Source organism: Pseudomonas sp. W5-36 (assembly GCF_046540455.1).
GTDB lineage: Bacteria > Pseudomonadota > Gammaproteobacteria > Pseudomonadales > Pseudomonadaceae > Aquipseudomonas > Aquipseudomonas graminis_B.
The window spans coordinates 1-57,523 of sequence record NZ_JAXCIQ010000027.1 but is presented as its reverse complement, the minus strand read 5'-3'; the positions used below and the strand labels follow the sequence as shown (position 1 = coordinate 57,523).

The 57,523-nt window shown below is 61.8% G+C and carries 49 protein-coding genes (1 of these 49 cut by a window edge); 14 read left to right on the top strand and 35 right to left on the bottom strand.

The genetic code is table 11. The features are described from left to right. Positions 1-218 carry the 3' end of an MFS transporter gene (locus SLW74_RS26170; protein ID WP_410930571.1) on the top strand. 979 nt of this gene lie to the left of the window's left edge, so only the last 218 of its 1,197 coding nucleotides appear in the window; its start codon lies off the left edge, out of view; it ends in the stop codon at positions 216-218. Between the two features lie 46 nt (positions 219-264). Here the strand turns inward: SLW74_RS26170 and acpA are convergent, their stop codons facing one another. Together acpA and SLW74_RS26160 are read right to left on the bottom strand one after the other, a co-directional pair. Continuing rightward, entirely contained in the window at positions 265-1,971 is a 1,707-nt protein-coding gene (gene acpA / locus SLW74_RS26165; RefSeq protein ID WP_410930570.1) for an acid phosphatase, read from the bottom strand. A gap of 236 nt (positions 1,972-2,207) precedes the next feature. Further along, the gene (locus tag SLW74_RS26160; protein ID WP_410930569.1) at positions 2,208-2,963 is read right to left on the bottom strand and encodes a substrate-binding periplasmic protein; all 756 of its coding nucleotides are present in this window, start codon (positions 2,961-2,963) and stop codon (positions 2,208-2,210) included. A gap of 231 nt (positions 2,964-3,194) precedes the next feature. On the opposite strand from SLW74_RS26160, the gene dnaX reads away from it, so the two are divergent. The 4 genes from dnaX to recR all read left to right on the top strand — a co-directional run bounded on the left by dnaX (position 3,195) and on the right by recR (position 7,645). Beyond that, positions 3,195-5,342, top strand: a complete 2,148-nt coding sequence (gene dnaX, locus SLW74_RS26155; protein WP_410930568.1) for a DNA polymerase III subunit gamma/tau — start codon at positions 3,195-3,197, stop codon at positions 5,340-5,342. Between the two features lie 95 nt (positions 5,343-5,437). Then, positions 5,438-5,764, top strand: coding sequence for a YbaB/EbfC family nucleoid-associated protein (locus SLW74_RS26150; protein WP_065988699.1), 327 nt, complete (start codon positions 5,438-5,440; stop codon positions 5,762-5,764). A 180-nt stretch (positions 5,765-5,944) separates the two neighbouring features. Then, positions 5,945-6,973, top strand: coding sequence for an NADP-dependent oxidoreductase (locus SLW74_RS26145; RefSeq protein WP_410930567.1), 1,029 nt, complete (start codon positions 5,945-5,947; stop codon positions 6,971-6,973). Between the two features lie 69 nt (positions 6,974-7,042). Then, positions 7,043-7,645, top strand: coding sequence for a recombination mediator RecR (gene recR / locus SLW74_RS26140; RefSeq protein WP_410930566.1), 603 nt, complete (start codon positions 7,043-7,045; stop codon positions 7,643-7,645). Positions 7,646-7,824: 179 nt separating this feature from the next. On the opposite strand, the gene SLW74_RS26135 is transcribed toward recR, so the two are convergent. From SLW74_RS26135 to ccoN, 12 genes are all read right to left on the bottom strand, one after another. Next, entirely contained in the window at positions 7,825-8,373 is a 549-nt protein-coding gene (locus SLW74_RS26135; RefSeq protein ID WP_122622664.1) for an adenine phosphoribosyltransferase, read from the bottom strand. 63 nt (positions 8,374-8,436) lie between these two features. Next, entirely contained in the window at positions 8,437-9,171 is a 735-nt protein-coding gene (gene fnr / locus SLW74_RS26130) for a fumarate/nitrate reduction transcriptional regulator Fnr (protein ID WP_065988695.1), read from the bottom strand. A 148-nt stretch (positions 9,172-9,319) separates the two neighbouring features. Beyond that, positions 9,320-10,702: an oxygen-independent coproporphyrinogen III oxidase gene (gene hemN, locus SLW74_RS26125; protein WP_410930565.1), complete on the bottom strand. Its 1,383-nt coding sequence runs from the start codon at positions 10,700-10,702 to the stop codon at positions 9,320-9,322. A gap of 89 nt (positions 10,703-10,791) precedes the next feature. Next, positions 10,792-11,538 carry a sulfite exporter TauE/SafE family protein gene (locus SLW74_RS26120; protein ID WP_410930564.1) on the bottom strand — a complete coding sequence of 249 codons (747 nt, stop codon included), beginning with the start codon at positions 11,536-11,538 and terminating at the stop codon, positions 10,792-10,794. Between the two features lie 234 nt (positions 11,539-11,772). Then, positions 11,773-11,988, bottom strand: a complete 216-nt coding sequence (ccoS, locus tag SLW74_RS26115; RefSeq protein ID WP_410930563.1) for a cbb3-type cytochrome oxidase assembly protein CcoS — start codon at positions 11,986-11,988, stop codon at positions 11,773-11,775. A gap of 25 nt (positions 11,989-12,013) precedes the next feature. Next, complete coding sequence (locus tag SLW74_RS26110; RefSeq protein ID WP_410930577.1) at positions 12,014-14,479, bottom strand: heavy metal translocating P-type ATPase; 2,466 nt, start codon at positions 14,477-14,479, stop codon at positions 12,014-12,016. A gap of 19 nt (positions 14,480-14,498) precedes the next feature. Next, positions 14,499-15,032, bottom strand: coding sequence for a FixH family protein (locus tag SLW74_RS26105; RefSeq protein ID WP_410930562.1), 534 nt, complete (start codon positions 15,030-15,032; stop codon positions 14,499-14,501). A gap of 12 nt (positions 15,033-15,044) precedes the next feature. Continuing rightward, positions 15,045-16,460: a cytochrome c oxidase accessory protein CcoG gene (gene ccoG, locus SLW74_RS26100; RefSeq protein ID WP_410930561.1), complete on the bottom strand. Its 1,416-nt coding sequence runs from the start codon at positions 16,458-16,460 to the stop codon at positions 15,045-15,047. 56 nt (positions 16,461-16,516) lie between these two features. Next, the gene (ccoP, locus tag SLW74_RS26095; protein WP_410930560.1) at positions 16,517-17,497 is read right to left on the bottom strand and encodes a cytochrome-c oxidase, cbb3-type subunit III; all 981 of its coding nucleotides are present in this window, start codon (positions 17,495-17,497) and stop codon (positions 16,517-16,519) included. Continuing rightward, on the bottom strand, positions 17,494-17,715 hold the full coding sequence (locus SLW74_RS26090) for a cbb3-type cytochrome oxidase subunit 3 (RefSeq protein ID WP_369319343.1): 222 nt from the start codon (positions 17,713-17,715) through the stop codon (positions 17,494-17,496). Before SLW74_RS26090 ends, ccoP begins: the two co-directional genes overlap by 4 nt. Positions 17,716-17,720: 5 nt before the next feature. After that, positions 17,721-18,332 carry a cytochrome-c oxidase, cbb3-type subunit II gene (gene ccoO / locus SLW74_RS26085; RefSeq protein WP_208600750.1) on the bottom strand — a complete coding sequence of 204 codons (612 nt, stop codon included), beginning with the start codon at positions 18,330-18,332 and terminating at the stop codon, positions 17,721-17,723. Beyond that, complete coding sequence (ccoN, locus tag SLW74_RS26080) at positions 18,332-19,774, bottom strand: cytochrome-c oxidase, cbb3-type subunit I (RefSeq protein WP_410930559.1); 1,443 nt, start codon at positions 19,772-19,774, stop codon at positions 18,332-18,334. Before ccoN ends, ccoO begins: the two co-directional genes overlap by 1 nt. 856 nt (positions 19,775-20,630) lie before the next feature. Here ccoN and SLW74_RS26075 point away from each other — a divergent pair. Further along, positions 20,631-21,320 carry an alpha/beta family hydrolase gene (locus SLW74_RS26075; RefSeq protein WP_296308309.1) on the top strand — a complete coding sequence of 230 codons (690 nt, stop codon included), beginning with the start codon at positions 20,631-20,633 and terminating at the stop codon, positions 21,318-21,320. On the opposite strand, the gene SLW74_RS26070 is transcribed toward SLW74_RS26075, so the two are convergent. The 3 genes from SLW74_RS26070 to SLW74_RS26060 form a co-directional block, all read right to left on the bottom strand. Then, entirely contained in the window at positions 21,295-21,792 is a 498-nt protein-coding gene (locus SLW74_RS26070) for a hypothetical protein (RefSeq protein WP_192130089.1), read from the bottom strand. The genes SLW74_RS26075 and SLW74_RS26070 overlap by 26 nt on opposite strands. A gap of 169 nt (positions 21,793-21,961) precedes the next feature. Then, a complete protein-coding gene (locus SLW74_RS26065) occupies positions 21,962-23,872 on the bottom strand; it encodes a hypothetical protein (protein ID WP_410930558.1) in 1,911 nt (636 codons plus the stop codon). A 70-nt stretch (positions 23,873-23,942) separates the two neighbouring features. Further along, the gene (locus SLW74_RS26060; RefSeq protein ID WP_410930557.1) at positions 23,943-25,523 is read right to left on the bottom strand and encodes a hypothetical protein; all 1,581 of its coding nucleotides are present in this window, start codon (positions 25,521-25,523) and stop codon (positions 23,943-23,945) included. Positions 25,524-26,560: 1,037 nt separating this feature from the next. Here SLW74_RS26060 and SLW74_RS26055 point away from each other — a divergent pair. Beyond that, complete coding sequence (locus tag SLW74_RS26055) at positions 26,561-28,474, top strand: autotransporter outer membrane beta-barrel domain-containing protein (protein ID WP_410930576.1); 1,914 nt, start codon at positions 26,561-26,563, stop codon at positions 28,472-28,474. Positions 28,475-28,550: 76 nt separating this feature from the next. On the opposite strand, the gene SLW74_RS26050 is transcribed toward SLW74_RS26055, so the two are convergent. From SLW74_RS26050 to acnA, 5 genes are all read right to left on the bottom strand, one after another. Continuing rightward, the gene (locus tag SLW74_RS26050) at positions 28,551-29,216 is read right to left on the bottom strand and encodes a hypothetical protein (protein ID WP_192130092.1); all 666 of its coding nucleotides are present in this window, start codon (positions 29,214-29,216) and stop codon (positions 28,551-28,553) included. Positions 29,217-29,638: 422 nt separating this feature from the next. Further along, the gene (locus SLW74_RS26045; protein WP_410930556.1) at positions 29,639-30,292 is read right to left on the bottom strand and encodes a hypothetical protein; all 654 of its coding nucleotides are present in this window, start codon (positions 30,290-30,292) and stop codon (positions 29,639-29,641) included. Positions 30,293-30,577: 285 nt separating this feature from the next. Further along, complete coding sequence (locus tag SLW74_RS26040) at positions 30,578-32,143, bottom strand: methyl-accepting chemotaxis protein (RefSeq protein WP_369319277.1); 1,566 nt, start codon at positions 32,141-32,143, stop codon at positions 30,578-30,580. Positions 32,144-32,244: 101 nt separating this feature from the next. Further along, positions 32,245-33,036 carry a CPBP family intramembrane glutamic endopeptidase gene (locus SLW74_RS26035; RefSeq protein ID WP_410930555.1) on the bottom strand — a complete coding sequence of 264 codons (792 nt, stop codon included), beginning with the start codon at positions 33,034-33,036 and terminating at the stop codon, positions 32,245-32,247. A gap of 276 nt (positions 33,037-33,312) precedes the next feature. Further along, positions 33,313-36,054: an aconitate hydratase AcnA gene (gene acnA, locus SLW74_RS26030; RefSeq protein WP_410930554.1), complete on the bottom strand. Its 2,742-nt coding sequence runs from the start codon at positions 36,052-36,054 to the stop codon at positions 33,313-33,315. 235 nt (positions 36,055-36,289) lie between these two features. Between acnA and rlmM the strand changes: the two genes are divergently transcribed. Then, positions 36,290-37,357, top strand: a complete 1,068-nt coding sequence (gene rlmM, locus SLW74_RS26025) for a 23S rRNA (cytidine(2498)-2'-O)-methyltransferase RlmM (RefSeq protein ID WP_369319274.1) — start codon at positions 36,290-36,292, stop codon at positions 37,355-37,357. Positions 37,358-37,433: 76 nt separating this feature from the next. Next, positions 37,434-38,861 (top strand): FAD/NAD(P)-binding protein, encoded by a 1,428-nt coding sequence (locus SLW74_RS26020; protein ID WP_410930553.1) that lies wholly within the window; start codon positions 37,434-37,436, stop codon positions 38,859-38,861. An 89-nt stretch (positions 38,862-38,950) separates the two neighbouring features. Here the strand turns inward: SLW74_RS26020 and soxR are convergent, their stop codons facing one another. Then, positions 38,951-39,412, bottom strand: coding sequence for a redox-sensitive transcriptional activator SoxR (gene soxR / locus SLW74_RS26015; RefSeq protein WP_410930552.1), 462 nt, complete (start codon positions 39,410-39,412; stop codon positions 38,951-38,953). A gap of 178 nt (positions 39,413-39,590) precedes the next feature. On the opposite strand from soxR, the gene SLW74_RS26010 reads away from it, so the two are divergent. Continuing rightward, positions 39,591-39,932: an antibiotic biosynthesis monooxygenase gene (locus SLW74_RS26010; RefSeq protein WP_410930551.1), complete on the top strand. Its 342-nt coding sequence runs from the start codon at positions 39,591-39,593 to the stop codon at positions 39,930-39,932. Between the two features lie 31 nt (positions 39,933-39,963). Here SLW74_RS26010 and SLW74_RS26005 read toward each other — a convergent pair whose 3' ends face one another. From SLW74_RS26005 to SLW74_RS25960, 10 genes are all read right to left on the bottom strand, one after another. Beyond that, positions 39,964-41,067 carry a sigma-54 interaction domain-containing protein gene (locus SLW74_RS26005; protein WP_410930575.1) on the bottom strand — a complete coding sequence of 368 codons (1,104 nt, stop codon included), beginning with the start codon at positions 41,065-41,067 and terminating at the stop codon, positions 39,964-39,966. A gap of 145 nt (positions 41,068-41,212) precedes the next feature. After that, on the bottom strand, positions 41,213-42,349 hold the full coding sequence (gene ssuD / locus SLW74_RS26000; RefSeq protein WP_410930550.1) for an FMNH2-dependent alkanesulfonate monooxygenase: 1,137 nt from the start codon (positions 42,347-42,349) through the stop codon (positions 41,213-41,215). 344 nt (positions 42,350-42,693) lie between these two features. Further along, a complete protein-coding gene (locus tag SLW74_RS25995) occupies positions 42,694-44,310 on the bottom strand; it encodes an inorganic phosphate transporter (RefSeq protein WP_410930549.1) in 1,617 nt (538 codons plus the stop codon). 130 nt (positions 44,311-44,440) lie between these two features. Further along, positions 44,441-45,457: a transporter gene (locus tag SLW74_RS25990; protein ID WP_410930548.1), complete on the bottom strand. Its 1,017-nt coding sequence runs from the start codon at positions 45,455-45,457 to the stop codon at positions 44,441-44,443. A 107-nt stretch (positions 45,458-45,564) separates the two neighbouring features. Further along, positions 45,565-46,398, bottom strand: a complete 834-nt coding sequence (locus tag SLW74_RS25985; protein ID WP_192130100.1) for an aldo/keto reductase — start codon at positions 46,396-46,398, stop codon at positions 45,565-45,567. A gap of 236 nt (positions 46,399-46,634) precedes the next feature. Next, positions 46,635-48,059: an efflux transporter outer membrane subunit gene (locus SLW74_RS25980; RefSeq protein WP_410930547.1), complete on the bottom strand. Its 1,425-nt coding sequence runs from the start codon at positions 48,057-48,059 to the stop codon at positions 46,635-46,637. Continuing rightward, positions 48,056-48,976, bottom strand: coding sequence for an HlyD family secretion protein (locus SLW74_RS25975; RefSeq protein ID WP_065988671.1), 921 nt, complete (start codon positions 48,974-48,976; stop codon positions 48,056-48,058). The genes SLW74_RS25980 and SLW74_RS25975 overlap by 4 nt, the downstream gene beginning before the upstream one ends. Next, positions 48,973-49,182: a DUF1656 domain-containing protein gene (locus SLW74_RS25970; protein WP_065988670.1), complete on the bottom strand. Its 210-nt coding sequence runs from the start codon at positions 49,180-49,182 to the stop codon at positions 48,973-48,975. The genes SLW74_RS25975 and SLW74_RS25970 overlap by 4 nt, the downstream gene beginning before the upstream one ends. Continuing rightward, positions 49,179-51,278, bottom strand: coding sequence for an FUSC family protein (locus SLW74_RS25965; protein ID WP_410930546.1), 2,100 nt, complete (start codon positions 51,276-51,278; stop codon positions 49,179-49,181). The genes SLW74_RS25970 and SLW74_RS25965 overlap by 4 nt, the downstream gene beginning before the upstream one ends. After that, the gene (locus tag SLW74_RS25960; protein ID WP_065988668.1) at positions 51,275-51,727 is read right to left on the bottom strand and encodes a MarR family winged helix-turn-helix transcriptional regulator; all 453 of its coding nucleotides are present in this window, start codon (positions 51,725-51,727) and stop codon (positions 51,275-51,277) included. The genes SLW74_RS25965 and SLW74_RS25960 overlap by 4 nt, the downstream gene beginning before the upstream one ends. A gap of 570 nt (positions 51,728-52,297) precedes the next feature. Between SLW74_RS25960 and SLW74_RS25955 the strand changes: the two genes are divergently transcribed. Next, entirely contained in the window at positions 52,298-52,966 is a 669-nt protein-coding gene (locus SLW74_RS25955; protein ID WP_065988667.1) for a polysaccharide lyase family 7 protein, read from the top strand. A 12-nt stretch (positions 52,967-52,978) separates the two neighbouring features. Here SLW74_RS25955 and SLW74_RS25950 read toward each other — a convergent pair whose 3' ends face one another. Together SLW74_RS25950 and SLW74_RS25945 are read right to left on the bottom strand one after the other, a co-directional pair. Then, positions 52,979-54,397: a heavy metal sensor histidine kinase gene (locus tag SLW74_RS25950; RefSeq protein WP_410930545.1), complete on the bottom strand. Its 1,419-nt coding sequence runs from the start codon at positions 54,395-54,397 to the stop codon at positions 52,979-52,981. Continuing rightward, on the bottom strand, positions 54,370-55,065 hold the full coding sequence (locus tag SLW74_RS25945) for a heavy metal response regulator transcription factor (RefSeq protein WP_065988665.1): 696 nt from the start codon (positions 55,063-55,065) through the stop codon (positions 54,370-54,372). The genes SLW74_RS25950 and SLW74_RS25945 overlap by 28 nt, the downstream gene beginning before the upstream one ends. A gap of 324 nt (positions 55,066-55,389) precedes the next feature. Here SLW74_RS25945 and SLW74_RS25940 point away from each other — a divergent pair, with 324 nt between their 5' ends. From SLW74_RS25940 to SLW74_RS25930, 3 genes are read left to right on the top strand one after another with little or no spacing between them, the layout of a single operon-like run. Next, positions 55,390-56,013, top strand: a complete 624-nt coding sequence (locus tag SLW74_RS25940; RefSeq protein ID WP_192130497.1) for a hypothetical protein — start codon at positions 55,390-55,392, stop codon at positions 56,011-56,013. Positions 56,014-56,070: 57 nt separating this feature from the next. Further along, positions 56,071-56,694 carry a cytochrome b/b6 domain-containing protein gene (locus SLW74_RS25935; RefSeq protein WP_192130106.1) on the top strand — a complete coding sequence of 208 codons (624 nt, stop codon included), beginning with the start codon at positions 56,071-56,073 and terminating at the stop codon, positions 56,692-56,694. After that, positions 56,687-57,457, top strand: a complete 771-nt coding sequence (locus SLW74_RS25930) for a molybdopterin-dependent oxidoreductase (RefSeq protein WP_410930544.1) — start codon at positions 56,687-56,689, stop codon at positions 57,455-57,457. Before SLW74_RS25935 ends, SLW74_RS25930 begins: the two co-directional genes overlap by 8 nt. The last annotated feature ends 66 nt before the right edge of the window (positions 57,458-57,523 follow it).

Here is a 57,523-nt window from a genome sequence, read left to right as displayed (position 1 = left end):
AGATGGCAAGGGGCGCGGCGCTGGCCGTGACCATCTTCGGCATCGCCAACATCATGCAGGGCGTCGGCGGCATGCTCGGCAATTACTGCGCCGGGCTGCTGGCGAGCCTGAGCGGCTCGTTCGTTGCCGTGTATGGGGTGATTGCAGGAGTTGCCGTTGTGCTGGCGGTGTTGACCGCCTGCTTGCCGAACGAGCGCGGCGGTCGGCAGGCGGCTTGATTACACATAAGATCAGCTCACCTGCCCGCGATGGTTGCGCGCCTGTCTACGCCGGAAACTGCAGCGCGTTGCTCAGGTCACCCATCGGTGCCTGACCCCGTGCGGCCATGGCGTTGTCGCGCTCGGTCAGTCCGTCCAGTTTTTCCAGACCATGCACCCGCGTAATCAGACGCAGGATCGAGGCGGTGTCGTACACCGTGTGGTCGACCGTGCCTTTGCGCGCGAAGGGTGAAATCACGATCGCCGGCACCCGCGTGCCCGGTCCCCAGCGATCGCCTTTCGGCGGCGCAACGTGGTCCCACCAGCCGCCGTTTTCGTCGACCGTGATGATAATCACCATGTTCTTCCACTGCGGGCTGTTGCGCAGCACTTTGATCGCGCGATCAATGTGTCGGTCGCCGGCCGCCACGTCGGCGTAACCGGCGTGCATGTTGAGGTTGCCCTGGGGTTTGTAGAAGGTCACTGCGGGCAGCTTGCCCGCCTCGGCGTCGGCCAGGAATTTATTACTGGAGGACTCGTCGCCCAGGCCGCCGTCGCGCAGGCGCTTCTTGCGCTCTGCCGGATTGTCGGGGCCCTGCTGCTTGAAGTAGTTGAACGGCTGGTGGTGGTACTGGAAGTTCGGGATTTTCGGGATGCCCGTCGAGTCCTTGTACTCGTCCAGCGTCACCTGCCAAGCGCCGGCGTACCAGGCCCAGTCGACGTTCTTTTTCGAGAGCTTGTCGCCGATGTGTTCATGGGTTTGCGGCACCAGGACGTTGGCCAGCCCCGGCTGCGAATAGTCCGGTTTCTCCTTGTCCCGCAGCCAGGTCGGCCAGTAGGGCGGGGCCATGGTGTTGACGCCGTAACCGTCCGGCGTCAGCGCGCTCGGGCCGAATTGTGGCGGTCCGGTCATGGCGCTGGCCGGTGACTTCTCCAGGGGTTTGAGCCGATAGTCCAGCGGGTCGCTGCTTTCCAGCACGGCGATCTGCGACTTGGCCGGGGAGTTCGCCGCGTCCGGGTAGAAGGGCGCTCGGGCCGAGATCAGGTATTGGTGGTTGAGGAACGATCCGCCGAAAGCGCCCTGGAAGAAGTTGTCGCAGAGCACGAACTCTTTGGCGACGTCCCACAGGCGCAGGGAATATTGGGTCTGGGCGTAATAGCCCATGGTCAGGCCGCCGGAATCCGCCCAAGCGACGAAGGCGTCGTTCTTGCCGCCATTGATCTGCATCTGGTTCTGGTAAAACACGTGCCACAAGTCCCGGGTGACGACGCTGAGTGGCAGGTCTTCGCCGCTTGGACCCTTGAGGGGGAAGGGCGCGTTGGGCAGGTTTTCCTGGTACTGCACGCCCGTGGCGTAGGTCACGCCGTCGACGCTTTGCGGGCCGATCTGGCAGACGCCACCCCAGCACTGCGGCAGGTTGTCGAGGACCTTGCCGTCGCGGTCGCGCTGGCGATATTGGTCGGCTTTCACGGCGGAAAGCGGGTGCTCGACGCCGGGGAAGTTGGCGAACAGGTTATTGAAGCTGCGGTTCTCGCCGTAGATGACCACGATGGTCTTGACGTTGTCCTGCAGCGCTTTGTCCAGCGCCGGGCCGGTCAGCAGGGCGTCCGTTGCAGGCTTGCCTTCAACGCCTGATTCGGCAGCGCCCACCACGCCACTCAGGGTCGCGCCTGCGCCCAGCACCGCAACGCCACCGAGGAAGCGTCGGCGGCTGTCATCCACCTGTGGCCGGGGGACTGAAGCCTGTGCTGGATCTTCCGGTTTCTTGCTCATGGCGGGCGCTCGCAGGTCGAGTTGTTACAACATGTGTCGCCGGAGCCTAGCGAGGGAATATGACGGGATTGCTACAGCGGTGGGTGACATCAAAGTTGTGGTGTGCCCCATGACGCCTTCCCGGCTAAAGCCGGTCCTACACGGACGAGGCCAGTGGGAACGCCACCAGTCTTGCGGTGGGTCACGTGACGCTTTCCCGGCTAAAGGCAGTCCCACATCAGGAAAACGTCGCAGGCTCAATACGGATCGGCCGGATTCCCCGAATGCACCTGATACCGCTCGACAATCCGCTCGATCTCCCCGGACATCTTCATCCTCAGCAGCGTGCGCATGATGCGTTGCGCCGGCACGCTCGGGTCGTTGCGGGCGACGCAGCCCACCGGCTGCTCATCGATGACCCACACGGCCCTGAGTTTCTCGTCGGCTTTCTGATCGCGGTTGTACCAGTCCAGCGACCACTGGGTGTCCACGGCGTATCGGTAGCGGTGGGCCGAGAGCTTTTGCAGAACCTGCTCCTGCAACCTCGCGTCTTCGCGGATCAGATCGCGGGTGGCGAACAGCGGGTCCAGCACCGGGTAGGCGTAGCCCAGCACCGTACCGATGTGATCGCCGAGAATCGCGCTCAGCTCGAAGGTGGCGGTGTCGTAGGCGCTGCCCACCAGCACGTTGCGCTGGGTCAGCAGCGGCAGGCTCCAGGTGAAGTCCCCCGACATGTCCGGCAACCAGGACTGGGCGGCGTAACACCGCACGTCAACGTCACCGCGCTCGGTGGCCGCCTGCACACGCAGCCGCGGGTACACGCGGTACTGGGCGGTCTGGCCGATCTGGCGGGCCAGACTTTCCATGATGTCGAACAGAATCCCGGCCTCTGGCCCGTCGGGGCCCACCTGCATCAGCGGCATCGACCAACTGTCGGCCACGGCAAAGCGCAACGGCGGACCGTCTGCGAGCGCCGACGCGCTCCATAACCCCAAGGCACTCGAAAGTCCCAAGCCACTCACCCACACTCGCATCCGGATCCCTCGAAGTAACAGTGCGACGTTTCAAGCCTGCTGTGTCTTCGGAATCCAGGTGTGGGACCTTGTGAGGGAACCGTCTCGCGGAGCCGTCTTGCGGAGCCAGGCCAGCCATAATAAAGCGATAAGCGTCGGACACCAGATGCAATTTTGCCCCTGCTCCGCTAGCATTGGCGGTCTTCCGCAACCCAGTCGCGACGGTTTTCAATGAGTTATCAGGTTCTTGCACGTAAATGGCGTCCGCGCTCGTTCCGCGAAATGGTCGGCCAGACCCATGTGCTCAAGGCCTTGATCAACGCGCTGGACAGCCAGCGCCTGCACCACGCCTATTTATTCACTGGCACACGCGGGGTCGGCAAGACCACCATCGCGCGGATCATCGCCAAGTGCCTGAACTGTGAAACCGGCATCACGTCAACGCCGTGTGGCGAATGTTCGGTGTGCCGCGAGATCGATGAGGGCCGTTTTGTCGACCTGATCGAGATCGACGCCGCCAGCCGCACCAAGGTCGAAGACACCCGCGAGCTGCTCGACAACGTGCAATACGCGCCGAGTCGCGGTCGCTTCAAGGTCTACCTGATCGACGAAGTGCACATGCTCTCCAGCCACTCGTTCAACGCGTTGCTCAAAACGCTGGAAGAGCCACCGCCCTACGTCAAGTTCATCCTCGCCACAACGGACCCGCAGAAGCTGCCCGCCACCATTCTGTCGCGCTGCCTGCAGTTCTCCCTGAAAAACATGACGCCTGAGCGTGTGGTCGAGCATTTGACCCACGTCCTCGGCGTGGAGAACGTTCCGTTCGAAGACGATGCGCTGTGGCTGCTCGGTCGCGCGGCCGATGGCTCGATGCGTGACGCCATGAGCCTTACCGACCAGGCGATTGCCTTCGGCGAAGGCAAAGTGTTGGCGGCCGACGTGCGCGCCATGCTCGGCACGCTGGATCACGGCCAGGTGTTCGACGTACTGGCTGCGTTGATCGAAGGCGATGCCCGTTCGTTGCTTGAAGCCGTGCGGCATCTGGCCGAACAGGGGCCGGACTGGAGCGGCGTGCTCTCGGAGATTCTGAACGTATTGCACCGGGTCGCCATCGCCCAGGCGCTGCCTGAAGGGGTCGATAACGGCCACGGCGATCGCGATCGCGTGCTGGCCCTGGCCCAGGCGTTGCCCGCCGAAGACGTGCAGTTCTACTACCAGATGGGCCTGATCGGTCGCCGCGATCTGCCGCTGGCGCCGGATCCCCGGGGCGGTTTCGAGATGGTGCTGCTGCGCATGCTGGCGTTCCGGCCCGCAGACGCCGACAACGCGCCGACGCAGCCGTTAAAGTCAGTGGGGATCAACCCGGCCACGGTTGATTCCCGGACAGCGGTGGCGAGTTCAGCGTCCGCAGCATCCCGACCCCAGACCGCCCCGGCGCCTGTCATCGACACGTCGGCGCCTGTCGCCGTGCCCGAGCCTGTGGCGGCAAAGGCGGAGGCAGAGATCGATCTGCCGTGGAACGAGCCAAACGCCGCGGTGCCAGCCACTGCCGCAGAGCCCGAGAACGAGACCAAGCCTGAGCCTGAGCCCGAGGACGAGCCGTCCCCACAGCCCGCGTCCGTGGCCGAGAGGCCCGAGGCCGTCCTCGACACCGTCGCCGAGCAGCCGGACCTGACGCCCATGCCGGCGCCGGCCCCCGCGAGCCCTGTGCCGGACGCGCCCGAACTCGCATCGTCAGAACAGCTGCAAGCCGCTGCCGAGGCGGTGACACCACAAATGATCGAGCACGTGCCCGATGCCGCACCTTATGTGCCGGCGCCGATGGAGCGCGACGACGAGCCGCCGCCCGATGACGACTACATCGAGCCGGACATCGACATCGACCCGGCGTCGTTCGCTTATCTCGATGACCTTGCCCACGAAGCCGTCGAAGCGGTGGAGAAGGAGCCCGAGCTGCTGCCGGCCTCCAAACCTGCCACCGGTCTTGCGGCGGACTGGCTTGAGCTGTTCCCGAAACTTCCGATTTCCGGCATGACCGGCAGCATCGCCGCCAACTGCACGCTGATTTCGGTGGAGGGCGACAACTGGCTGCTGCACCTTGATCCGGCCCACAGTGCGCTGTTCAACTCGACGCAGCAGCGCCGTCTGAACGACGCGCTGAACCAATACCATGAACGCACCCTCAACCTGAGTATCGAACTGATCAAGCCCGAGCAGGAAACCCCGGCTCAGGCAGCGGCGCGTCGGCGTGCCGATCGGCAGAAGCAGGCCGAGGCGGCGATCCACAGCGATCCGTTCATTCAGCAGATGATGCAGCAGTTCGGTGCGTCGATTCGCGATGACACCATTGTTCCGGTGGATGCGCCGACGCAGGCGTAAGTCCACGCCCGATGATTCCCGGGGGCGCTAAGCTGATAGGGCGCCCCTAATTGTTCAATGACTTTCTATCCGATGACTTCCGAGGAGTAACTCCCATGATGAAAGGTGGCATGGCAGGCCTGATGAAGCAGGCTCAGCAAATGCAGGAAAAAATGGCCAAGATGCAGGAAGAACTGGCCAACGCTGAAGTGACAGGCCAGTCTGGCGCCGGTCTGGTCAGCGTGGTCATGACCGGGCGTCATGACGTCAAGCGCGTCAGCCTGGACGACAGCCTGATGCAGGAAGAGAAGGAAATTCTGGAAGACCTGATCGCTGCGGCCGTCAACGACGCTGTGCGCAAGATCGAAGCGGCCAGCCAGGAAAAGACCGCCAGCATGACCGCCGGCATGCAGCTGCCGCCGGGCATGAAAATGCCGTTCTGATCGGACGGCGGTTGCGACATCAAGATGCCAGGCCCTCGTGCCTGGCATTTTCGTTTGGGCACGGCGGCAAGCCGTCAGCACGAAGCGCGCCATAGGGAGCCCACATCCGACCGAACCCGTCCGGCTGCCCACGGTCTGCTTTCTATACCCTTGCAACCCTTCATCATGGAGCCCATTCCGATGACCCAAGAATTGATCCTCAACCAACGTGTCGTCCTGGCGTCCCGTCCCCAAGGCGCGCCGACCCCGGAAAACTTCCGACTCGAGCGCGAGGCGCTGCCTGACCTGCAAGACGGTCAGGTGCAGCTGCGCACGCTCTACCTGTCCCTCGATCCCTACATGCGCGGTCGCATGAGCGACGCGCCGTCCTACGCGGCACCGGTGGAAATCGACGCGGTGATGGAGGGCGGCGCGGTCAGCGTGGTCGAGCAGTCGCGCAATCCGGCATTCAAGGAAGGCGATCTGGTCGTGGGTCAGACCGGCTGGCAGACCCACAGCATTTCTGATGGCAGCAATCTGTTGATGGCGCCGAAGGACCTGCCCAGCCCGTCAATGGCGGTCGGCGTGCTCGGTATGCCGGGCATCACCGGTTACATGGGCTTGATGGACATCGGCAAGCCGAAAGCGGGCGAAACCCTGGTCGTCGCGGCGGCTTCGGGGGCAGTCGGTTCGGTGGTCGGTCAAGTGGCCAAGCTCAATGGCCTGCGGGTGGTGGGCGTTGCCGGTGGCGAAGACAAGTGCCGTTACGTGGTTGATGAGCTGGGTTTTGACGCTTGCATCGATCACCGCAGCGAGGACTTCGCCGAGCAGCTGAAGGCGGCCGTTCCGGACGGCATCGACATCTATTTCGAACTGGTCGGCGGCAAGGTGCTGGAGACGGTCATACCGCTGCTCAATGAGCGTGCGCGGGTGCCGTTGTGCGGGCTGATCGCCCATTACAACGCCCAGAGAGAGCCAGAGGGGCCGAATCGGCTGCCGCTGTTGATACGCACGCTGCTGACCAAGCGTGCGAAGATTCAGGGCTTCATCGTCTACGAAGAGTATTACGATCGTCTGGACGAATTCATGCACGCCATGATTCCGCTGGTGAAGGACGGCAAGGTGAAATTCCGCGAAGACGTGGTGGAAGGCCTGGAGAACGCGCCGGACGCGTTCATTGGCCTGCTCGACGGCAAGAACTTCGGCAAGCTGGTGGTCAAGGTCTCATGACCCTGATTTGACGGTAATCGGAGGCGCGGGTATAAACCGCGTCTCGTGTTTTTGTCGGACGTTTCTCCAATGAGCTTCAGCCCCCTGATTCGCCAGTTGATCGACTCCCTGCGCATCCTGCCCGGCGTCGGTCAGAAAACCGCCCAGCGCATGGCGTTGCAGCTGCTGGAGCGTGATCGCAGTGGTGGCTCGCGTCTGTCCCAGGCGTTGAGTCAGGCGATGGAAGGCGTTGGTCACTGCAAACAATGCCGCACCCTCACCGAAGAAGAACTCTGCCCGCAATGCTCGGACGTCCGGCGCGACGACACGCTGCTCTGCGTGGTGGAGGGCCCGATGGATGTGTATGCGGTGGAACAGACTGGTTACCGCGGGCGCTACTTCGTGCTCAAGGGCCATCTGTCGCCGCTGGACGGTCTGGGGCCTGAAGCCATTGGCATTCCGCAGCTGGTGGCACGGATCGAAGAGCAGGGCTCGTTCACCGAAGTCATCCTCGCCACGAACCCCACGGTCGAAGGCGAAGCGACGGCGCACTACATCGCCCAACTGCTGACCAACAAAGGCCTGGTCACCTCGCGCATTGCCCACGGCGTGCCGCTCGGTGGCGAGCTGGAACTGGTCGACGGCGGCACGCTGGCGCACTCGTTTGCAGGGCGCAAGCCGATTAAGTTGTAACGAGTCTCTCCGTCTTCAATGCGCTGAGTACCTGTCGGAGTGAACTCGGGTGTAGGACCGGCTTTAGCCGGGAAGGCGGCAGGTGTCACACCCCGAATCCAGGGTGCCCTCACTGGCCTGTTCCCGGCTAAAGCCGGTCCTACAGACATCCGGCGAACCGATCGACGTTGATCGTGGCCTTACTTGTCCGTCAACGCAAACTGGGTCAGGCAGAACGTCGGAATTTCCATGTCGCGCAGGCGTTGTGAGCCGCCCAGCTCCGGCAAATCAATAATCGCAGCGGCTTCGTGGACCTTGGCGCCCATGCGGCGGATCAGGTTGGCGGCGGCGACCAGGGTACCGCCGGTGGCGATCAGGTCATCGAACATCACCACTGAATCCCCGTCGCACAAGCTGTCGGCGTGGACTTCCAGCAGCGCTTCGCCGTATTCGGTCTGATAGGCCTCGGCCAGCACATCGGCCGGCAACTTCCCTTGCTTGCGAAACAGCACCAGCGGTTTGTTCAGTTCGTAGGCGACGATCGAACCGATGAGAAACCCGCGCGCGTCCATGGCGCCGACGTGGGTGAACTCGGCGTCGATGTAACGCTGGATGAAGCTGTCGATGACCAGGCGCAGGGCCTTGGGTGACTGGAACAGCGGGGTGATGTCACGGAAAATCACGCCGGGTTTGGGGAAGTCCACCACAGGGCGGATGAGGGATTTGATGCTGACTTCGTCGAAAATCATAAGGATCTCGGGCAGGACATGACTCAAAAGACGCCAGTCTAAGCCCGCCCGGACCATCATGCATCAGCTTTCCAGCGATCCCCCGGCCAGCGCGCAGAGCTGAATCGGGTCAAGGATGTGGATTTCCTTGCCCTCGGCGGCGATCAACTCGTTTTGCTGAAAGCGGGTAAACACCCGGGACACGGTTTCCACCGCCAGGCCCAGGTAGTTGCCGATCTCGTTGCGCGACATGCTCAGGCGAAACTGGTTGGCGGAGAAACCCCGGGCGCGGAAGCGGGCGGAGAGGTTGACCAGAAACGTGGCGATGCGCTCGTCGGCGGTTTTCTTCGAGAGCAGCAGCATCATTTGTTGGTCATCGCGGATTTCCCGGCTCATCACCCGCATCAACTGGCGACGCAATTGCGGCAGTTGCACCGACAATTCGTCCAGCCGTTCGAAGGGGATTTCGCACACCGACGTGGTCTCCAGGGCCTGCGCCGTGACGGGATACGCCTCGGCGTCCATGCCCGACAGCCCGACCAGTTCGCTGGGCAGGTGGAAACCGGTGAGTTGTTCTTCGCCGCTGTCGCTGAGGCTGAAGGTTTTCAACGCGCCGGAACGGACGGCGTAGACGGAAGCGAAGGTGTCGCCCTGACGAAACAGAACATCGCCTTTCTTCAAGGGGCGGCCGCGTTTGACGATTTCGTCCAGTGCGTCCATGTCTTCCATGTTCAATGAAAGCGGAAGGCACAACGGGGCCAGGCTGCAATCCTTGCAATGAGCCTGGGTGTGAGCACGCAGTTTGACTGGCTCAGACATCGGGTAATTCCTTGTGAAGAAACACACATAAGTCGTAAGGGTAACTCAGGGTCAGCCCTGCGACTACCACGCGCCTTCCTTGGCCCGAAATCATTCCTCCGCGCCAGGCGGAACATTCCTATATCACCTGGGCCTATATCACGCGGGCCTATATCACCTGGGAATAGCGCTGACGGTTCTGCGTGCCCAAATACGCATCGAACACCATGCAGATCGAGCGCACCAGCAGGCGTCCTGCCGGCGTGACGGTGATGCCGGTCGGGTCAAGCAGAATCAGCCCGTCCGTGGCCATGGTCAGCAATTGCGGCCACTGCTCGCGGAAATATTCCCGAAAGTGAATGGCAAATGCGTTTTCGACGGCGGCGAAATCCAGGCGGAAATGACAGATCAGCTGGCTGATGATGGTGCGCCGCAGCTGATCGTCTTCGTTGCAGAGCAGACCGCGTTTGGTGGCCAGTTGGTCGCTGGCCAGCAGGGTCTGGTACTCGGTGAGGTCTACGGTGTTCTGTGCATACAGCTCGCCGATCTGGCTGATCGCCGAGACACCGAGGCCGATCAGGTCGCAGTGGCCATGGGTGGTGTAGCCCTGAAAATTGCGCTGCAACGTGCCTTCTTCCTGAGCGATAGCGAGGTCGTCATCGGGCAGGGCAAAGTGGTCCATGCCGATGTAGCGATAGCCTGCACGCGTCAGCTGCTCGATGGTGCGCTGGAGCATCTCCAGCTTCTGTTCCGGGCTGGGCAACTGAGCGGTGTCGATGCGCCGTTGGGGCATGAAGCGCTCGGGCAGGTGGGCGTAGTTGAACACCGACAGCCGGTCGGGCTGCAGGGCGATGACTTGCTCGACGGTGTGGGCAAAACCCTCTGGTGTCTGCAGCGGCAGGCCATAGATGAGGTCGATGTTCACCGAACGAAACTGCAGGGTGCGCGCGGCTTCGACGATGGCGCGGGTTTCTTCCAGGCTCTGCAAGCGGTTAATCGCCCGCTGCACCAGCGGATCAAGGTCCTGCACGCCGAGGCTGACCCGGTTGAAGCCCAGCTCGCGCAACAGGCCCATGGTCGACCAGTCCGCCTCGCGCGGATCGATTTCGATGCCGTAGTCACCGGAGTGGTCATCCAGCAGGGTGAAGTGCTGGCGCAAATGGGCCATCAGCTGGCGCAGTTCAAGGTGACTGAGAAAGGTCGGCGTGCCGCCGCCGAAGTGCAATTGCTCCACCACCTGACGGTCATCGACGTGGGCGGCGATCAGGCTGATCTCGCGTTCGAGCCGCTGCAGATAGGCCTGGGAGCGACCGCGGTCCTTGGTGATGACTTTGTTGCAGGCACAGTAGTAGCAAATGTTGGCGCAGAACGGGATGTGCACGTACAGCGACAACGGTCGCGACGCCTTGCGGCTGTCTCGCAGCCCATGTAGCAGCTCGAAGGCGCCAACTTGCGTATGAAATTGCACGGCGGTGGGGTAGGACGTGTAACGCGGCCCTGCCAGATCGTAGCGACGGATGAGTTCAGAATCCCAACGAAGGTCGTCGAGCATGGGGGCGTTCCCGATAAGGATGGCGGTGCGGGAAGTGTAGGGAAGCCGCCGCTGAGGGCATTGATCTGGGTCAACGGATGGGGGCTGGGTTACTCGTGGCCCATGCCTGCATGATCCATGGCGGGATTCATCTCATGATTCATCGTGTGATGCGTGTGACCCATGAGCCACTGTTGATGGGGGCCGGGGAGTGTCCACAGGCCGAACAGAATCACCAGCACTCCGCCAGCCACGCGCACGCTGCGCCGACGGAGCAGGGCGGTGATGCGCTCGGCGGCCAGGCCCGTGGCGAGCAGCACCGGCCAGGTGCCGACGCCGAACGCGAGCATCAACAACGCGCTGTGCAGCGCATTGCCCTGGCTGGCCGACCACAGCAGCGTGCTGTAAACCAGCCCGCATGGCAGCCAGCCCCACACCGCGCCCAGCAGTAAAGCCCGGGGTGTCGTCGACACCGGCATCAAGCGGCTGGCCAGCGGTTGCAGGTAACGCCAAATCCAGCGGCCCAGGCCTTCGATGCGGGTCAGGCCGCTCCACCATCCGGCCAGGTACAGGCCCATGGTGATCATCAGCAACCCCGCGATCACCCGCAACAGCATCGCCCCCGGGCTGTTGGCGACCGCCCAGCCGAGCATGCCTGTGAGCAATCCCGCGCAGGCATAGCTGAAAACACGTCCGACGTTGTAGGCCACCAGCAGGCGCAGGCGTCTTCCGCGTTGCTCCGGGGGGATGGCAAAGGTGAGCGCGCCCATCAGACCGCCGCACATGCCCAGGCAATGACCGCCGCCGAGCAGGCCCAGCACGAGGGCGGAGAGGAGTTGGGGGAGGAGGTCATGCATGGTTTCGACCCGAGAATCTCGCGGTGACGGTTGATACGCCTTCGGGAGCAAGGTGGAGCGTTACCCCGGTCGTCCCACATGAAAATGCATCAAGCCTGACGGCATCGCAGATATATCTGCCAACGCATGGACTGTGGGAGCGAGCTTGCTCGCGAAGAGGCCGGTACATCCGACGGATATGCAGCGGTCGATTGTCGGCCTTCGTGAGCAAGCTCACTCCCACAGGGACCGGGTTCACGTGGCCGAATCCTTCTTGACGCCCGATGTCTCTCTCCTCGACGCTTCATCCACCCCGGCCACGTGCCCTGGATCCTGATCGTCGAACAGAATGCTGTGGGCCGGGCCGTCGAGGTCGTCGTACTGACCGCTGTCCACCGCCCAGAAAAAGACGTAGATCGCCACCGCCACGATCAGCAGCGCCACCGGAATCATGATGTAGAGCGCAGGCATCGGGCCTCCGAATCGGGGCGTGGGTTCATGGGGTCACCGTCTGACGGGCAGCCATGGATTCTGCAGCAATCGGCTTCATCCGCGTCAGACGTAACGCATTCAACACCACCACCAGCGAACTCACCGACATTCCCGCCGCGGCCCACAACGGCGTCACCCAGCCCAGCGCCGCGAAGGGCAGCACCAGCCCGTTGTACAACCCGGCCCACGCCAGGTTTTCCAGAATGACCCGCCGCGTGCGCCGAGCGAGGCCAAACGCATCCACCAACACATGCAGACGATTCGACAGCAGCACCGCATCGGCGCTGGTCTTGGCCAGATCGGTGGCCGAGCCCATGGCGATGCTGATGTCGGCCGCCGCCAGCATCGGCACATCATTGACCCCGTCGCCGATCACCAGAAGGGTCCGGCCCTCGACGCGAAGCCGTTGCAGAATGGCGAATTTGTCATCCGGCCGCAGGCTGCCCCGGGCGTCATCGATCTGCAACTGAGTCGCGACAATGGACACCATGGGCGAACTGTCGCCGGACAACAACAACGTCTGCCAGCCGCGCTGTTTGCACGCCGTGACCAGCCTTGCCGCGTCGTCCCGCAGCCGATCATCCAGCACCAGCCAGGCGAGGGCTTGGGTGTCATCCCCCAGCAGCAACCACTGACCGGGCTCCTCCGGCATGGAGGGCACGGCGACGCCACTCACGGCGCAGACAAACCCGGGCTGACCGATGCGCAAGAGGCGCCCGTTGACCTCGCCTTCCAGGCCCAGGCCCGGCGTCGCGACCACCCGTTCAGCGGTCAGCGCCGTTTTGCCGAACGCCCGGGCAATCGGGTGTTCAGACCGACTTTCCAGCGCCGCTGCCAGGCTCAAACAGTCGTCACTGCTCAGGGCGCCAAGGCTGCGAACCGCCCTCAACGTCAGGCGCCCTTCGGTCAGCGTGCCGGTCTTGTCGAAGATCACCGTGTCGATCCGGTTCAGCCCCTCCAGCACATGGCCTCGGGTCAGCAGCAGCCCGAGCCTGTGCAGCGTGCCGGTGGCGGCGGTCAGCGCGGTCGGGGTCGCCAGCGACAAGGCGCACGGGCAAGTGGCGACCAGCATCGCCAGCACGATCCAGAATGCGCGGCCGGCATCGAGCTGCCACCAGACCACACCGACACACGCCGCCAGCACCAGCGAAATCAGCAAAAACCACTGCGCCGCGCGGTCCGCCATCTGCGCCAGGGGCGGCTTCTCCGATTGTGCGCGGTCCAGCAGTCGGACGACGGCGGAGAGCCGGGTGTCAGCGCCCAACGCGAGCACTTCCACAGTGAGCACGCTTTCACTATTGGCGGTGCCGGCGGTAACGGCGTCTCCCACCTGGCGCGGCTGAGGCAGGTACTCCCCGGTGAGCAGCGATTCGTCGATGCTCGAGCGACCCGCGATGATTCGGCCGTCCGCCGGCAACATCGCGCCGGGGTGTACCAGCACCTGATCGTGCAGGCGCAGTTGATCAGTCAGGATGCGCTCTGTCTGTCCGTCCGCGTTCAACCGCAGGCAGGACGCCGGCAGCAGATTGACCAGTTGCTCGGTCGCTAAGCGGGTGCGTTCCCGGGCGCGGCGTTCGAGGTAGCGGCCGGTAAGCAGGAACAGCGCGAACATGCCGACCGCGTCGAAATACAATTCGCCAACGCCGGTGACCGCCGTCCATATGCCGGCGAAGTACGCTGCGCCAATCGCCAGCGACACCGAAACGTCCATGGTCAGATGGCGGACGCGCAGGTCGCGCAGCGCCCCTTTGAAGAACGGCGCGCAGCTGTAGAACACGATGGGCGTTGTCAGAAACATCGCCACCCAGCGCAGGATGGTGTGCATCTCGGGGCTGAGGTCGATGTTGAATTCCGGCCAGGTGGCCATGGTCGCCATCATCGCCTGAAACCACAGCAGCCCGGCGACGCCCAGTTGGCGCAGGCTGCGACGGTTTTCCAGGGCCAGATGCTCGGTTGCCTTGTCCGCCTGATAGGGGTGGCCGGCGTAACCGATGCCGCGCAGCTCGGACAGGACCTCGCTCAAAGGCAATGGCTGGTCATGCCAGCGCAGGTGCAAGCGGTGACTGGACAGGTTCAGCCGCGCTTCGACCACGGCGGGCAACCTGCGCAGGTGGCGCTCGATCAGCCAGCCGCACGCCGCGCAGGTGATGCCTTCGATCATCAGCGTCGTTTCAGCCACATCGCCGGCGACATCGCCAGAGGGGGTGTCATGGCGGACAAAGGGCGCTTGCACGTCGGGACGATCAAAGAGGGCCTGTTCATCGGCTGACGGCGAGGGCAACACCTGCGGGTTGACCGACGCTTCGCTGCGATGCAGGTAGTAGCTTTCCAGGCCGCCGGCAACGATGGCGTGGGCCACGGCCTGACAGCCGGGGCAGCAGAATTCCCGCGCCTCACCCAGCACCGAAGCGACGAAGCGCCCGCCCGGCGGGATCGGTAGCGTGCAGTGGTAGCAAGGCCGCAGGGTAATTCCCTCAGTCGCTTTCACGTCAATGCCCGCCAGCGCCCTGAAGCGGCTCGTCGCCCAGGGTCAGTGGCTGCCCGGGAACGATCCGTTCTTCCTCGAACAGGCGCCAGGTCTGGGCGTTCTCCACCCCCAGCAATTCGACGAAGCGCCGGCCTTCGACCCCGTCGGCCAACTGCCCGACATAGCGCCCCGGCTGCGACGGCGTGCGCGCCAGCACCACTTTGCGGTCTTTGTCCGGCTGGGTCGGGGAGATCAGGTTCAGGACCAGGGTTTCCGGCTGGCTGGTGCCGCTCAGTTGCACATCCACTTCGCCGGTGAGCTCGTCGAGAGCCACGCGGGCGTGCAGGTTGAGGGACTGACCCAGCAACTCGCGATCGAGTGAGCGATTGATGCCTTTGCCGGCCTCGTAATAGTTGTCGGTGACCAGGTTGTCCGGGTGGGTGACGGCGATGGTGACCATGGCCAGGGTCAACGCCACCGAGCAGGCCAGAATGCCGATGATGATCCACGGCCATAGATGCCGGTGCCAGGGACGTGCTGCGGTGACTGGGATCATTTCTGACATCTCTCAGCGAATGGGCGGGCCGAGGAAACGGCTATTGGCGTGGACTTCGGTGCCGCTATGCTCGACGTCCCTGAGGACGAAACTGACGTCGTTGCTACTCGACGGCAGTTGCTCGGGCGCGACCGACAGCTCCACCGGCAGGCTGATGATCTCGCCCGCCGGCACCTTGATCTCGCGACGGCCTTGCAGCTTCAGGTCCGGCAATCCTGTGGCGTCGAGCACATAGGTGTGGTCGAGCTGGTCCTTGTTCATGACCTTAAGGCTGTAGACGTTTTCGATCCGGCCGTCAGCGTTTTCCCGGTACAGCATGCGGTCCTTGCTGACGTCCAGACCGACCAGCGAGCGGGTGAGAAACGCAGCGGTGAGCCCGCCGATCATCACCAGCAACACCAGGCCATAGCCGATCAACCGCGGCCGCAGTGTATGGGTTACCTGACCGGAAAGGTTGTGTTCGGTGGTGTAACTGATCAAGCCGCGCGGGTAGTCCATCTTGTCCATGATCGAATCGCAGGCATCGATGCACGCCGCGCAACCGATGCATTCGATCTGCAAGCCGTCGCGGATGTCGATGCCGGTGGGGCAGACCTGCACGCACATCGTGCAATCGATGCAGTCGCCGAGACCTTCAGCCTTGTAATCCGTTTCCTTCTTGCGCGCACCCCGTGCCTCGCCGCGCCGTGGGTCGTAGGAAACGATCAGTGTGTCCTTGTCGAACATGACGCTCTGGAAACGCGCGTAGGGGCACATATGAATGCACACCTGTTCCCGCAGCCAGCCGGCGTTGGCGTAGGTGGCCAGGGTGAAGAAACCGACCCAGAAATACGACCAGCCATCGGCCTGGCCGGTGAAGAAATCCAGCAGCAGTTGACGGATGGGCGAGAAGTAGCCGACGAAAGTCAGACCGGTGACCAACCCGATCAGCAGCCAGAGGCTGTGCTTGGCGAACTTGCGCGCGAACTTGTTGGCGTCCATGGGCGCCTTGTCGAGTTTGATGCGCTGATGGCGGTCGCCTTCGGTGACCTTTTCGCACCACATGAACACCCACGTCCACACGCTTTGCGGGCAGGTGTAACCGCACCAGACGCGCCCGGCGAACACGGTAATGAAGAACAGCCCGAACGCGCTGACGATCAGGATGCCCGACAGCAGAATGAAATCCTGCGGCCAGAACGTCGCGCCGAAGATGTAGAACTTGCGCTCCGGCAGGTTCCACCACACCGCCTGATGCGCGCGCCAGTTGAGCCAGACCGTGCCGAAATACAGCAGGAACAACACCGCGCCGCCACCCATGCGCAGCGTGCGGAACACCCCGGTGAACGCGCGGGTGTAGATCTTCTCCCGCGAGGCGTAAAGGTCAACGGTGTCGCCGTCGTTCTTCGTCGGCGGCGTGACGTTGTGCAGCGGAATCTGATTGCTCATGGCAGCGTCCTACGCCCTTCGGGCCGAATCATCAGCGTGTGCGACAGCGATATCCTTCACTCGGGCTTTGCCGCCGGTTCTTCCCCGTGGGAAAGGCTGTAAACGTACGCCGCCAGCAAGTGCACCCGGTCGTTGCCCTGCAACAACGCCTGGGCTGGCATTTGCCCCTGGCGGCCATACTGGATGGTCTGTTGCAGCTGCGCAAAGCTGGCGCCGTAGATGAACGCGCCGGGGTGGGTCAGGTCCGGGGCACCCAGTGCGGCAACGCCTCTGCCCTCCGGCCCGTGGCAGGCAACGCAAGTAGTGGCATAGATTTTCGCGCCTGCCACCGGATCGGCTTTCGCATCAGCCGGCAGTGTGCGCCGGTTCAGTTGGGTCAGCACGTAAGCCGACACGTCGCGCACGCCTTGATCGCCGATCACCGCCCCCCACGCCGGCATCACCGCATGACGGCCGTTGAGGATGGAGGTTTTGATGCTCTGCGCATCACCGCCCCAGCGCCAGTCGGCGTCGGCCAGGTTGGGGAAGCCGTAGGCGCCCTTGGCGTCGGAGCCGTGGCAGACCGAGCAATTCGACGCGAACAGGCGTCCACCCATCTTCAGCGCCTGCGGGTCCTTGGCCACGTCTTCAATGGGCATCGCTGCGAATCTGGCGTAGATCGGCCCGTAGCGCGCCTCCGAGCGGACCATTTCCTTTTCCCATTCGTGCACGCCGGTCCAGCCGGTGGCGCCGTCGGAAAACGGGATTTTCTTGTCGTTGTCGGCGTAGTCATAGCCCGGCAACAGGCCCTTCCAGTTGCCCAGGCCCGGGTAAAACGCGAGATAACCCAAAGCGAAGATGATCGTGCCGATGAACAGCCAGAACCACCACTTGGGCAGCGGGTTGTCGTACTCCTCGATGCCGTCGAAGGCGTGGCCGACGGTTTCATCGGTGGTGTCGGCGCGCTGGCCCTTGCGCGTCGCGATCAGCAGCCAGCCCATTGCGAAGATCGTGCCCAGGGTCAGCACCGTGACGTAAAGGCTCCAGAAGGTGCTCATGGTTTAGGGCTCCTTTCGGCTTTCGGGTTTGCGTGTGCTTGGCGCTGGTCCTGCGCCTGCCTGACCTGCGCAATCGCCTCGGGGTCATCGGCAAACGGCAGCAGCGTTGCATCGTCGAATTCCGCTTTGCGCCGCGGGCTGAACACCCACAACGCCAGACCGATGAAGGCGACCATCACCACAACGGTGCCCAGGCCTCGAATCGTTCCCATGTCCATGGCGATCACCGTTTGCTCTTGATGAGGGTGCCCAGGCCTTGGAGATAGGCCACCAGCGCATCCATTTCGGTCTTGCCCTTCACCGCGTCGCTCGCGCCGGCGATGTCGGCATCGGTGTACGGCACGCCCAGGCTGCGCAGCACTTCCATCTTCTTGCCGGTCAGTTGGCCGTCGATTTTGGTGTCCGCCAGGAAGGGGTAGGCCGGCATGATCGACTCCGGCACCAGGTCCCGCGGGTTGTTTAAATGAGCGCGGTGCCAGTCATCCGAGTAGCGACCGCCGACCCGCGCCAGGTCCGGCCCGGTGCGTTTGGAGCCCCACAGAAACGGGTGATCCCAGACGCTCTCACCGGCCACCGAGTAATGCCCGTAGCGCTCGGTTTCGGCGCGGAACGGCCGGATCATTTGCGAATGGCAACCCACGCAGCCGTTGGCGATGTAGACGTCGCGGCCTTCGAGCTCCAGCGCCGGGCGCGGCTTCATGCCTTCGACGGGCAGGGTGGTGACGTCCTGAAAGAACAGCGGGACGATCTGCGTCAGCCCGCCGATCGCCACCGCGATGACCATGAAGATCGACAACAGGCCGATGTTCTTTTCCAGTGCTTCGTGCTTGATCATCAGTGGGCCCCCACGACAGCAATCTGCGCGGCGGCTTCGGCTTCTTCCGTGTTCGCTGCGCGAATGGTGCGGAACACGTTGTAGGCCATGAACAGCATGCCGCTGGCGAAAATCGCCCCGCCCAAGGCGCGGACGATGTACCCCGGATGACTGGCCTGCAGGGCCTCGACGAACGAGTAGGTCAGGGTGCCGTCATCGTTGATCGCCCGCCACATCAGCCCCTGGGTGATGCCGTTGACCCACATCGCGGCGATGTAGAGGACGGTGCCGACAGTGGCGAGCCAGAAGTGCGTGTTGATCAGCGCGACGCTGTGCATCTGCGCACGGCCATAGAGTTTCGGGATCATGTGGTAGACGGCGCCGATGGTGATCATCGCCACCCAGCCCAGCGCGCCCGAGTGAACGTGGCCGATGGTCCAGTCGGTGTAGTGAGAAAGCGCATTGACGGTCTTGATCGCCATCATCGGCCCCTCGAACGTCGACATCCCGTAGAACGCCAGCGACAGCACGAGGAAGCGCAGAATCGGGTCGGTGCGCAACTTATGCCATGCGCCCGAGAGGGTCATCATGCCGTTGATCATGCCGCCCCAGCTCGGCACCAGCAGGATGATCGACATCACCATTCCCAGTGATTGCGCCCAGTCGGGCAGGGCGGTGTAGTGCAGATGGTGCGGGCCCGCCCAGATGTACAGGGTGATCAGCGCCCAGAAATGCACGATGGACAGGCGATAGGAATAGATCGGGCGTTCGGCCTGTTTCGGCACGAAGTAATACATCATCCCGAGAAAGCCGGTGGTGAGGAAAAAGCCGACGGCGTTGTGCCCGTACCACCACTGGATCATGGCATCGGTGGCGCCGGCATAGGCGGAATAGGATTTAAAGAGGCTCACCGGCAGCGAGATGTGGTTGACGATGTGCAGCATCGCGGTGACCACAATGAACGCGCCGTAGAACCAGTTGGCGACGTAAATGTGTTTGGTTTTGCGTTTGACGATGGTGCCGAAGAACACCGCGCCGTAGGCGATCCAGACAACCGTCAGCAGGATCGCAATCGGCCATTCGAGCTCGGCGTATTCCTTGGTGGTGGTGTAACCCATCGGCAGGCTGACGATGGCGCCGATGATCACCGACTGCCAGCCCCAGAAATGAAAGGCCGCCAGTCCGTCGGAAATCAGCCGCGTCTGACAGGTTCGCTGGACCACGTAATAAGAGGTGCCGAACAGTGCACAGCCGCCGAACGCGAAGATCACCAGGTTGGTGTGCAGGGGGCGAAGTCGACCGAATGTGGTCCACGGCAAACCGAAATTCAGGTCAGGCCACACCAACTGGGAGGCGATGAAGACGCCCAGGCCCATGCCGATGATGCCCCAGACCACCGTCATGATGGCGAACTGGCGGACGACCTTGTAGTTATAAGCAGTCGGGCTGGGTGCTGTGCTCATGTCAGGTTCCACGGTGTGTATTTTATTAGTGTGGTAACAGCCGCACCTTCGATCGCGCGTCACCCGTCACGCAGTGGCATGGCTGGGGATCGAGGAAGCGATAGACGCGGTGCACGCAGACGCCCGGTCGCCGAGGCGTGGGAGGGTTCTGGCTGAGTGGCCTGGAGGAAGGAAGACAGGTCGAGCTGGATCGCGCGCGTGAGTGGGAGGGATTGGATACAACCCTGCGGGTGAAAACAGCGCTGGGGCTGCTTGTCTGCAAGAGGGTTGCGTTGCCGGGCACAATCTTGTCGCTGGGCCTGTGGCTAGCTGTCGCCGGTCCACTGTGCGGACACAGCTTAGACGCGAATGATCGCGGAGGGAAGGCTTTGGCGCCGCACCTGCGACACTTGGCCGCGCTCGAGGGGAAGTTGCCGCGCCTTGGCCGGGACGCGGCGATCAACCATTTCCGGAGATAGCTGAAACGGTTCTCTGCCTGCTGTTCCTGCGCGTCGAGAGAGCGTTTCCACAACGAAGTTGTATACAAAAAGCCGCTGACATTGGCACTTTGTTCTGCCCAAAAATAATTGGCCCGAGCTGGCAGAAATGCCGGCGATCGTCACGGGTGATCGTCCGGAGCGGACAAAAAGCATATTCCGTCGATGAAACCGCCCGGTTGTGTGCAGGTTGGGGCGCTCAGGATTCGGTGCTCGTTGCCGAAGTGCCGCGCCAGAATAACGCCTGGGAGCTGAACCCTTGCTGTCGGCACAGGGCAATCGGCGCGCAGGGTCATGGCACGCCGACGTTGCTGCATAATGGCGGCCGTGGTGCCCGCCTCAGTCGGTGGGTGATCGATGTTTTGAAAAAAGAGACCTGCATGAGCAAACAACAGGCGGCGAAGCGAACGGCCGATCATTGCGCGCAACTGGCGCATGAGCACGGCTGGGTCTGGAATGCGCCGACCGGCCCGGCGGCGGACGCACCATCGACGCTGATTCTCGCCCACGGCGCGGGCGCCCCGATGGACAGCGACTTCATGAACGACATCGCCACGCGTCTGGCGGCCTTGGGTGTTGGCGTGCTGCGCTTTGAATTCCCCTACATGGCCCAGCGCCGAATCGACGGGCGCAGACGACCTCCCAATCCTCAGCCAAAACTGTTGGAGTGCTGGCACGGGGTGTACGCCGCGGTGCGTGGGGGAGTGAGCGGGCGAGTGGCGATCGGTGGCAAATCCATGGGCGGACGCATGGCCAGTGTCATTGCTGACGATGTGGAAGCCGATGGGTTGTTCTGTCTGGGCTACCCGTTCTACGCGGCAGGTAAACCCGAGAAGCCGCGGGTCGCGCACTTGGCGGAACTGAAGACGCCGACGCTGATCATTCAGGGCGAACGGGATGCGCTGGGCAATCGAGAGGCAGTTGAAGCGTACGAGCTGTCGAAGGCCATTGACGTGCACTGGGTGCCGACGGCCAACCATGACCTCAAGCCGTTGAAATCATCCGGCCTCAGTGTCGAGGCGTGCATGCAGGAAATCGCCGAGCTTATGGCGCGTCGGCTGATCGGATAGCGGGATGTTCCTCAGCGTTTAGGTCACAGACCAGGTCGAACCGGCCGTCGGTCACGTGGAAGTCCTTGGTCGGGACCGCAAACTCGAAGTTGCCGTGCAGCGCGCCGGATGCGGCATCGCAGCCCAGCAGCGTCAGGTTGCCTTGCTGCAGATCACGCGAGTGATAAATCTTCGCCATCCGCGTGGGGGTCAGGTGATAGATAACGGTGATCTGATCGTTGCGCAGCAGGTTGTGGTTGCCGGGCTGCACCGTTTCGTCGATGAACAGGCCGATCATGGTGCGGTGCCGACGAACCGTGCCGGTGGCGAGGATCTTCCAGATTCGGCACGTGGTCGGATCCGACCGGCCCGGGCGCAGGCACGCCATGGCACTCAGGCTATGGGTGATGAAAGGGTGGCCGTTGACAGTGGCGCTGAACGTGCCGCGCGCCGCCGCTGCCTGCGGTCGTTGAAGGGGTGGTTTTGCCGGCATTTTTCCGAGATTTCCGTGAATGGGTTTTAGGGGCTGGATGGGCACTGCACACTTATAAGACGCCGTCGGGTGGCGACGACGTCTTTAAAAGGGGGTGCTGCTTATTTCGTTAAGGCCAGGTGGTCAAGCTCGCAGGCTCGCGCGAGTGACAGATTAGCGAACTGGCGAATCAGCGAATTGCAACGCCCAGGCTGCCATTGATGTGCAGCAGTTTGAAATCCTTGCCGGTGTTGAGGTTCTTCACGTAGTACCACTTCGCACCGAACACGTTCTTGGCAACGGTGGAGGACCAATAGTTGCCGTTGCCCATCGGCCAGCGGTTGCCATAGGCGTTATAGATCTCGATCAGCTCATGGATGCTCGGGATGCGCCCGCCGATGCGGTTCGCGGCGTTGGAGATTTGAGTCAGGTTGCCGGAGCCGATGCCGTGGCATTCGATGACGCCGGTGACGGTTACGTCGTAACTCTGCTGTTCGCCTGCTGAATCGGTGACGGTGATGGTTGCCACGCCGTTGCCGCGCACCGATGTCCAGCCGGACGCTGCTACGACGGCCACCTTCGCATCGCTGGTCGAATAGGTATAAGGAGGGCTACCGCCGCTGGCGATGCGATGGACCGTAGTACCACTCGGGAATGCCGGCAGCAAATCCGGATAAGCGGGCAGCAGGTAGACCTTACCGGCCAGGGTCACCGGAGACGTGTCAAACATCATGCCCTCGCGCACCTGAAGTTGCAGGGGCTCGGACTCCATGTCGACGCCATTGCGCGTCACAATGTAGTTGAGGGTCGCGGTGCTGCCGATGCTCATCTCGATCAACATTTTGGGCACGCCAAAGACCAGTTCCGTCATGCTGCCGACATTCATCATCATGGTCTCGAACGTGCGTGCGCCGACCCAGCGCACTCGCACCAGATCCCTAGGGTCCATCCCGCGATAACTGACACGCACCATCGCGTCCCAGCCGGTAATCAGTGAAGGACGCAGAACGCCGTCTGGCCCGACCGTGTCGACCGTTGGCGCGGGCAGTTCCAGCGCAGCACTCATGACCTTCAGCGCAAGTTTGGCCGATTCCTGCACGATGCCGCTGCCGCGCGTCACGGTGTATGACACCTCGACGTTTTGCCCGTCATTGACCGCGACGACGCTGCCAGGGAACACCAGCGCCAGGGCCTGCCCGGCTTCAGCGGCCGAAATGATGTTCTCCTGGCGATCGTTGCCCTTCGGACCATTCCAGTGAGCAATGACCGTTTCGCCTTCGCGCAGATCAGCCGTGGCGTCGATTACCAATGTGGCGCCATTCACCGCATCGGCCGGGTCCAGGATCTGATTATTGGCTTCGCGGATGACCGGTGCCGGTAGCGGTTGGCGCATCCCCAGGTCGAGCTGGATCATCACCGGATCGGAGACCATCGACACGTTGCCCGCGCGGTCGGTGACGGTATAGGTGACCGCGGACGTCTGGCAGTCCGCCTGTTCCATGAACGGACGCGTGAAGTCCACCATCACCCGGTTCAGGCCCATGTCGTTGGCATCAACGACGGCCATCGGCCCCTCCAGAGGACCCCAATAGGTGCGGATTTCGTCGCCAGCGGCCATGCCGCTGTACCCTGCAATCTTGCCCGGGAGGATATTGTTGAGGCCTTCCAGCTCGGAGGAGGTCAGGCCGTTCTGGATGACGTCGGGGAAGATGATGGGGGCGAGTTGAGGTGCGCCTGGGGCGGTTCGGTCGACCATGAGCGGAATGGTCTCCGAATAGACCTCATACTGGGTATTGGGGCTGAAAATCCGATACCCCACGCGATGCGGCCCCTCGGCTAACAGGTCAACCGGGATTTCCACTTCCAAAAGGTCCCCTGGTCTGTCCGTGCTTAGAATGATTTTCTCGGGTGGAACTTTCGCACCATCAAATGCGAGTTGGTAGGTATAGCCGGTCTCGGCAGCCTCCCACACCGGGAAGTTAACTTTGACAGGGGCAGTAAGTTGTTCAATGGGTAGCAGTCCACCTTCAAGCGCAACTGGTACATTGGGCAGTTGCAAGGGGATAGGGGCTCTTGTTGTTAGGGTATTTTGTACGTTCATTAGATTTCCTTAGTTGAAATTGATCAAGGGTAGAATATTTCACCCTTGATCAACTGCATTTTGGTTTAAGTTAAGCGCGCAGGGTGCACGCGCTTTCATTGGTGCGTCGCATGTCAACCGGTACGCGAGTGATACGTGAAGTCACTGCGCTTTGATTGCTTCCAGCAGCAGGTTCTACTCGGATATAGGCTTCACAATATCCGAGGCAGATTGTCCGCAAGATATTGAAAGGCACCTGGAAGCTATAGCCGTTCAGGACATCTTGTTCATCAAGTTCGCGGGTCGCGGTGAATGTAGCTGCTTCGATTGGGGTATTTGTCAGGTCGAAGCCTTTGAAGGTAAAGAACAGTTTTTGGTTTGTTGAAATATTGACATAGGGTTTTATCAATCCTCTGGTGCCGTTAGGTGCAACCACGAGTGAAATGTATCCGGTCGGAGTCAGCTCAAATACGGGTCCATCAATACCATCGGCACCTCCGGGCAGTTCTTCCCTGGAACGCACTGTCACTGTCTGGGTTGGAGAGGGTGTCGGATTGGGATTCCCGTCACGGACCACGGTATAACGCACTGGGATTTCAGCACCGGTGCCTTGTGCCTTCATGATCGAGTTGACGATAGGGATGACGATGTCTTTTTGAGCCGTCACATCCTCCTCCGAAATTTGGTGCCACTGAAGTCTTTGTTGGTCTCCCCAGAAAAGGTTCAGATTATCATTGAGCCTGAACTCATCATTCCACTGGACGATGGCGCGACTGTTAAGTTCGTAGTCTTCCTCATCAATAAAGTTGTCGGTTTTGTCAGGGCTATTAAGGCTGGTCCCCTGAACGACGGGCGCTAATGTAGGTTCTGGCACAGGCAGCGTGAGAAATACATCGATCTCTGCTGCAAGTGAGGAACCGTTCAGCTGATTTTGTCTAGTTATCTTGTAGGTGACAGAGACTTCACCTACTGGCTTCACAGCAATGGTTTCGAATGGCACACGGAATGAAATAACGATGTCCTCGTCTTCATCGCCAGGGGGTAGTTGCACTGGGAATATAGGCGTGTCTTCACCCCAATACAACGTGATCTGATCAAAAGCTGCCGCACCTGGATAGTGAGGGATGTCTACCTTCACGCCTGGACGGGCCTCCACGTAATCAATCAATCCGCCAACGGCGGGGTCAACGATAGGAGCCGGATAGTTGACCGGGATTTCTTCAAGTAACAAGAGAATGCTGGACTCAATCGAAAATTCGGATGTGTTGCCTGCGCGATCCGTCACTTTGTATTTGACGTCATGGGGCCCGGCAGGAATGGTCTCAAGAAAGTTTTTCGAAAAATTGAAGAGTACTTTATTAAGTCCCATATCATCCTGAGTCACTGTTGCGGTTGGGCCTGCGGCATCACCCCAATAACTTTCAATGACATCGTGTTTGGCCATGCCGGTGTAGCCAGCAACCTCAACCTCCAGCTGGTCCCCAAGACGCGTCAATTCCGCGGCAGTCAAGCCATTCTGGACCTCTACTGGGAACTGAATAGCGGCGAGTTGGGGTTTGCCTGGGGCCGTACGGTCTATTACCACGGGGAAAATGTCAGAAAAATCCTCAACAGTGGTATTTGGGCTGTACGTTCGGAAGGCGAGACTGTGAAATCCTTCGGTTTGCAACATAACTGGAATTTCCAGAGTAAGAGGACTCCCTGGTCGCTCTGCTGGCTGGATAATTTTTCTGGACCGTAGGGTTCGCCATCCCAGAGAAGCTGATACTTATAGCCTGCCTCTGCACCCTCCCAGACCTTCAAGTCAACAGGGATTGGAGTATCAAGTGCTGTAACCGGGACTAATCCAAAGTTGTCTTGATCGTGAAGCGCGACTGCGATGTCTGGCGCTTCGATTGGAACTGGAGCGCGTCCGGATCGGGTGGAAATGATGGTGGGGGTCTGTTTTACATTATTCATAAAAATTCCTCGTAGTTCTTATTTGCGATCTTCGAAAGGATTCGGGTCGCATGTCATTGAACTGGATTTCCCTAGTTCTCAATCTAACTAATACTAAAAATGACCGGGTGGCAACGTGGGCTTCGACCCGGCCTCGTAGGACTAAAGGCTTCTATGTAGGACGCATCCAAACCCATTTAAAAAAACTCATGCCGCTTTCTACAGCGTTATGCCCTGAATATAAGGCCTTTCGGTTTTTTAACGTAGGACGTGTAGCTCAAATATTTGGGAAAATTCCCACACGATATTTTTTTAAATTTTCTTTTAGCTCTATCTACAATCCGCAGACTTCAGGTTTCATGATTTGGAGGAAGTCTCGTGTCAGCAGTACAAAGCTTGGTAAGTTTCAGATGTAGTTTGCTCGCACTCTCGTTAGGCCTTATGGGTCCGGTGGTGAGTCTAAATTCGGTACATGCAAGCGAACTGTTACCAACAACAGGCCCGATCGCTGCGGGTGTCAGGAAAACCCTGCTAGAAGTGACAGGCGTAAAACGAGAAGTCACGGTGGTGGACGGGGTCATCCACACCGTGGGCGCATCGAGCGGCCTCGCGAGCTATAGCGTGATCAATGATGGTGTCATCAATATTCTTCCGGGCGGAGTTGCTGACTGGGTGGGTGTAGATAAGTCAACCTTGAACGTCAAAGATGGGGAGGTTAAAGGAGGTGTAGAGATTTTTGGTGGTCAAGCCAACATAAATGATGCAAGCGTCATGCGCAGCGATCGCGCGGCTCTAGAGCTCATCATGAACGTAAAAGATCCAACCACGCTTTCCACCGCCCATGTTTCAGGTAGCACAATTAAAGGAGCCGGCTACGGGATCATGGTGTCTGCCATGGGTGAAATCTGGTTGAAGTCCACGCAGGTTGAAGGCTTAGGCACTTCAGCATCCTTGGCCGGAAACGGGGGCTTGAAGTTGTCGGGAGGTGTCGCACATGTGCTTGAAGGCAGCCATGTGATCGGTGAGGACAGCGGAGTTAATGTAATCAACGGAACGCACGGTCTCGTGAGTCAGACCAATTTCTTGGAAATTAATGCGTCCACCATTACCGCGCGAACCGGATCCGCAATCGAGGTTACCAGGCGGTCGGCGACGTCCGCTGACAAGACCACTGCGGATATCCTCATCGCTGATGATGCGGTATTGGAGGCAGGCAACGGTGTTCTGATTGATGTCAATCAGGAAAGCACCGCAGATGTAAAAGTGACCAACAGCACCCTCTCCGGCGATTTCGTCGCCGATGACACCAGCACCCTCAACGTGGTGCTGCGCAATCACGGGCAGTTGAACGGGAATATCGTCAATGGCGATTCCGTGACCATCGATTCCAGTGGTCGCTGGCAGCTTGCGGCGGATAACAGCGTTAATTCGCTCGCGCTGGACGGTGGCAGCGTTGGCTTCACCGGAGACGGCTTTCATTCGCTTTCGCTGGGCAAGCTGTCCGGCTCCGGGCTGTTCGATATGCGTATCAACCTCGACGACGGCACCGGCGACCTGCTCAGCGTGAATGGGGAGGCGTCGGGCAGGCATCGACTGCGTATCCAGAACACCGGCACTGAAGCCGTCCCCGCCGAGTTCGACCCGCTTCGGGTGGTTCACACCGAAGGCGGGGATGCGGAGTTCGGGCTGGTGGGCGGTCGGGCAGATCTTGGGGTGTATTCCTACGAGCTCGAACGCCAGGGCTCTGACTGGTTTATCGTCGGCTCCGGCAAGGAGATCAGCCCTTCCACGAAAAGTGCGCTGGCGTTGTTCAATACCGCACCGACGGTATGGAACAGCGAGTTGACGACGTTGCGCAGTCGCATGGGGGAGGTGCGCGGCCAAGGGCAGGGCGGCGGCTGGATGCGTACCTATGGCAGTCGTTTCAATGCGGCGCTGGATTCCGGTGTCGACTACAGCCAGAAGCAGCAGGGTTTGTCGTTCGGTGCGGATGCGCCCGTGCCCGTGAGCAACGGTCAGCTGTTGCTCGGCTTGATGGGGGGTTACAGCAAGTCGGATCTGGACATCGGTCGAGGCACGTCGGGTCAGGTCGACAGCTACTACGTCGGCGCGTATGGCACGTGGTTGTCGGAGGGCGGTTATTACCTGGACGGCGTGGTGAAACTGAACCAGTTCCATAACCAGTCCAAGGTGGCGATGAGCGATGGCACCAAAGCAAAAGGCGATTACAGCAGCAAGGCATTGGGTGGATCGCTGGAAGTCGGCAAGCATATAAAGCTGGGCGATGAGTATTTCGTCGAGCCGTTCGCGCAGGTGTCCAGCGTCTGGATCGATGGCAGCAGCTACGCGCTGGACAACGGCATGCAGGCCAGGACCAACCAGACGCAGTCTATGCTGGGCAAGGTCGGCACTACCGTGGGGCGCAGCTTCACGCTGAAAGACGGCGGCATTGTTAAACCGTACGCGCGAGTGGCGATGGCCCACGAGTTCTCCCGCAGTAATGACGTCAGCGTGAACGGTCAGCGTTTTGACAACGACTTGTTCGGCTCCCGCGCGGAATTGGGTGCAGGTGTTTCGGTGTCGCTGTCCGAGCGACTCCAGGTGCACGCTGATTTCGATTACATGAAGGGTGAGCATGTTGAGCAGCCTTGGGGTGCGAACGTGGGGGTGCGTCTGGCGTTCTGACATTCGCGTCAGTTGATTGAAACGCGGTTCCAAAGCCCCGGCTGCAGCGATGCAGTCGGGGCTTTTTTACGTGGGCTCAGGGTTTGGGCTGCATCCGGCGCCGTCGCGGTGGACGGCCAAGGGGCGAGCCTTTGCCGCGTCGCTTCCTCAGGCGGGGCAGGTTGACGGTCAGCGTTTCCGAAATGCCCACGAGCCTGGCGCGCCGCACCACTTCGTAGCGCACCTCGACGCACCCGCTCTCGTAGTCCGCGAGGGTTTCATTGTTGAGGTACTGAACCAGGCGAGGGCCTTTGCGACCTTCTACCTTGCCGACGGTGGTGTAGAACGTGTTGTGACCCCAGCGCAGCTTCAGGTGATCCCCAAACCACAGTTTCGGAGAGCGCGGGATGTTGATGTAGATGCCCACGTTCAACTGGGCGTCGGTCGGGCCTTCGGGGTCGGCACCGGTGATGAAAGGCGCTTCGAATACAGGCGCCGGAGGTGGGTCCTTCATTTCGTGATGCCAGGGAAATCCTGGGGCGTTTTGAAGCTGGCCGGCGTAGACCATCGCCTGTTCAGCCGCACTCTTGGCCACGGGTGGCACCGCCTGCAGATCTTCGTAGAGCGGGATTGAACTCTTGCCAGGTGGTTTGCGTTTGGTCCTGCGAGTATTTTTCGGGTTTGGTACTGTTAATTTTTTATTGTTATCTGGCTCGATCGGTTGTGCGTGGGGTGACGGCTGGATATCCGTTTCATCTTCCATTGGAACTCCTTGATCAGATCGCTAGTGCGAGGATTACAGGATTGTGTGTTGTGCGCTTGCTTGTAGGACTGCGGCGCTGCACATGCCTATGATCGATTCGAAAAATAGTACTGTCAAACAAGCGGAGTGCATGGGATTGCATGGCTTCTTTGAAAAAAATTCGCGGTTGAATAGATCTTTAATGTGTGAGTCCGGCCGTTTTCAGGGGTTTTTTGAGCGATTTAAATAATTATATATCGCGCGTAGTCTATAAAATTTTGGTAGTCCATCAGACACTTCCTACGGAGATGTAGGTTCTGTGGAATCGAGATGCCCAAAAATAATTTAAATTATTTTCTTGGGGCGAATTTGTTGACAAAACCTCCACGCATTAGCGTGGAGGTGGTTACTTTTGGTATTCAGATGAATGGCGCGAACGCCGGTTACAATTTAATTGAAACCAGGGTCGGGAAGCTGGTGATGGAGACGTTGCCCGCCCGGTCGGTGACGAAGTACTCGACCGACACCGTTTCGGCTGCATGGGCTTGCAGGTGTTCGCGGCTGAACGCGATTTCGACAGGTCTGAGGGTGAGCTCATCCGCCTCGACCTGATGGGCCGGGCCTTCGACGCCGTTGAGTAATGTCTGGATGACATCGCCAGGTGCCATGCCGGCGTAGCCAGGGAGGAGGCCAATGAGTTGATCGCCGAAGGTGGCGGTGGGGAAGATGAGGGGGGCGAGGAGGGTGGCGCCGGGTTTTGTGCGGTCTACTTTGAGTGCTGCGACGGGAGATTCGCGAGTTACTCCATTAATATTATTTGTGACTTGATAACTGAGGGAATAACTGCGGCTTCGACACAACAAGCTGTGACTTAGCTGAAGCTGCATTATATCGCCAGGCTTTTGGTCGCCCACTACAATCGGGGTGTCAATGAGATCCCCGTCAAGTCTCAATTGCACACGATAGCCTGGACGTGCACCCTCCCAAATCATGACCTCGACGGGAACGTCTCGAGTTAAATCTTCGGTTTGTAAAAGTCCGTCGATAGGATCTGCTGTGGTCACAAACGGGGCGCTGAGAGGAAATTGCTCATTCATAAAGAACTCCATCAAGCACAGCTCTCCGCTTCGATCCGCAGAAAGCGTGCACATAAGATTAAATTATCCAGATCAACAAATACCCCACTCATGGTGGTAACTATCTATCGTCTTTCAATAATCAACTAATAGAGTTCTACAAATCCTGTCAACACCCAACCCCCCGCTACAAACCAAAAAGCGCACTCCCAAATGATTTTCAGAAATGTCCTACTTAAAGCCCGGTACAAACAAAAAGGCCCCGGCAGACGATCTGCCGGGGCCTTCGTTTAACCCGTCAATCACTCAGCGGTTAAAGCGTTCCACCAATGAGTATTGCGTGTTGGCTGTGTGGGTCAGTTCCGCACTGAGCGCGGCAGAGCGACGGGCCTCGTCGGAGGTCTGGTCGGCCAGATGCGCGATGGTGCTGATGTTGCGGCTGACCTCTTCTGCGACAGAGCTTTGCTCCTCAGTGGCAGCGGCGATCTGCGTGGTCATGTCGGTGATGTTGGCCACCGCGTCGCTGATGCCCACCAGCGCCCTGTCGGCTTCCATGACTTGCTCGACACCTTCTTCAGCCTGGCGCCGGCCTGTGTCCATGGTCTGCACCGCGTTGGTGGCCGTCTGTTGCAGCTTGGCGATGAGGGCGTGGATCTGGCCGGTGGATTCTGTGGTGCGTTGGGCGAGTTGTCGGACTTCATCGGCGACGACGGCAAAGCCACGACCCATTTCGCCCGCACGAGCGGCTTCGATGGCGGCGTTCAGGGCCAGCAGGTTGGTCTGGTCGGCGATGCCTTTGATGACATCGACGACGCCACCGATTTCGTTGCTGTCCTTGGCCAGCTGAGTCACGGTCAGGCCGGTTTCGCCCACCGACGTGGACAAGCGCTGGATGGCTTCGCGGGTGTCACTGGCGATCTCGCGGCCGCGACGGGTCAGCTCGTTGGCCTGCTGTGTGGCGTCAGCGGTGCGCTGCACGTGATTGGCGACTTCCTGGGTGGTCGCAGCCATCTGGTTGACGGCGGTGGCGACCTGTTCGGTTTCGACGCGCTGACGTTCCAGGCCGGAGGAGCTGGCCTGGGCCAGGGTGTCGGACTGACGCGCCTGAGCGTTGAGGTGTTCGGCGGTGTCCTGCAGGCGGGTGAGGCACGTCTTGAGACGCGCTTCCTGGCTGAGGATCGACATTTCCAGCCGCGCCTGTGCGCCGCGACTGTCGGTGTACATCTGCGCGATCAGCGGGTCGGACGTGGTTTGCTCGGCCAGGCGCAGCAGGCGCTTGAGGCCACGCTGTTGCCAGCTCAACCCCAGCAGGCCAAGGGGGACCGACAGCGCGGCGGCGAGCAGGAAGCCCCAATGGGAATTCAGCCACACACCAATCAAAAAGCTCACTTGGCTGACCAGAATGAATGGCAGCCAGTCCTGCAACATCGGCAGCCATTTGTCGCGGCTTGGCACGGCACTTTTGCCGCTGTTAAGGCGTTTGTAGAGTGCTTCGGCGCGGCGCACCTGTTCAGCGGTTGGCTTGATGCGCACGGACTCGAAGCCCACCACCTGCTTGTTCTCGAAGACCGGCGTGACGTAAGCGTTGACCCAATAGTGGTCGCCGTTCTTGCAGCGATTCTTGACGATCCCCATCCACGGCAGGCCCTGCTTGAGCGTGGCCCACATGTGTTCGAAGACCGCCGCCGGCACGTCCGGATGACGCACGGTGTTGTGGGGCGACTTGATCAGTTCATCTTGGGAAAAACCGCTTATTTCAATGAAGGCGTCGTTGCAATAGGTGATGACGCCGCGCGCATCGGTGGTAGAGATCAACCGTTGCTGCGCCGGGAAGGTCCGTTCGCGTTGAGTGATGGGCTGGTTATTTCGCATGAGCTATTCGATCCAGGAAGGCTGTGAAGGGTTATCGGCCCGATGCGAAAAAATATTAAGCTTTTGTGAACTGCGTCATAGGTCGGGTGTCGTGGAGGCGTTTACCGGTCGAACATCGGGTAGGTGAACATGCTGAAATGCAGCAGGTTCAGGCCGAAGTGGGTGAGCACGGCAGCGGGCAGACCGCCCAGGCGACAGGCAACGCCATAACCCACGCCCGCGATGCCCGCCACAAGCGCCCATTCCCACCCGGCACCGATGTGCGCGAGGCCGAACAGCGCAGATGCCGCCCCGATTGCGAGGGCGTCGTGGCAGGGGAAGTGTTGCAGCCATCTTTTCAAACTGCCCTGCAGGTAACCGCGAAACAGCAGTTCCTCGGTCAGCGCGACCAGCAGCAGGTTGTTCAGCGCCCAGATGCCCGTTTGCTCGGGCCACTTGGGCGACCAGCCGACGAGGCCCATCAACATTGCGGTTGATAAACACGCGGCGGCGGTGACGGGCAGCGCGATGCTGGTGACGCCCAGCCAGCGTTTGGGACTCAACGCGATAAACACCCAGGGGCAGGCGATGGCGATCCAGAAGCCGATGAGAGGCTTGTCGAGGTTCAGGTACATCGAATACGGCGCGGCCTCGGGGCTGAGGCGCACGCCGGCAATCGCTCTGGCGCTGAGGAAACCGGGCAACCAGTGACTGGCCAGCCCCGCTGCAATGGCGATGAACAGGGCGTGACCGAATAGGCGCACGGCGCGGTGCTGGAAATGGCTGACGCAGATGCCGGCCATGATCAGCAGTCCGAACGTGATAACCACGGGAACGCTGAGCTGGCCGTAGAGCAGCGCCAGGCAGTAGCCGAGAGAGAGCAAAAAGAGGGAAGTCCAGCGTTGCACCGACATGGAGTCGACCTTGAGTGTCGGAATAGGCTGGCGATTTTAATGTTGATTAAACACGGGTGTATGTCGGATCGAACGGGGAGTTGGTCCGATTATTTCGGGGATGCAGGGCGGAGGTTGTGTAGGGCGTTTCTGATAACGACGGATTTGGTTTGGACACTGGCAATTTGCGGTGAGGCAGACGACGCATTCCCGGCTAAAGCCAGTCCCACATGTAGGACCGGCTTCAGCTGGGAAGAGGCCCGAACAAGCGCCATCATCTTCTAGCCAGACATCGCCTCAGGACGCAATCAACTGCCGCAGCACGTAATGCAGAATCCCGCCCGCCTTGAAGTATTCCACTTCATTCAGGGTATCGATCCGGCACAGCACGTCGATGTTGTCCTGCTGGCCATCCTCGCGGGTGATCTGCACCGCCAGGCCCATGCCCGGTTGCAGGGTGGCACCGGTCAGCCCGGTGATGTTCAGCACTTCCTTGCCGGTCAGGCCCAGGGTTTTGCGGCTTTCGCCCGCCCTGAACTGCAGCGGCAGGACGCCCATGCCAACCAGGTTGGAACGGTGGATACGCTCGAAACTCTCGGCAATCACCGCTTTGACGCCCAGCAGATTCGTGCCTTTCGCCGCCCAGTCGCGACTGGAGCCCGTGCCGTATTCCTGACCGGCAATGACCACCAGCGGCGTGCCTTCTTCCTGGTAACGCATGGCCGCGTCATAGATCGGCAGCTTCTCGTCAGTGGGGACATGCAGCGTGTAGCCGCCTTCTTCGCCGCCGAGCATTTCGTTGCGAATGCGGATGTTGGCGAAGGTGCCGCGCATCATCACTTCATGGTTGCCGCGCCGCGAGCCGTAGGAGTTGAAGTCCTTGTATTCCACGCCCTTGCTGCGCAGGTAGCGCCCGGCCGGGCTGTCCAGTTTGATGTTGCCGGCGGGCGAGATGTGGTCAGTGGTCACCGAATCCCCCAGCACCGCCAGCACGCGAGCCTGCTGCACGTCGGCGATGACCGGCAATGGCCCGGCGACCTCCTCGAAGAAAGGCGGGTGCTGAATGTAGGTCGAGTCCGGCTGCCAGACATAGGTCGCCGCCTCGGGCACCTCAATCGCCTGCCACTGCTCGTCGCCGGCGAAGACCTCCGCGTATTCCTTGTGAAACATGCCGGTGCTGACGTTCATGACCGCGTCGGCGATCTCCTGCTGGGTCGGCCAGATATCACGGAGGTAAACCGGCTGGCCGTCGCTGCCTTCGCCCAGGGGTTCGCTGCTCAGGTCGGTGCGCACGGTGCCGGCCAAGGCGTAAGCGACCACCAGCGGCGGTGAGGCCAGCCAGTTGGTTTTTACCAGCGGGTGCACGCGGCCTTCAAAGTTTCGGTTGCCTGACAGCACTGACGCGACGGTCAGGTCCGACTGCTGAATGGCTTTTTCGATCGGGTCAGGAAGCGGCCCGGAGTTACCAATGCAGGTAGTGCAGCCGTAGCCCACCAGGTCGAAGCCCAACTTATCGAGGTACTCGGTCAGGCCGGCGGCGTTGTAGTAATCGGTCACGACCTTCGAGCCGGGCGCCAGCGAACTCTTCACCCACGGTTTGCGCTGCAGGCCTTTCTCCACGGCCTTTTTCGCCAGCAGACCGGCCGCCATCATCACGCTCGGGTTGGACGTGTTGGTGCAGGAGGTGATGGCAGCGATAACCACTGCACCGTTTTTCAGGCGATAGGTCTGGCCGTTGTATTCATACTCAGCCTCGCCCACCTGGGCGGCGTTGCCCACCGCGACACCGCCGCCGCCTTCGCTTTCCAGTCGGCCTTCTTCGTGTTTGCTCGGGCTGACTGCCAGGCCCAGGAAGTCACTGAAGGCCTTGGACACATCGGGAAGGGCGACGCGGTCTTGCGGACGTTTAGGCCCTGCGAGGCTCGCGACCACCGAGCCCATGTCCAGCTCCAGCGCATCGGTGAACGCCGGTTCCTGACCGGGCAAACGCCACAGGCCCTGGGCCTTGCAGTAGGCCTCGACCAATTGCACCGTTTCGTCCGGACGGCCCGACAGGCGCAGGTAATCCAGGGTGACGTCGTCGACCGGGAAGAAGCCGCAGGTCGCGCCGTATTCCGGGGCCATGTTGGCAATGGTGGCCCGATCCGCCAGCGGCAGGTCCGCCAGGCCATCGCCATAGAATTCGACGAACTTACCAACCACGCCTTTCTTGCGCAGCATTTGCGTCACGGTCAGCACCAGGTCGGTGGCGGTGATGCCTTCGCGCAGTTTGCCGCTGAGCTTGAAGCCGACGACTTCCGGAATCAGCATCGACACGGGTTGGCCGAGCATGGCCGCTTCCGCCTCGATGCCGCCGACGCCCCAGCCGAGTACGCCGAGGCCGTTGATCATTGTGGTGTGGGAATCGGTACCGACCAGCGTGTCCGGAAAGGCGTAGGTGCGGCCGTCTTCTTCCTTGGTCCACACCGTGCGGCCGAGGTATTCCAGGTTGACCTGATGGCAGATCCCGGTGCCCGGCGGCACTACGCTGAAATTATCGAACGCGTTCTGGCCCCAGCGCAGGAACGCGTAACGCTCGCCGTTGCGCTGCATCTCGATGTCGACGTTTTCGCCGAAGGCCTTGTCGTCGCCGAAGCGGTCGACCATGACCGAGTGATCGATGACCAGATCCACTGGCGACAACGGATTGATGCGCTGGGGATCGCCACCGGCCTTGGCCACGGCGGCGCGCATGGCGGCCAGGTCAACCACGGCCGGCACGCCGGTGAAATCCTGCATCAGCACGCGCGCGGGGCGGTACTGGATTTCCCGGTGGGATTTGCGCTCGGTCAGCCAGTCGGCGAGGGCCTTGAGGTCGTCACCGGTCACCGTGTGGTTGTCTTCCCAGCGCAGCAGGTTTTCCAGCAGCACCTTGAGCGACATCGGCAGTTTATCGAGATTGCCCAGCGTGCGCGCGGCATCCGGGAGGCTGAAGTAGTGGTAGGTCTTGTTGCTGACTTCGAGGGTTTTGAGGCTTTTCAGGCTATCGAGGGAGGGCATGACTGACTCCTTGACGGTCCGCGCAGCACGCGCGGACGGGCGATCGACGGTAAGACGGGGCTTGCAGCAGCGCTCTGGTTGGCGGCTTTAAATGATCGTTGAGTAGTACTGGACCCACCGGCTGAGCCAGTGGTTCCTGATTCGGCTATCATGCGCCGCTTTCGAGTCATTGAGGTTAATCCTCATGTACAGCTTGCGCCGCGACTCGATTCGTGGCGCGCGAGGAGACCGTCCCGTGAACACCCTTTTTATGCATTGCCGCCCCGGCTTCGAAAGCGAGGTCTGCTCGGAACTCAGCGAGCACGCCGCTCGCCTTGAGGTGTCCGGCTACGCCAAAGCGAAGACCGACGCCGCCTTTGCGGAATTCATCTGCACCGAGCCCGAGGGGGCAGAGCGGCTGATGAACAGCCTGAAGTTCCGCGAGCTGATTTTCCCCCGGCAGTGGGCCCGTGGCGTGTTTGTCCAGCTGCCGGAAACCGACCGCATCAGCGTGATACTCGAACACATGGCCGGCTTTGCGCCGTGCGGCAGCCTGTGGCTGGAAGTGGTCGACACCAACGACGGCAAGGAGCTTTCGACGTTCTGCCGCAAGTTCGAGGCGCCATTGCGCAAGGCGCTGGAGAAGGCCGGCAAACTGGTCGACAACCCGAGCCTGCCGCGTTTGCTGCTGACTTTTAAAAGCGGGCGCGAAGTGTTCCTTGGGCTGGCCGACGCGAACAACTCGGCGATGTGGCCCATGGGCATTCCGCGCCTGAAATTCCCCCGGGAAGCGCCCAGCCGCTCGACCCTCAAGCTGGAAGAGGCCTGGCATCACTTCATCCCCCGTGATCAGTGGGACGAGCGCCTGTCGGGCGACATGACCGGCGTCGACCTGGGCGCGGCGCCCGGGGGCTGGACCTACCAACTGGTGCGGCGCGGCATGCTGGTCACCGCCATCGACAACGGACCGATGGCCGAAAGCCTGATGGACACCGGGCTGGTGCAGCACCTGATGGCCGACGGCTTTACCTTCAAGCCCCGTCAGCCGGTGGACTGGATGGTCTGCGACATCGTCGAAAAGCCCGCACGCAACGCCGCGCTGCTGGAAACCTGGCTGGGCGAAGGCTTGTGCCGCGAGGCCGTGGTCAATCTCAAGTTGCCGATGAAGCAGCGTTACGCCGAAGTGCGACGCTTGCTGGAGCGCATCGAAGACGGCTTCAAGGCCCGCGGCGTCAAGGTTTCCATCGGCTGCAAGCAGCTGTACCACGACCGCGAAGAAGTGACCTGCCATCTGCGGCGCCTGGACATGAAACGCAAGGGCTGACGTTGGGTTGAATCCGGTGCCACGCTGTCCATAATCAGCCATGCGCGCCTGCGGGGCGAAGAGAAGGGGGGAAGCAATGAGCGCTGAACACAATGGACCTGATGCCGACATCCTCATCGTCGGCGGTGGCCTCAGCGGCACCATGCTCGCGGTGCAGCTGCTGCGCCTGCCGGGGCAACGGCGCATCGTCATCGTCGAGTCACGCAGCGAGTTGGGCCGGGGTGAGGCCTACAGCGCCACCGAGCTGGGCCACACGCTGAACGGCAACGCCGCACGCATGAGCGTCGACCCGGACGACGTCGACGATCTCACCCGCTGGCTGACCGACTACATTGCCGCCGGAGGCTGGCCGGAGTCTGACCAGCAGCACGTGCCGGTGGCCGAGCTGTTTCCGCCCCGCGGGATTTTCGGTCTGTACGTTCAGCAGCGTCTGGCCGAGGCACGGGTGGTCGGCGAGCGCTATGGTTCCACCGTCGAGCACGTGCGCGGCGAAGTGACCGACCTGCAGGCTGACGCAGCCGGCGTGCGCCTGACCCTCGCCAGCGGCGAACACCTGACTGGCCGATTCGGCGTATTGGCAACGGGCATGTTCGCCGCCGCGCGCACGCCTCAGCGCGATTCAAACGCCCTCAACGCCGCTGCCGTCGATCCATGGGATGTCGATGCTATGGGCCAGCTCGACCCCCAGGGCCGGGTGCTGATCATCGGCTCGGGCCTGACCATGGTCGACGCCGTGGTGTCCCTGGAGCAAGCCGGTCACCGTGGGCCCATTGACGTGTTTTCCCGCCACGGCCTGCTGCCCCACGTTCGCCGCCAACCGCCGACATGGCCGGACTTTCTCGCCGCCGACCTGAACATACGCAGCACCCGGCAACTGGTCAGGGCCTTGCGCGAGCAGTGCGCGCAAGCGGCGGAGCAGGGCATCGACTGGCAGGCGCCGCTCGACACTGTGCGCGTGCATATTCCACGGCTGTGGAATCAGGCCTCTGACCTGCAGCGCCGCCAATTCGTACGCCACGTGCGGCCGTGGTGGGAAAGCCATCATCACCGCTCGCCGCCGCCCAGTGCGAAGTTGCTGGAGCGGCTGATCGGCGAAGGGCGCCTGCACATCCACGCCGCCTCGTTGCTCAGGGTGGAGGGCGCCGAGGCCGGGCAGATTTCCATCAGCGTTCGCTATCGCGGGCAGGACATGGCCACGACGGAGAGTGGCGCAGCGCTGATCAACTCGACCGGCATTCAATACGACTGGCGCCGGGTTGACCGGGCCTTGCCGCGCAATCTGCTGGCCCGTGGCCTGATTCAGCCGGGGCCGTTGGCGCTTGGCATTGCCGCCGACGCGGGTGGTGCGGTCATGGACGCCGAAGGACGGATTTCGGCGCGGCTCTACGCCATGGGCCCGCCCTTGCGCGGCCTGTGGTGGGAAAGCACCGCGGTGACCGACGTGGCGTTGCAGGCCAAGCTGCTGGCGGCGCGACTGGCGGCGGTGTGCAACGGGCCAAGCTGAATAACCAGGAGATTGCGTCCCCCACGACGCAATTATCTGTCACTGGTCGACCAGACCCTCGCCGATACCCGGGTCAGTCCGCAAAACCTTCAATCCTGATCCAGCAGGCGCGGCCCGGCGCCTTGCTCGCTCAAGCTGTCACCGAAGTTACGCAGCGGGCAGGCCTCCATCGACAGGCAGCCGCAACCGATGCAGCCATTGAGTTGGTCGCGCAGGGCGGTGAGGCGGTTGATGCGTTCATCCAGATCGGCTTTCCAGCGCTCGGACAGCCGCGTCCAGTCGTCAAGGCTGGGCGGGCGGTCCTGGGGCAGGGTTTGCAGCGCGGTCTGGATCGTCGCCAGCGGAATGCCCAGGCGCTGGGCAGTTTTGATCAACGCCACCCGACGCAGCACGTCCCGGGGGTAGCGCCGCTGATTGCCGGCGTTGCGCTGGCTGCTGATCAGGCCTTTGGCCTCGTAAAAGCGCAGCGCGGTGATGGCCACGCCGCTGCGGGCAGACAGCTGGCCGACAGTGAGCTCGCGGGCGATGGGCGGGATGTCCTGGGTGAGCATGCAATCTTCCTGTGTGCCGAACAGCGCTTGACCTCCAGTTAACTGGAGGTTTTATCCTGCGCAGCATCGCTTGGCCGGACCGGCTTGGCAAGTGGGCACCGGCGCAAGAAACGTATGGGGCCATGCCGGTTTGCGCAGCATCCTGTTCAGCAACAACCGTCATCCGTGGAGAACGTTCATGACACCAGCAGCCGCTCATCTCCCTTTCAGTCAGTTCGTCGAGTTCGCCGTCGACCCCCGCCATCAGGCCGGGCTGGTCGTGGCGCTCAACGAGCGTTTCGAGCGATTCACCCGTACCTACCCAGGTTTTGTCCGCGCCAGCGTGCAGGTCAGTGAAGACCGTCAGCGGGTGCTGAGCCACGTGCAATGGCTGTCGAAGACCGACTGCGAGCGGGCGTTCGAAAATGCCGAGCAGGGCGAAGGGGATTTGTGGGAGTTGATTCGTCAACACCGGGCGACGTCGATGATCTTTAACGCGTACGAAGTGGCGGGGGAAATCGTAGGACCGCGTCACGGGTGAACGCAGTCCCACAGGTTGCCTCGCTGTGGGTTCACACCGACAAATGCAGCATCCGTTCACCCTGGGTCTGCTCGCCGGGGCGGCGCTTGTTGACGGCCAGTTCACCGATCTTGATCAGCCGCGCACGCACGACATTGCGGCTCAACCCCAGCAACTGCGCGGTGTGCACCTGGTTGCAGTGGCTGAAGCGATAGGCCGCGCGCAACAAGGCGTCTTCGACCTTTTCGTGCAGCGCGCCGGCCTGCTCCTCGAACAGCCGCTGGAACGCCCTGGCCAGCAGCGCTTCGGTTGAATCGTCGACGATGGGGGCTGAGTCCTCCTGACGCTCAAGGCGCAGGTTCGACAGGCGTAGATCGCTGGACTGAATCATGCCGTTGCGGCAGATCAGCAGGGTGTGGTGAATGACGTTTTCCAGCTCGCGAATATTCCCCGGCCAGCCGTAGGTCCGCAACTTGTGCTCGGCCTCGGCGCTGATCTGGATCGGTCCGCAGCCCAGACGCTGGCTGTAGACGTCGATGAAGTGCCGGCTCAGCGGCATGATGTCGCCCGGCCGTTCGCGCAGGGTGCTCAGCTCCAGATTGACGACGTTGAGGCGATAGAACAGGTCTTCGCGAAAGTGCCCGGCGTTGATCGCGCGTTCCAGTTGCACATTGGTCGCGGCCAGCACCCGCACGTTGATCGGCGTGCTTTTGCGCGAACCCAGCCGCACCACTTCGCGCTCCTGCAGGACACGCAGCAGCTTGACCTGAATGGCCAGGGGCAGATCGCCGATTTCGTCGAGAAACAGCGTGCCGCCGTTGGCTTCTTCAAACCAGCCCGCCTTGGCGGTGAGGGCACCGGTGAACGCACCTTTTTCCTGGCCGAACAGCTCCGCTTCCACCAGTGATTCCGAAAACGCGCCGCAGTTGACCGCCACGAACGGCTGGTGACGACGGCTGCTCAAGTTGTGAATGTGACGCGCCACCAGCTCTTTGCCGGTGCCGGTTTCGCCGATGATCAACACGCTGGCGTCGCTGGGCGCGACTTGTTCGATATGGGCCAGCAGCGCCTGGGATCTCGGGTCTTCGAACACCTGCGCGGTGGCACGAATCGAAGTCGCCAGGGCCGGCGAGGGCGGTAGGGTCAATAGCTGCATGGGGGTCACTTGTGGTTGGAACGGTAAGCTGGCTGTCATGAAGGACTCCTTGTCGCGATGGCCGTTGTCGCGATGGCAGATCAACCGTTTCCCACGCGCTGCGCGGTTGCGCAGCAAACGGGTGTTTCCAGGGGGGCGGCGAAACTTACTTCTGCGGTGGCAAGTCGTTGGCAATCATCTCGCCGAACGGGCCGGTGAGGTTGGTGATGCCGCGGCCTGCCAGGCTGCGATACGGCTCGGGCAACAGCGGGAACACCAGCTCGGCGAAGCGGTAGGCTTCTTCCAGATGGGGGTAGCCGGAGAAGATGAAGCTTTCGATGCCCAGGTCCGCGTATTCCTTGATCCGCTCGGCGACTTCCTGCGGATTACCCACCAGCGCCGTGCCCGCACCGCCCCGTACCAGCCCGACGCCGGCCCACAGGTTGGGGGCGATTTCCAGGTTGTCGCGACGGCCGTCGTGCAATGCGGCCATGCGGCGCTGGCCTTCGGAGTCGAAACGGGAAAAAGATTTCTGTGCGGCGGCGATGGTGTCGTCGCTGATGTGCTCGATCAGGGTGTCGGCGGCTTTCCAGGCTTCTTCGCTGGTTTCCCGGACGATCACGTGCAGACGGATGCCGAACTTGACCCTACGGCCGTTGCGCGCGGCGCGCTCACGCACGTCCGCCAGCTTCTCGGCCACGGCGGCAGGGGGCTCGCCCCAAGTAAGGTAAACGTCGACCTGCTCGGCGGCCAGTTCGTGGGCTGCCTCGGAGGAACCACCAAAATACAGCGGCGGATAGGGCTTCTGGATCGGCGGATACAGCGCTTTGGCGTTCTGCACTCTCAGGTGCTTGCCTTCGAAGTCCACGGCTTCGCCCTGCAACACGCGGCGCCAGATCTTCAGGAATTCGTCGGTGACTTCGTAGCGCTCGCTGTGATCGAGGAAGCTGCCATCGCCGCGGTTCTCATCAGGGTCTCCGCCGGTCACGACGTTGATCAGCAGGCGTCCGCCGGACAAGCGATCCAGGGTCGCGGCCATGCGCGCGGAAACGGTCGGAGAAATGATCCCCGGACGAATCGCCACCAGGTAACGCAGACGCTCGGTCAACGGCACGAGGGCCGATGCGATCACCCAGGAGTCTTCGCAGGAACGGCCGGTCGGAATCAGCACGCCGTGGTAACCCAGATCATCGGCGGCCTGGGCGACCTGCTTCAGGTAATTGAGCGTGACCGGGCGCGCGCCCTTGGTCGTGCCCAAGTAATGGCCGTCGCCGTGTGTCGGTAGAAACCAGAAAACATCCATGAGAAGTCCTTCGAGCGGAATCGGTGGGCTTGTGACAAGTGCACCCGTTATAAAGGCTCCGATTTATTCCGTAAAAGAACTGAATTCCATATTTTTATAACCGTTAGTGATATGCCCTGTTTCTTGGTTATCAAGGGGAAAAAGAATGCTTGAGTGGCGAATAAACCTGTAAGAGCGCGCTTTGTGGGACTGGCTTTAGCCGGGAGGGCGGCGGGCGTCACGCCGCAGGATTGAGGGTGTCGACACAGGCCTCTTCCCGGCTGAAGCCGGTCCCACTGAAAAGCACTGCGCAAAAAAAACAGGCGCCGAAGCGCCTGAAAGAGAGTACGGGAGACTCTTCGAAATCAGAAAATCTGGGTGAACAGCCAGTACAGGCTGCCCGACAACAGGATCGCGGCAGGCAGGGTCAGCACCCATGCCATCGCCAGATTGCGCAGGGTGCGCATCTGCAGGCCGGAGCCGTTGGCGACCATGGCGCCGGCCACCCCGGAAGACAGAACGTGGGTGGTCGACACCGGCAATCCATACATGTCCGCTGCACCAATGGTCAGCATCGCGACGACTTCAGCCGATGCGCCCTGGGCGTAGGTCAGGTGAGTCTTGCCGATTTTCTCACCGACGGTGATCACGATGCGTTTCCAGCCCACCATGGTGCCCAGGCCCAGCGCGATCGCTACCGCCACCTTGACCCACAGCGGAATGAAGCGCGTCGCGGTATCAATCTGCTGTTTGAACGTATCGACCTTGGCCTGGGTGTCCGCGTCGAAGTTGCCGACCTTGTTTTTGTCCATCAGGCGGATGGCTTCGGAGGTCAGGTACATGTCGTTCCGCACGTTGGCGGTGGCCTCGGCCGGCACCTTGGCCAGTGACCCGTAACTGGCGACCTGATCGCCGATCTTGCCGGCCATGACGGCCAGCGCCGGGACCAGTTCAGGGGTCGCCTGCTTGTCGCGGATGTAAACGGAAAGTGTCTGTCGGGAATCGGCCGGCGCGGGCAGGGGCGCCGCTTTGCTCAGGGCCTGTTGGGTGACTTGGGCGACCGCCGCGAACTGCACCGACTGGTCGGCCGGCATGGCGCGGTTCAACGCGTAGGCCATCGGCAGCGTGCCCACCAGAATCAGCATGATCAGGCCCATGCCTTTCTGACCGTCGTTTGAGCCGTGGGCGAATGACACGCCGGTGCAGGTCAGGATCAGCAGGCCGCGAATCCAGATCGGTGGCGGCTTGTTGCCTTCCGGCGCTTTATACAGCGCGCGGTTCTTCACGAACATGCGCAGCGCCATCAGCAACAGCGCGGCGCAGGTGAAGCCCACCAGCGGTGAGAGCAGCAGCGAATAACCGACTTTGGTCGCCTGAGACCAGTCCACGCCGCTGGTGCCGTCGCGGCCGTGCATCAAGGCGTTGGCGATACCGACGCCGATGATCGAGCCGATGAGTGTGTGGGAGGAGGAGGCCGGCAGACCCAGCCACCAGGTGCCGAGGTTCCACAGGATCGCCGCGATCAGCAGGGCGAAGATCATCGCGTATCCCGCCGATGAGCCGACTTGCAGGATCAGCTCGACCGGGAGCAGGGCAATGATGCCGAACGCCACCGCGCCGCTGGAAAACAGCACACCCAGGAAGTTGAACGTTCCCGACCAGACCACGGCGAAGTTCGGCGGCAGGGAGTGGGTGTAGATGACGGTGGCGACGGCGTTGGCGGTGTCGTGGAAACCGTTGACGAACTCAAAGCCCAGCGCGATGACCAGCGCCACGCCGAGCAGAATGAACGGCGTCCAGGTCAGCACGACGGTACCCAGATCGTCCATGTCCTGCTTGAGGCTGTAGCCGGTGTAAAACAGGCCCAATACCAGTACGACGCAGAAAATCACCATCGTCAGCACGCCAGGCTTGCGCCCGAATTGGGCACTCAGTCCGGGCCCCTGTTGCAGATGGCGTTGAGCCAGTGAGGGGGTTGCCATGGGTCGCGATCCTGTTGAGGTGGGATGGTGACCATGATCATTACAAAATGTGACAGAGATGCGACACGGGTCACGTTTTGGCTGGATTTACTGGGGTTAGGGACCAGAGGGCGCGCCAATAATGCTGCCGTCAATAATCCCGACTCTTGCGAAACGCCCACCGTCCCGCAATAAACGTAAAGGTTGCCACCAGCGCGACCAGCACCCAGAACCCGTGGGGATCGCTGGCCAGGGGGATGCCGCCGACGTTCATGCCGAAGAAACCCGCGACGATGTTGATCGGCAGCGCCAGCACGGTCACGACGGTGAGGGTGAACAGCGTGCGGCTGCTTTGTTCGTTGAGGTTGGCGGCGATTTCTTCCTGCAGCAGTTTGATCCGTTCGCCCAGGGCGGTGAGGTCGCTGATCACCAGCGCCGACTCTTCGGTGGATTGCCGCAGTTCTTGCAGGTCGTCTTCCAGCAGCCATTGCGGCGGTCGGTGCAGCAGGCGCATCAGCGAGCCGGGCTCCAGCGCCAGCAGCCGCTGCAGGCGCACCAGCACCCGACGCATGGCGCCCAGTTCCGAGCGGTTGTTGCTCAGGCGTTGGGAGAGGAGTTGGTCTTCGATCTTGTCGACGCTGAGGCTGGTCTTGCGCATGAACTGACTCAGCACGTCGCTCTGATCGCGCAGCAGGTGGGCGAGCAGTTCAAGGGGGGAGCGGAAGGTTTCGCCTTGTTTAACCGAGGAGCGCAGCCGGTCTACCGAGCGCAGCGGCTGATGGCGTGCGGAAATCATCAGGTTGCTGCGCACGCACACCCACAATGTGGCGATGTCGGTGGAGATGCGGTTGAAGTCGAAGACCACGTCGTTGACCACCGCGAGCAGGGCGGAGTCGACGTGTTCGATGCGCGTGGAGCGTGAGCCTTCGTGCAGCGCTTCGAGGAATTCGTCAGGCAGGTCGAGGTGGGTTTTCAGCCAGCGTTCGCAGCTGGCGTGTGCGAGATTCAGGTGCAGCCAGACGAACTCGTCGGGCTCGGTCGGGTGGCGCAGGCACTCCAGCGCGGACGTCGAATCCAGCTCACGGCCGGGTTCCTCGGGACGGAAGCGGAACCCGTACAGCAAGCCAAACAGATCTGAGTCCTGGTGATGGGCAATGCGTTGATTCATGAAGGCTCGCAGACGGGAAGTGCCCCGCAGAGCACGAGATCGAAAGCGGCATCATCGCAAGGGGTTTTGACAGTTTTGTGACGGTTTGTGTCTGTCAGCGATCTTGTTCAGACCATTGACAGCCGCGTCTTGCGCAGCGGCGCCGGCCATGAGGTATCAATCAGCAATTCATCCTCGATGGACAGCTCGATATCAACCGCCGCAGCGTTCAATTCCAGGTGATGGGGAGTGACGGCCTTGGGAATGGCGATCACGCCGTCCTGACGCAGTACCCACGCCAGGCTGATCTGCGCCGGGGTGGCGTCGTGGCGCTCGGCGACTTCGAGGATGGCAGGGTTCATCAGCAAGTTGCCGGCCTGGCCGATCGGGCAGTACGCCATCAACGGCATCCGGGCGGTTTGCATCCAGGGCAGCAGGTCGTATTCGATGCCGCGCTCTTCCGGGTTGTACAGCACCTGGTTGGTGGCGCACCCGCCGCCGAGGCCCAACGCGTCGAGCTCAAGCAGGTCTGACACGTCGAAATTGGACACGCCCCAGCGACCGATCTTGCCCGCTTCACGCAGACGCTCGAAGGCTTCAACGGTTTCTTCCAACGGGTACTGACCGGGCCAGTGCAGCAAATACAGATCGATATAGTCGGTGTTCATGCGTTTGAGGCTGCGCTCGCACGCCGCCGGAATGCCCGCGCGGCTGGCGTTGTGCGGGTAGACCTTGCTCACCAGCACGACCTCGTCGCGCCGCCCGGCGATGGCCTGGCCGACGACTTTCTCGGCGCCGCCTTCGCCGTACATCTCGGCGGTGTCGATCAGCGTCAGACCGAGGTCGATGCCCAGTTGCAGCGCCGAGACTTCCGCCTCGAACTGATGGCGGTCCTCACCCATGTGCCAGGTGCCCTGACCGATAACGGGGACGGTTTTGTCTGCCAGTTCAAGCGTGCGCATCGGGGGTGCCTCCGGGCGGATAGGACTGAATCATTAAGAGTCAGGCAGTACTGGCCGGCAGGGGTTCAATTTCAAGCGAATGCGCAGTGCGTGAGCGTGACTGCGTATCTATTGAAGGAGCGGCTTCAGCCGGGAAAAGGCCGGTGTAGGCAACAACAATCTCGCGGTGTGACACATGACGCCTTCCCGGCTAAAGCCAGTCCCACAAAAAGCAGTCCGTGCCAACCCGCGAGAACTCACTTATGCCCGTTCTCCCAACCCCCGCCCAGCGCCAGGAACAGGTCGATCTGTCCCATTGCCACTTGGGTATTCGCCGCCGCCAGTTGCGCGGTGACGTCGGTGTAGGTGCGGGTGGCTTGCAGGTCGGCGAGGAAGGATTCGCGGCCGGCCAGGAAGAACCGATGGGTCTGGTCCGCAGCCTGGCGCGCCGACTCCTCGGTTTCAACCAACGCATCGCGGCGTTCCAGCAGCGCGGTGTATTGCGACAGCCCGGTCTGGGCTTCGCGGATCGCGTTCAGCACCACGCCATCAAAACGCGCCAGCGCCACCTGATTCGACGCTTCGGCGATGTGAATTCGCGCCCGGGCGCCATTGGACGGGATGGTCCAATTGATCACCCCACCAAAGCCCCAGCGATTGGTCGACGGATCGCCCAGTTCATCGAGAATCCCCACAGTGCCCACGGTCGCGCCGATGCTGATGTCCGGATACAACTCGCCGGTCGCCACACCAATGGCCGCGGTCGACATCGCCAGGCGGCGTTCTGCCTGACGGACATCGGGGCGACGCTTGAGCAGCGCGGCGCCATCGCCCACCGGCATGACTTGAGCGATGTGCGGCAGCTCGGCGCATTCCGCCACCCCTTGCGGCAACTGGTTCAGCGGCCGGGCGAGGAGCATCGACAACCGATACAACGCCGACTTCTGCGCCGCTTCATAACGCGGTAAGTCAGCACGCAGCGAGCGGAACTGGGTTTGCGAGCGCGTCACCTGGGTTTCATCGCCACGGCCGGCATCGCGCAGGCGTTGGGTCAGGCTCAGGCCCTGCTTCTGCAGGTCCAGGGAGTGCAGGGCGATGTTGCGTTCTTCGTTGGCGGCGCACACTTGGGTGTACGCGCGGACCACATCGGCCACCAACATGATGCGTGCCGTGTCGGCCGCCGCCTGGGTCGCGTCAGCGTTGGCCTGGGCCGCTTCGATGCCGCGCTGCAGCACGCCGAACAGATCGAACTGGTACGAAGTGGTCAGGCCGACATCGCCGACGTTCGCCACCGGTACTTTCTCCGGCAGCAGATAGGCCTGGCCGGACTCCTGCAAGCGCTGCGCACCGGCTTTGGCCGTGCCGCTCCAGCCGCCGGCCGCATCGGCTTCGTTCATCTGAAAGCGCGCCCGTTGCAGGTTCGCCGCCGCGACGCGCAAATCGGTGCTCGACACCAGCGCCTGACCCACCAATTCATCAAGCTTCGGATCGTGATACAGCCGCCACCAGTCAGCCGGCACCGGCGCCGACACCACATTGGTCGACGAACCGGCCAGCTCGCCTTGCAGATCGGGTCGATTCACGGCGGCTTTCTCAGGCAGCGTGTAATCCGGGCCGACCACGGTGCAAGCCGACAGCAGCAAGCCCATGCCGACGGTGAGCAGGCGTGCGCGGTGTTTCATTTGGGCGCTCCTGGCTGGACGGTTTGATCATTTCCCTGAGTATCTGCGCGGGCGTCATCGATGATCGACACCGTCGCCGTGCGCCCGGCAATCATGCGGAAATCCGCTGGCACGTCGTCGAACGCAATGCGCACCGGAATCCGCTGGGCCAGACGCACCCAGCTGAACGCCGGATTGACGTTGGGCAGCAGGTTCGAGCCGCTGCTGCGGTCGCGGTCTTCGATGGCGGCGACGATGCTCACCACATGGCCGCGCAGGCGGGCGTTGTCGCCGATCACGCGGATGTCCACGCCGGAGCCGATGTGAATCCCGTCCAGTTTGGTTTCTTCAAAGTAGCCGTCGATGTGGAAGGAGTTGCTGTCCACCACCGACAACACCGGGCGCCCGGCGCTGACGAATTCGCGGTCGCGGGGCGCACGGTCGTTGAGGTAGCCGTCCACCGGGCTGCGGATCACCGAGCGGTCCAGGTTCAGTTGCGCCGAATCGACCGCCACTTGGGCTTCGTTCAGGGCCGACAACGCGCGGGCTTCCCTGGACTGGCTTTCTTCCAGTTGCTCGCGGGCCACCAGATTGCCGAGGCTGCGGTTACGGCGGTTTTCGCGCTGGGCCTGCTCCCAGGTTTCCTTGCGCTCCGCGACCGTGGCCTGGGCCTGACGCAAGGCGAGACGGAAACGGTCCTGATCGATGGTGAACAGCAACTGGCCTTTCTTGACCAATTGGTTGTCGCTCACCGCGACCTTCTCGATCAGCCCCGAAACGTCCGGAGCGATCTGGATCACGTCGGCGCGGATGTGCCCGTCGCGGGTCCAGGGCGCGTACATGTAATACATCACCATGCGCCACACGACGATCGCGGCGAGGGTGACAACCAGCAGGGTCAGGACCACGCGGCCCAGCGTCAGTAGAGGTTTTTTCATTTCATCAGGTATCGACTTAGGGTATCCACGACGCCGAGCAACAGAGCGTATAGACCGACGTTGAACAAAGCCCGGTGCCAGACCAGGCGGTAGAAGCGGGCGCGCGTCAACACGGCGTGCACCACCAGAAAAATCAGGTAAGCGATGCCCATCAGCACCAGAAAGGTCGGCAGGAAGATCCCGCTGATGTCCACATCACCGATCATAAGGGCGCTCCATCGATGCCATAGGGCGGTTGTTCTTCCTGCTCGGCGAGCACATCGACGATCTCCACACCCGGCAGCAGCGCCAGGCGCAAGCCACTGAGGGCGTGCAGCAGATTCAGCCGCGCGTCGTCATCATCTTCGCCGTTGAACGCCAGCGCGCGGCGGGCGCGGTCCATGGTCATCAACAGACCTTTAGGGGCGGGCAAACGCTCCCGGGCTTTCAGGCAGGCGCGGAAATGCGCACCGACTTCGGTCGCGACCTGGCGCAGCAATTGGCGCGGCGCCGGGTCGACCCGCGGCATGTAGGCCAGCAAGTCCAGCATGTTCAGGGCAACCCGCGCTTCGCGCAGTGCAGTGGTGGAATCCTGCGCGGTGATCGCCAGGCGCGGCAGGTGCTGCATCAGCCGGTCCAGCATGCGCACGCCCATGTGCCGGTGCTCGGCCAGGGTGGCGTCTTCGCTGAGGGAGACGATGTCGCGCCAGCTGAAGCGGGTCAGGCGCCTGGCCGCCACTTCGGTGCCGAACGGCCTGACGATCAGCGTCCAGACGAAGGCGAATGCCAGACCCGCCGGCCCGGCCAGGTTGGAATTGACGAAGTTGACGAAATCGGCGTCGTAGGCGCTCTGGATGCTGATGAAGGACGAAGTGTTGACGATGGTCAGCAGCGTGCCGAGGTAGAACTTCGGCTGAACGGTCAGGGTGCCGACGCAGATGAACGGCACTGAAAACGCCAGCACCAGCATCGGGAAGTCGTGCAGGTTAGGCAGCACCACGAACAGATAGAGGCTGGCGAAGATCACCGACATCATGGTCCAGAAGAAGAACCGGTAGATCTGCGGCGCCGGGTCGTCCATCGCCGCGAAGAAGCTGCACGACACCGCCGCCAGCGCCACTGCGCTCGCGCCATCCTGCCAGCCCAGCAAGATCCACAGCACCGACGCGACGATGATGGCGCTGACCGAGGTCGCCACCGAATACAGCATCATCCCGCGATCGAGAAACGGCGACAGTCGCCCCAGCCGCCAATGGCGATACACCGCGCGCCACGCCGAGTGATCATCGGTTTCGATGGCGTGCTGCAGGCTGCGGCAGTCCTGCCACAGGTCAATCCACTCGCGCAGGCGATACAGCGCGTTCGACAGCAGCAGGTGCCGGCGATCATCAATCTGCGCAGGGGTGGGTTGCAGGCGATCAAGCTCGGTGTGCAGGGCTTTCCAATACGTGACCGGCGCACCTTCTGCGGTCTGCTCGACCCAGTCGCGGCACTCGATCAACAGCGGGGCGAGGTCGGCGACGTGCTCGGGCGAACGCCGCTCCAGCGCCCAGAGTGCATCGTCCAGGGCGTCGATGACCGGCAGCAGATGAATCATCCGTCCGCGCAGTTCCTTGGCGTTGCGCACGGTCTGGCGATGGGCGCCTTCGTGGGGCAATTGGCCGATCATCAGCTCCAGGCTGTTGAACGTCCCGACCATGGCCGTGCGAAGGCCGCCGACAGCTTCCGGCGTGGCGCTGCGCGAGAGGAACAGGTCGCTGTAAGCCGAGGCGTCCTTGAACCACTTGCCCATGGCGTCGACGAGCACCGGCGCCAGCCGACGCGGCCAGAACATCGCGCCGACCACCGCGGCGCAGACGATACCGAGGAAGATTTCCTCGGTGCGCGAGACGGCGATGTCGAACACCGCCTGGGGGTTGTCGACCACGGGGAAGGAAATCAGCGGCATGGTGTAACCCGCCAGCATCAGCGCGTAGCTGTTGGCGGTGCGCAAGTGCAGGGACAAGAAGAGCAGGGTGCCGGTCCACAGTGCGATGACCACAGCCAGCAAAAACGGCGTCTGCACGAACATCGGCACCAGCACCACCGACGCCGCGGCGCCGAGCAGCGTGCCGGCGGCGCGGTACAGCGCCTTGGAACTGGTCGGCGCCACGAACGGGCTGGAAACGATGTACACCGTTGCCATCGCCCAATAGGGGCGGGGCAGTTCCATCATCAGTGCGATGTACAGCGCCAGCATCGACGCCGCGAACGTGCGCACGCCGTAGAACCAGTCGCGACCCGGCGGTACGCCGTCGAAAAACCCGTTGAACCTGCCGCTCAAGATGACGACTCCGGCGCCATTGGCGTGGCTTGGGCGATGGCGTTGAACACCCGTAACGTTGCCTCCAGGTCGGCGGGATCGACGTTGCTGAAGATGTCGCGGCGCAGGCGGATCAGCTCTTCCTCGATGGCGTTGGCCAACGCCCGGCCCTGATCGGTCAGGCTCAAGGCTTTGGCGCGGCGGTCGGTGGGGTCTTCGGTGCGCTGCACCAGTCCGGCCTTGCACAGCTGATCGAGCAGGCGCACCAGTGAGGGGCTTTCCAGCCCGCAGGCCTGGGCCACCGTCACCTGACGCACCCCTTCACCCAGGCGCGCGATCATCAGCAACGGGCCGGCGCAGGCTTCGGTGACGCCAACGTTGATCAGCGTGGTCTGGCAGACACGACGCCACTGCCGGGAGGCCGCGACGACGCCGCCGGTAATGCGCATTTGCAGGGTGTCAGGGTTCATGAAGAGGCCATTGGAACGATACGGAGTTTGGTTAGGGCCTGAATGATTAGGCGCTGCATTATTAGGTTGCTAACTAATAATATCTTGTAACACTGTGGGGTCGTCAAATGGAATCTGTCCTGGGGCGCCGGGCGGATTGTCGCAGGACGGTCTGGCCGGATGTCTGACAGAGAGCATGGGGCGCGCCAGATGGCTCTGATCGCTGAGTAGGAAGGCGGGACGACCAGAAGCAGGAATTTTCCGATACCGTCTGTCGGCTGAATCCTCGCTGGCTGAACTAATTTTCTGAGCGTCGTCTAAGTGCTCCTCCAAAAAAATGGCGCCAAATTATTAGCCCTTCTCCCCGGTTTCCGCTGGTTGGGCAAAAAATGAGGGCAATGAGCCACTTTGCCTCAATAGTGGCACTGTGCTTTCTTTGGGGGCTGCTTCTGCAGGTTCGGCGGTTTCTTGACTCCGGGGGCGACTAAAGATCAAACGGTTCAGCCGATAGCAAAGATGACGGGAACGGCAGTGACAGGCCTGTTCCAGACACCTTCTTTGCTGTGCGCCTCGCGCACCATGAGTGCACCCATGATTGATCTCGCCATCTGGAATCTTTCTATACCGGTCGGTATCGCAGCCGCCACCATCGACACGCCGAAACTCGTCGGCGGTTACCAGGATGGTTACTTCCGTTCAGGGGACACGCTGTTCTTCTGGGCGCCGGTTACAGGGTCAAGGACTGACAACGCCAAATTTCCCCGCACGGAGCTGCGTGAAACCTACGCCAACGGTGCGGTTCACAACTGGACCTACTCTGACGCGGACAACTTCCTGCGTGCCGCGCTCACCGTGGACCAAGTGCCTTCTTCGGGCAAAATCGTCATCGGTCAGATCCACGCCTTTGGCAGTACCGAGCCGCTGCTCAAGCTCGAATACCAGTACAAGGAAAAAACCAAGACCGGCAACCTCGTGGTGAAGTATCGCGCGACGCCGACGTCCGAGCCCGAAGTCATTCAAGTGGCAACCGGCGTGCTGCTCAAGCAACGCTTCACTTACACCATCCACCTGACCCAGGCCGGCAACCTGACCGTCAATGCCTACGACATGCAGTGGGGCGCCAAGCTGGACCTGACCTGGAAAGGCAAGCCGCTGTATTTCAAGGCGGGCGTGTACACCCAGGACAACGCTGGCTATGCCACCGAAGGCGGGGCGGCGACGTTCTACAAACTGCAGGCCACCCACGACAAGAAGGCGTGAGGGCTACAGCAGCTAGGCTCCGGGCTGGCGCGGGAACATCAGTGCGAAACAGATCCGCCCCGGCGCAGGCTGATTGACCGACACTTCGCCGCCATGCAACTGCATGATCGCGGCCACGATCGCCAGGCCGAGTCCGTTGGAATCGGAGCTCTGGTGCCGTGAGGCGTCGCCGCGATAGAAACGGTCAAACAGTTTGCCCAGGGTGGCGCCGTCCAGCGTCGGGCCCTGGTTCTCTACTTCGATGCGGCACTGCCTGCCGTTCTCAACCACTCGGCTCTCGATTACGCGAATGTCAATCACACTGCCTTCGTCGGCGTAGCGAATCGCGTTGGCCACCAGATTGCTCAGGGCCCTTCGCAGCAGCAGCGGATCGGCCTCGATCCGAGCGTCGCCTTCGGTGTGCAGGGCGATGTCCCGTTCTTCCGCCAACCCTTCGAAATAGCCCGCGACCCGTTGCATTTCATCCGCCAGGTCCAGCGTCTGGCGATTGAGCGCGGCCTGGGCTTCATCGGCGTGCGCGAGGAACAGGATGCTTTCGACCATTCGCGAGATCCGTTCCAGCTCCTCCAGGTTCGAGGCCAGCAACGCCTGGTATTCATCCTCGGTGCGCGGTTGCCGCAGGGCCACCTGACAATGCCCCATCAACGAACCCACCGGCGTGCGGATTTCATGGGCCAGGTCGGCGGAAAATTGCGTCAGCCGCTGATAGCCATCGGCAAGCCGGTCGAGCATCGCGTTATACGCCTCGCCCAGTTGCTGCAGCTCTACCGGTGTGTCGCGGTTGTCCATGCGGCTGTCCAATTGCGCCGGGGTGATGGCTGCGGCATGGCTGGCCATTCTGCGCAACGGCCGCAGACCCCGTCGCAGCAACACATATCCGAGCAACGCCGTCAGCACAAACGCGAGCGAAACGGCGAGCAGGATGCGGTTACGGAAGCCCGCCAGGGTGGCCATCTCCTTGACCGCAATGTGCGCGGCCGTCAGGTGCACAACCTTGCCGCCGGACACCGCTTCGACCGTCGCCGCGCGCATCGGCACGCCGGAATCCAGCAGGCCGCTGCGCATGTCGGCCACGCCCAGCGGCATGTTGGCCGGCACCACCGGCATTGGCGGCAGCGGCGCATGCAGCGGATTGACCATGATCACCGCAGGCTTGCCCGGCTCGGCGATGATGAAAATGTCGTCTTCGCTGTCGAGCATGTTCTCGAACAGCTGCGGGCTGCTTTGCAGCGTGGTCAGGGTCAGGTCGTACTGCAGCAGTTTGCGAAAGTGATCCAGGCGCGCCAGCACCGCATGGTCGCTGCGGGTCATGACCGCGCCCTTCATGGTCTCGTAGAGGTACATGCCGGCGCTGGCGACGGCGAGCATGGCCACCACCGAAAACGCCAGGGTCGCGCGCAGGGTCAGGGATGGCTGGCGTCGGGCTCGCATGGCCGCACCTCACAGACGTAACCGATGCCGCGCACGGTGTGGATGAGTTTGATCGGGTAGGGCGTGTCGACCTTGCTGCGCAGGCGCTTGATCGCCACGTCGACGACGTTGGTGTCGCTGTCGAAATTCATGTCCCAGACTTCCGAAGCGATCTGCGCCCTCGACAGCACGTCGCCCTCGCGGCGCAGAAACAGATGCAGCAGCGCGAACTCCTTGTTGGTCAGGGTGATGACCTGTTGCTGGCGCGTGACCCGACGGCGCAGCAGGTCCAGTTCAAGATCGGCGAGGTGGAAATGATCGGCCTCGCGCACCACCCCGCGCCGCAGGATGGTGCGTATGCGCAGGAGCAGTTCGGTAAAGGAAAACGGCTTGACCAGGTAATCGTCGGCGCCCAGTTCCAGGCCGCGAATACGGTCCTGCAACTGATCGCGGGCGGTGAGAAACAGCACCGGCACGTCCTGCTTCGCCCGCAGGATTTCAATGATCTGCCAGCCGTCGATGCCCGGCAGCATGACGTCCAGCACCAGCAGGTCGTAGCTGTGCTCCAGGGCCATGTGCAGGCCGTCGGTGCCGTGCTGGGTCCAGTCGACTTTGTAACCGGACTCGGTGAGGCCCTTCTTCAGGTACTCGCCAGTCTTGGTGTCGTCTTCGATAAGCAGAATGTGCATCGTCGGTCAGGCTCGCTTCACGTCATTGGCAGCGTCGCCGGCGTGGGCTGTCAGGTGGGTGATCAGATTGGACAGAAGCGGCGCGAAGGGCTGCAGGCCGCGCCGGATGTGGAGTGTAACCAACGGATGGCGCGCGGTCGGTTACATTTTTGTCATTGATTGCGCCCTGGCGGACACGCTCAACGCTGGTGTGCTTGAATGACAAAAATGTAATCGGGCGGTCATTGTCGGGTGCCGGTTGCGGGTACAGGATGGCCGTCATGCAACACACATGACCCTCAGCTTCAACTTTCCCCAACTGCCTGAAGGAATCCACCGATGAAGATGAAGACAGCCCTGACCACCACGTTCGGCATGCTGATGCTCAGCGCCGCCGTCATGGCATCTGCCGCCGGCATGGCCGCCGGTGACATGCCGGTGGTCAAGCCACTGCGCGGGACGGTCGACAGCGTCGACAGCAACACCCTGAATTTCACCACCCGTTCCGGCGCCCATCAGAGCATTGGCCTGACCGACAAGACCGGCATCCGTCTGGTCTCCAAGACCGACATCGCGTCGATCAAAGCGGACAGCTTCATCGGCTCCGCCGCCACCCCACAGCCCGACGGCACGCTGAAGGCCCTGGAAGTGACGGTGTTCGAACCGAGCCTGAAAGGCAGCGGTGAAGGCCACTACGGTTGGGAAAACGCTGACGGCACCACCGGCACCATGACCAATGGCACCGTCGGCAAGCTGAGCGGCAAGGCCAACGGCCGTACCCTGAGCGTCGGCTACAAAGGCGGCGAGAAGCAGCTGGTCGTGCCGGAAGACGTGCCCATTGCCTACGTGCAGTCGGGCAAGGTCGATGAGCTGGTCAAGGGCGCGAAAATCGTCGTGTTCCCGGGCGAAGACGGCAAGACCGCACGCGGTGTCGCGGTCGGCAAAGACGGCTTCCAGCCGCCGATGTAAGCGGGTTGCGGCGTCTCACGGCGCCGCTTTCACCGAATCCGTGATGAGTCTCGCACCATGAAAAAAACCAGAATTCATCCATGGCCCATCCGCCTGACGCACTGGATCAATGCCTTCGGCATGGTCTGCATGTTCATGAGCGGGTGGGGCATTTACAACGCATCGCCGCTGTTCAGCTTCACGTTCCCCCGGGATTTCACCCTGGGCGGCTGGCTGGGCGGCGCGCTGGCGTGGCACTTCGCAGTGATGTGGCTGTTGGTGATCAATGGCTTGATCTACGTGCTGTATGGCTTGTTCACCCGGCATTTCAAGCGCGACTTCCTGCCGGTCACCCCCAAGGCCGTCAAGCGCGACATGCTCGATGCGCTGCGTTTTCGACTCAAGCACGAGAAGGGCGTCTACAACGCCGTGCAGCGCCTGATGTATTGGCTGGTGCTGGCCGCCGGCGTGTTGATCGTGCTGACGGGGCTGGCGATCTGGAAGCCCATTCAGTTGCAGGAATTGACTGCCGTGTTCGGCGGCTACGACTTCGCCCGGTACGTGCATTTTGCGGCGATGGCGTTCATTGGCGCGTTCGTGGTGGTGCATCTGGCGTTGGTGCTGATGGTGCCGAAAACCCTGATGCCGATGATCACCGGCGGTACGCGTGGGATTGAGAGCGGGAAGGTCGAGCATGATTGAGCCTAAGAAACGCGCCATTGCGCGCATCAAACTGGAGCCGGCCCAGCAGATCCAGCTGGAGAGCCTGCAGCGTCGGCATTTCCTGAAAGGCGGGCTGACCGTGGGCGCGATGGCGATGCTCACCGGTTGCAACCTGCAGGACGGCGATCAGGTGGATAAGGTGCTGTGGAGCATGTCGCGCTGGAACGATCGGGTTCAGGCCTGGCTGTTCAGCGGGCAGAAGCTGGCGCCGACGTTCACCAAGGATCAGGTCCGCACTCCGTTCCCGTTCAATGCGTTTTACAGCGAGGATGATATTCCGGAGCTGGACACGGCGGACTGGAAGCTGGGTGTGTCGGGGCTGGTGCGCGACAAGGCGCCGTGGACGCTGGAGGGGTTGCGCACGTTGCCCCAGCGCAGTGATATCACGCGGTTGATTTGCGTTGAGGGCTGGAGCGCGATCGGGCAGTGGGGCGGTGTGCCGTTGCGCACTTTCCTGGAGCATGTGGGGGCGGACACGACGGCGAAGTTTGTCGGGTTCAAGTGCGCGGATCGGTATTACTCGAGTCTGGATATGCCGACGGCGTTGCATCCGCAGACGCTGCTGGCGCTGGATTTTGCCGAGGTGGCGCTGCCGCCGGAGTATGGTTATCCGTTGCGGGTGAGGGTGCCGACGAAGCTGGGGTTCAAGAATCCAAAGCATATCGTTGAGATTGTGGTGAGCAATGAGAATCCCGGTGGGTATTGGGAAGATCAGGGGTACAACTGGTTCAGCGGGATCTAGCCTGGCTTGAGATCTTTGAAGCAAGATCAAGATCAAGATCACGAGCGTCTGCCTGGGGGCAGACTG

What these genes read in the sequence shown, in the direction of transcription:
- acpA (WP_410930570.1), bottom strand. Translation starts at nt 1,971, where the DNA reads ATGAGCAAGAAACCGGAAGATCCAGCACAGGCTTCAGTCCCCCGGCCA.
- dnaX (WP_410930568.1), top strand. Translation starts at nt 3,195, where the DNA reads ATGAGTTATCAGGTTCTTGCACGTAAATGGCGTCCGCGCTCGTTCCGC.
- SLW74_RS26150 (WP_065988699.1), top strand. Translation starts at nt 5,438, where the DNA reads ATGATGAAAGGTGGCATGGCAGGCCTGATGAAGCAGGCTCAGCAAATG.
- SLW74_RS26145 (WP_410930567.1), top strand. Translation starts at nt 5,945, where the DNA reads ATGACCCAAGAATTGATCCTCAACCAACGTGTCGTCCTGGCGTCCCGT.
- recR (WP_410930566.1), top strand. Translation starts at nt 7,043, where the DNA reads ATGAGCTTCAGCCCCCTGATTCGCCAGTTGATCGACTCCCTGCGCATC.
- SLW74_RS26135 (WP_122622664.1), bottom strand. Translation starts at nt 8,373, where the DNA reads ATGATTTTCGACGAAGTCAGCATCAAATCCCTCATCCGCCCTGTGGTG.
- fnr (WP_065988695.1), bottom strand. Translation starts at nt 9,171, where the DNA reads ATGTCTGAGCCAGTCAAACTGCGTGCTCACACCCAGGCTCATTGCAAG.
- hemN (WP_410930565.1), bottom strand. Translation starts at nt 10,702, where the DNA reads ATGCTCGACGACCTTCGTTGGGATTCTGAACTCATCCGTCGCTACGAT.
- SLW74_RS26120 (WP_410930564.1), bottom strand. Translation starts at nt 11,538, where the DNA reads ATGCATGACCTCCTCCCCCAACTCCTCTCCGCCCTCGTGCTGGGCCTG.
- ccoS (WP_410930563.1), bottom strand. Translation starts at nt 11,988, where the DNA reads ATGCCTGCGCTCTACATCATGATTCCGGTGGCGCTGCTGATCGTGGCG.
- SLW74_RS26105 (WP_410930562.1), bottom strand. Translation starts at nt 15,032, where the DNA reads ATGATCCCAGTCACCGCAGCACGTCCCTGGCACCGGCATCTATGGCCG.
- ccoG (WP_410930561.1), bottom strand. Translation starts at nt 16,460, where the DNA reads ATGAGCAATCAGATTCCGCTGCACAACGTCACGCCGCCGACGAAGAAC.
- ccoP (WP_410930560.1), bottom strand. Translation starts at nt 17,497, where the DNA reads ATGAGCACCTTCTGGAGCCTTTACGTCACGGTGCTGACCCTGGGCACG.
- SLW74_RS26090 (WP_369319343.1), bottom strand. Translation starts at nt 17,715, where the DNA reads ATGGACATGGGAACGATTCGAGGCCTGGGCACCGTTGTGGTGATGGTC.
- ccoO (WP_208600750.1), bottom strand. Translation starts at nt 18,332, where the DNA reads ATGATCAAGCACGAAGCACTGGAAAAGAACATCGGCCTGTTGTCGATC.
- ccoN (WP_410930559.1), bottom strand. Translation starts at nt 19,774, where the DNA reads ATGAGCACAGCACCCAGCCCGACTGCTTATAACTACAAGGTCGTCCGC.
- SLW74_RS26075 (WP_296308309.1), top strand. Translation starts at nt 20,631, where the DNA reads ATGAGCAAACAACAGGCGGCGAAGCGAACGGCCGATCATTGCGCGCAA.
- SLW74_RS26070 (WP_192130089.1), bottom strand. Translation starts at nt 21,792, where the DNA reads ATGCCGGCAAAACCACCCCTTCAACGACCGCAGGCAGCGGCGGCGCGC.
- SLW74_RS26065 (WP_410930558.1), bottom strand. Translation starts at nt 23,872, where the DNA reads ATGAACGTACAAAATACCCTAACAACAAGAGCCCCTATCCCCTTGCAA.
- SLW74_RS26060 (WP_410930557.1), bottom strand. Translation starts at nt 25,523, where the DNA reads ATGTTGCAAACCGAAGGATTTCACAGTCTCGCCTTCCGAACGTACAGC.
- SLW74_RS26055 (WP_410930576.1), top strand. Translation starts at nt 26,561, where the DNA reads ATGCGCAGCGATCGCGCGGCTCTAGAGCTCATCATGAACGTAAAAGAT.
- SLW74_RS26050 (WP_192130092.1), bottom strand. Translation starts at nt 29,216, where the DNA reads ATGGAAGATGAAACGGATATCCAGCCGTCACCCCACGCACAACCGATC.
- SLW74_RS26045 (WP_410930556.1), bottom strand. Translation starts at nt 30,292, where the DNA reads ATGAATGAGCAATTTCCTCTCAGCGCCCCGTTTGTGACCACAGCAGAT.
- SLW74_RS26040 (WP_369319277.1), bottom strand. Translation starts at nt 32,143, where the DNA reads ATGCGAAATAACCAGCCCATCACTCAACGCGAACGGACCTTCCCGGCG.
- SLW74_RS26035 (WP_410930555.1), bottom strand. Translation starts at nt 33,036, where the DNA reads ATGTCGGTGCAACGCTGGACTTCCCTCTTTTTGCTCTCTCTCGGCTAC.
- acnA (WP_410930554.1), bottom strand. Translation starts at nt 36,054, where the DNA reads ATGCCCTCCCTCGATAGCCTGAAAAGCCTCAAAACCCTCGAAGTCAGC.
- SLW74_RS26020 (WP_410930553.1), top strand. Translation starts at nt 37,434, where the DNA reads ATGAGCGCTGAACACAATGGACCTGATGCCGACATCCTCATCGTCGGC.
- soxR (WP_410930552.1), bottom strand. Translation starts at nt 39,412, where the DNA reads ATGCTCACCCAGGACATCCCGCCCATCGCCCGCGAGCTCACTGTCGGC.
- SLW74_RS26010 (WP_410930551.1), top strand. Translation starts at nt 39,591, where the DNA reads ATGACACCAGCAGCCGCTCATCTCCCTTTCAGTCAGTTCGTCGAGTTC.
- SLW74_RS26005 (WP_410930575.1), bottom strand. Translation starts at nt 41,067, where the DNA reads ATGCAGCTATTGACCCTACCGCCCTCGCCGGCCCTGGCGACTTCGATT.
- ssuD (WP_410930550.1), bottom strand. Translation starts at nt 42,349, where the DNA reads ATGGATGTTTTCTGGTTTCTACCGACACACGGCGACGGCCATTACTTG.
- SLW74_RS25995 (WP_410930549.1), bottom strand. Translation starts at nt 44,310, where the DNA reads ATGGCAACCCCCTCACTGGCTCAACGCCATCTGCAACAGGGGCCCGGA.
- SLW74_RS25990 (WP_410930548.1), bottom strand. Translation starts at nt 45,457, where the DNA reads ATGAATCAACGCATTGCCCATCACCAGGACTCAGATCTGTTTGGCTTG.
- SLW74_RS25985 (WP_192130100.1), bottom strand. Translation starts at nt 46,398, where the DNA reads ATGCGCACGCTTGAACTGGCAGACAAAACCGTCCCCGTTATCGGTCAG.
- SLW74_RS25980 (WP_410930547.1), bottom strand. Translation starts at nt 48,059, where the DNA reads ATGAAACACCGCGCACGCCTGCTCACCGTCGGCATGGGCTTGCTGCTG.
- SLW74_RS25975 (WP_065988671.1), bottom strand. Translation starts at nt 48,976, where the DNA reads ATGAAAAAACCTCTACTGACGCTGGGCCGCGTGGTCCTGACCCTGCTG.
- SLW74_RS25970 (WP_065988670.1), bottom strand. Translation starts at nt 49,182, where the DNA reads ATGATCGGTGATGTGGACATCAGCGGGATCTTCCTGCCGACCTTTCTG.
- SLW74_RS25960 (WP_065988668.1), bottom strand. Translation starts at nt 51,727, where the DNA reads ATGAACCCTGACACCCTGCAAATGCGCATTACCGGCGGCGTCGTCGCG.
- SLW74_RS25955 (WP_065988667.1), top strand. Translation starts at nt 52,298, where the DNA reads ATGATTGATCTCGCCATCTGGAATCTTTCTATACCGGTCGGTATCGCA.
- SLW74_RS25950 (WP_410930545.1), bottom strand. Translation starts at nt 54,397, where the DNA reads ATGCGAGCCCGACGCCAGCCATCCCTGACCCTGCGCGCGACCCTGGCG.
- SLW74_RS25945 (WP_065988665.1), bottom strand. Translation starts at nt 55,065, where the DNA reads ATGCACATTCTGCTTATCGAAGACGACACCAAGACTGGCGAGTACCTG.
- SLW74_RS25940 (WP_192130497.1), top strand. Translation starts at nt 55,390, where the DNA reads ATGAAGACAGCCCTGACCACCACGTTCGGCATGCTGATGCTCAGCGCC.
- SLW74_RS25935 (WP_192130106.1), top strand. Translation starts at nt 56,071, where the DNA reads ATGAAAAAAACCAGAATTCATCCATGGCCCATCCGCCTGACGCACTGG.
- SLW74_RS25930 (WP_410930544.1), top strand. Translation starts at nt 56,687, where the DNA reads ATGATTGAGCCTAAGAAACGCGCCATTGCGCGCATCAAACTGGAGCCG.